At 66.7% G+C, this 57,671-nt stretch carries 55 protein-coding genes and 1 pseudogene (1 of these 56 running past the window's edge); 36 read left to right on the top strand and 20 right to left on the bottom strand.

Translation table 11 applies throughout. The features are described 5' to 3' along the window. A protein-coding gene (locus VEI45_RS00495; RefSeq protein WP_324849035.1) for a hypothetical protein crosses the window boundary here: on the top strand, positions 1-510 show its end. 1,062 nt of this gene lie to the left of the window's left edge; 510 of the gene's 1,572 nt are visible here — the last part of the coding sequence; its start codon lies beyond the left edge, outside the window; it ends in the stop codon at positions 508-510. 19 nt (positions 511-529) lie between these two features. Here VEI45_RS00495 and VEI45_RS00490 read toward each other — a convergent pair whose 3' ends face one another. The 6 genes from VEI45_RS00490 to VEI45_RS00465 all read right to left on the bottom strand — a co-directional run bounded on the left by VEI45_RS00490 (position 530) and on the right by VEI45_RS00465 (position 6,587). Continuing rightward, positions 530-2,749, bottom strand: coding sequence for a RyR domain-containing protein (locus VEI45_RS00490; protein WP_324849033.1), 2,220 nt, complete (start codon positions 2,747-2,749; stop codon positions 530-532). 329 nt (positions 2,750-3,078) lie between these two features. Further along, positions 3,079-3,312 (bottom strand): RyR domain-containing protein, encoded by a 234-nt coding sequence (locus tag VEI45_RS00485; protein WP_324849031.1) that lies wholly within the window; start codon positions 3,310-3,312, stop codon positions 3,079-3,081. 213 nt (positions 3,313-3,525) lie between these two features. Beyond that, a complete protein-coding gene (locus VEI45_RS00480) occupies positions 3,526-4,266 on the bottom strand; it encodes an adenosylcobinamide-GDP ribazoletransferase (protein WP_324849029.1) in 741 nt (246 codons plus the stop codon). Next, positions 4,263-5,321 (bottom strand): nicotinate-nucleotide--dimethylbenzimidazole phosphoribosyltransferase, encoded by a 1,059-nt coding sequence (gene cobT, locus VEI45_RS00475; RefSeq protein ID WP_324849027.1) that lies wholly within the window; start codon positions 5,319-5,321, stop codon positions 4,263-4,265. The genes VEI45_RS00480 and cobT overlap by 4 nt, the downstream gene beginning before the upstream one ends. Before the next feature lie 2 nt (positions 5,322-5,323). Further along, complete coding sequence (locus VEI45_RS00470; protein WP_324849025.1) at positions 5,324-5,857, bottom strand: bifunctional adenosylcobinamide kinase/adenosylcobinamide-phosphate guanylyltransferase; 534 nt, start codon at positions 5,855-5,857, stop codon at positions 5,324-5,326. Positions 5,858-5,885: 28 nt separating this feature from the next. Next, entirely contained in the window at positions 5,886-6,587 is a 702-nt protein-coding gene (locus VEI45_RS00465) for a DUF3043 domain-containing protein (protein ID WP_324849023.1), read from the bottom strand. A 151-nt stretch (positions 6,588-6,738) separates the two neighbouring features. Between VEI45_RS00465 and VEI45_RS00460 the strand changes: the two genes are divergently transcribed. Together VEI45_RS00460 and VEI45_RS00455 are read left to right on the top strand one after the other, a co-directional pair. After that, entirely contained in the window at positions 6,739-7,815 is a 1,077-nt protein-coding gene (locus tag VEI45_RS00460; RefSeq protein WP_324849057.1) for a glycerate kinase, read from the top strand. Between the two features lie 109 nt (positions 7,816-7,924). Continuing rightward, entirely contained in the window at positions 7,925-8,296 is a 372-nt protein-coding gene (locus tag VEI45_RS00455; protein WP_324849020.1) for an iron-sulfur cluster assembly accessory protein, read from the top strand. A 32-nt stretch (positions 8,297-8,328) separates the two neighbouring features. Here the strand turns inward: VEI45_RS00455 and VEI45_RS00450 are convergent, their stop codons facing one another. After that, a complete protein-coding gene (locus VEI45_RS00450; protein ID WP_324849018.1) occupies positions 8,329-9,003 on the bottom strand; it encodes a hypothetical protein in 675 nt (224 codons plus the stop codon). Between the two features lie 164 nt (positions 9,004-9,167). Between VEI45_RS00450 and VEI45_RS00445 the strand changes: the two genes are divergently transcribed. Further along, a complete protein-coding gene (locus VEI45_RS00445; protein ID WP_324849017.1) occupies positions 9,168-10,160 on the top strand; it encodes a carbohydrate kinase family protein in 993 nt (330 codons plus the stop codon). A gap of 71 nt (positions 10,161-10,231) precedes the next feature. Here VEI45_RS00445 and asnB read toward each other — a convergent pair whose 3' ends face one another. Beyond that, positions 10,232-12,184 carry an asparagine synthase (glutamine-hydrolyzing) gene (gene asnB / locus VEI45_RS00440; protein WP_324849014.1) on the bottom strand — a complete coding sequence of 651 codons (1,953 nt, stop codon included), beginning with the start codon at positions 12,182-12,184 and terminating at the stop codon, positions 10,232-10,234. Between the two features lie 176 nt (positions 12,185-12,360). Between asnB and VEI45_RS00435 the strand changes: the two genes are divergently transcribed. The 4 genes from VEI45_RS00435 (at position 12,361) to VEI45_RS00420 (ending at position 15,582) form a co-directional block, all read left to right on the top strand. Beyond that, complete coding sequence (locus tag VEI45_RS00435; protein WP_414687366.1) at positions 12,361-13,437, top strand: cytochrome c oxidase subunit II; 1,077 nt, start codon at positions 12,361-12,363, stop codon at positions 13,435-13,437. 9 nt (positions 13,438-13,446) lie between these two features. Further along, positions 13,447-13,866 carry a cytochrome c oxidase subunit 4 gene (locus VEI45_RS00430; RefSeq protein ID WP_324849012.1) on the top strand — a complete coding sequence of 140 codons (420 nt, stop codon included), beginning with the start codon at positions 13,447-13,449 and terminating at the stop codon, positions 13,864-13,866. Positions 13,867-14,050: 184 nt separating this feature from the next. Then, entirely contained in the window at positions 14,051-14,965 is a 915-nt protein-coding gene (locus VEI45_RS00425; RefSeq protein ID WP_324849010.1) for an MmpS family transport accessory protein, read from the top strand. Then, positions 14,965-15,582, top strand: a complete 618-nt coding sequence (locus tag VEI45_RS00420) for a DUF2561 family protein (protein WP_324849008.1) — start codon at positions 14,965-14,967, stop codon at positions 15,580-15,582. The genes VEI45_RS00425 and VEI45_RS00420 overlap by 1 nt, the downstream gene beginning before the upstream one ends. 7 nt (positions 15,583-15,589) lie before the next feature. Here the strand turns inward: VEI45_RS00420 and VEI45_RS00415 are convergent, their stop codons facing one another. The 4 genes from VEI45_RS00415 to VEI45_RS00400 form a co-directional block, all read right to left on the bottom strand. Further along, a complete protein-coding gene (locus VEI45_RS00415; RefSeq protein WP_324849006.1) occupies positions 15,590-17,287 on the bottom strand; it encodes a cytochrome bc complex cytochrome b subunit in 1,698 nt (565 codons plus the stop codon). Further along, positions 17,284-18,459, bottom strand: a complete 1,176-nt coding sequence (locus VEI45_RS00410) for a ubiquinol-cytochrome c reductase iron-sulfur subunit (protein ID WP_324849004.1) — start codon at positions 18,457-18,459, stop codon at positions 17,284-17,286. The genes VEI45_RS00415 and VEI45_RS00410 overlap by 4 nt, the downstream gene beginning before the upstream one ends. Before the next feature lie 70 nt (positions 18,460-18,529). Next, positions 18,530-19,363, bottom strand: coding sequence for a cytochrome c (locus VEI45_RS00405; RefSeq protein ID WP_324849002.1), 834 nt, complete (start codon positions 19,361-19,363; stop codon positions 18,530-18,532). A 29-nt stretch (positions 19,364-19,392) separates the two neighbouring features. Next, a complete protein-coding gene (locus tag VEI45_RS00400; protein WP_324849000.1) occupies positions 19,393-20,004 on the bottom strand; it encodes a heme-copper oxidase subunit III in 612 nt (203 codons plus the stop codon). A gap of 173 nt (positions 20,005-20,177) precedes the next feature. Between VEI45_RS00400 and trpD the strand changes: the two genes are divergently transcribed. Further along, the gene (trpD, locus tag VEI45_RS00395; RefSeq protein ID WP_324848998.1) at positions 20,178-21,266 is read left to right on the top strand and encodes an anthranilate phosphoribosyltransferase; all 1,089 of its coding nucleotides are present in this window, start codon (positions 20,178-20,180) and stop codon (positions 21,264-21,266) included. Here trpD and VEI45_RS00390 read toward each other — a convergent pair. Next, positions 21,204-23,093 (bottom strand): annotated as a pseudogene (locus VEI45_RS00390) (DEDD exonuclease domain-containing protein); the annotation flags it as partial. The gene trpD and the pseudogene VEI45_RS00390 sit on opposite strands and share 63 nt — an antisense overlap. Before the next feature lie 140 nt (positions 23,094-23,233). On the opposite strand from VEI45_RS00390, the gene VEI45_RS00385 reads away from it, so the two are divergent. The 4 genes from VEI45_RS00385 (at position 23,234) to VEI45_RS00370 (ending at position 26,763) form a co-directional block, all read left to right on the top strand. Then, positions 23,234-23,503: a hypothetical protein gene (locus tag VEI45_RS00385; protein ID WP_324848996.1), complete on the top strand. Its 270-nt coding sequence runs from the start codon at positions 23,234-23,236 to the stop codon at positions 23,501-23,503. A gap of 121 nt (positions 23,504-23,624) precedes the next feature. Next, positions 23,625-24,749, top strand: a complete 1,125-nt coding sequence (gene ripC / locus VEI45_RS00380; RefSeq protein WP_414687368.1) for a peptidoglycan hydrolase RipC — start codon at positions 23,625-23,627, stop codon at positions 24,747-24,749. A gap of 28 nt (positions 24,750-24,777) precedes the next feature. Then, a complete protein-coding gene (locus VEI45_RS00375; protein ID WP_414687367.1) occupies positions 24,778-25,617 on the top strand; it encodes a hypothetical protein in 840 nt (279 codons plus the stop codon). A 9-nt stretch (positions 25,618-25,626) separates the two neighbouring features. Next, positions 25,627-26,763 carry a glycosyltransferase family 4 protein gene (locus tag VEI45_RS00370; protein WP_324848994.1) on the top strand — a complete coding sequence of 379 codons (1,137 nt, stop codon included), beginning with the start codon at positions 25,627-25,629 and terminating at the stop codon, positions 26,761-26,763. Here VEI45_RS00370 and VEI45_RS00365 read toward each other — a convergent pair. After that, positions 26,760-28,562, bottom strand: a complete 1,803-nt coding sequence (locus tag VEI45_RS00365) for a long-chain fatty acid--CoA ligase (RefSeq protein ID WP_324848992.1) — start codon at positions 28,560-28,562, stop codon at positions 26,760-26,762. The two genes, VEI45_RS00370 and VEI45_RS00365, sit on opposite strands and share 4 nt — an antisense overlap. A gap of 176 nt (positions 28,563-28,738) precedes the next feature. On the opposite strand from VEI45_RS00365, the gene VEI45_RS00360 reads away from it, so the two are divergent. The 5 genes from VEI45_RS00360 to VEI45_RS00340 all read left to right on the top strand — a co-directional run bounded on the left by VEI45_RS00360 (position 28,739) and on the right by VEI45_RS00340 (position 32,198). Further along, positions 28,739-29,137, top strand: coding sequence for a polyketide cyclase / dehydrase and lipid transport (locus tag VEI45_RS00360; RefSeq protein ID WP_324848990.1), 399 nt, complete (start codon positions 28,739-28,741; stop codon positions 29,135-29,137). 88 nt (positions 29,138-29,225) lie between these two features. Continuing rightward, the gene (locus VEI45_RS00355) at positions 29,226-29,663 is read left to right on the top strand and encodes an SRPBCC family protein (RefSeq protein ID WP_324849049.1); all 438 of its coding nucleotides are present in this window, start codon (positions 29,226-29,228) and stop codon (positions 29,661-29,663) included. Continuing rightward, positions 29,656-30,930: an ArsA family ATPase gene (locus VEI45_RS00350; RefSeq protein ID WP_324849047.1), complete on the top strand. Its 1,275-nt coding sequence runs from the start codon at positions 29,656-29,658 to the stop codon at positions 30,928-30,930. The genes VEI45_RS00355 and VEI45_RS00350 overlap by 8 nt, the downstream gene beginning before the upstream one ends. Then, positions 30,927-31,310 carry a hypothetical protein gene (locus tag VEI45_RS00345; protein ID WP_324848988.1) on the top strand — a complete coding sequence of 128 codons (384 nt, stop codon included), beginning with the start codon at positions 30,927-30,929 and terminating at the stop codon, positions 31,308-31,310. Before VEI45_RS00350 ends, VEI45_RS00345 begins: the two co-directional genes overlap by 4 nt. A 150-nt stretch (positions 31,311-31,460) precedes the next feature. Continuing rightward, complete coding sequence (locus tag VEI45_RS00340; RefSeq protein WP_324848986.1) at positions 31,461-32,198, top strand: lysophospholipid acyltransferase family protein; 738 nt, start codon at positions 31,461-31,463, stop codon at positions 32,196-32,198. 16 nt (positions 32,199-32,214) lie between these two features. On the opposite strand, the gene VEI45_RS00335 is transcribed toward VEI45_RS00340, so the two are convergent. After that, positions 32,215-33,531 (bottom strand): glycosyltransferase 87 family protein, encoded by a 1,317-nt coding sequence (locus tag VEI45_RS00335; RefSeq protein WP_324848984.1) that lies wholly within the window; start codon positions 33,529-33,531, stop codon positions 32,215-32,217. 83 nt (positions 33,532-33,614) lie between these two features. On the opposite strand from VEI45_RS00335, the gene VEI45_RS00330 reads away from it, so the two are divergent. From VEI45_RS00330 to VEI45_RS00320, 3 genes are read left to right on the top strand one after another with little or no spacing between them, the layout of a single operon-like run. Next, entirely contained in the window at positions 33,615-34,499 is an 885-nt protein-coding gene (locus VEI45_RS00330; protein WP_324848982.1) for a hypothetical protein, read from the top strand. A 12-nt stretch (positions 34,500-34,511) separates the two neighbouring features. Beyond that, a complete protein-coding gene (locus tag VEI45_RS00325) occupies positions 34,512-35,003 on the top strand; it encodes a polyadenylate-specific 3'-exoribonuclease AS (RefSeq protein WP_324848980.1) in 492 nt (163 codons plus the stop codon). Positions 35,004-35,062: 59 nt separating this feature from the next. Continuing rightward, positions 35,063-36,451, top strand: a complete 1,389-nt coding sequence (locus VEI45_RS00320) for a class II 3-deoxy-7-phosphoheptulonate synthase (RefSeq protein ID WP_324848978.1) — start codon at positions 35,063-35,065, stop codon at positions 36,449-36,451. A 19-nt stretch (positions 36,452-36,470) separates the two neighbouring features. On the opposite strand, the gene VEI45_RS00315 is transcribed toward VEI45_RS00320, so the two are convergent. Further along, a complete protein-coding gene (locus VEI45_RS00315) occupies positions 36,471-37,700 on the bottom strand; it encodes a protein kinase domain-containing protein (RefSeq protein WP_324848976.1) in 1,230 nt (409 codons plus the stop codon). A gap of 100 nt (positions 37,701-37,800) precedes the next feature. Between VEI45_RS00315 and VEI45_RS00310 the strand changes: the two genes are divergently transcribed. Then, positions 37,801-38,205, top strand: a complete 405-nt coding sequence (locus tag VEI45_RS00310) for an Rv2175c family DNA-binding protein (protein WP_324849044.1) — start codon at positions 37,801-37,803, stop codon at positions 38,203-38,205. A gap of 27 nt (positions 38,206-38,232) precedes the next feature. Here VEI45_RS00310 and VEI45_RS00305 read toward each other — a convergent pair whose 3' ends face one another. Together VEI45_RS00305 and idsA2 are read right to left on the bottom strand one after the other, a co-directional pair. After that, positions 38,233-39,756, bottom strand: coding sequence for an alpha-(1->6)-mannopyranosyltransferase A (locus tag VEI45_RS00305; protein WP_324848974.1), 1,524 nt, complete (start codon positions 39,754-39,756; stop codon positions 38,233-38,235). A 5-nt stretch (positions 39,757-39,761) separates the two neighbouring features. Further along, positions 39,762-40,811: a bifunctional (2E,6E)-farnesyl/geranyl diphosphate synthase gene (idsA2, locus tag VEI45_RS00300; protein WP_324848972.1), complete on the bottom strand. Its 1,050-nt coding sequence runs from the start codon at positions 40,809-40,811 to the stop codon at positions 39,762-39,764. A 284-nt stretch (positions 40,812-41,095) separates the two neighbouring features. Between idsA2 and VEI45_RS00295 the strand changes: the two genes are divergently transcribed. Further along, entirely contained in the window at positions 41,096-41,986 is an 891-nt protein-coding gene (locus tag VEI45_RS00295) for a mycobacterial-type methylenetetrahydrofolate reductase (RefSeq protein WP_324848970.1), read from the top strand. 22 nt (positions 41,987-42,008) lie between these two features. On the opposite strand, the gene VEI45_RS00290 is transcribed toward VEI45_RS00295, so the two are convergent. Both VEI45_RS00290 and VEI45_RS00285 read right to left on the bottom strand, forming a co-directional pair. Beyond that, complete coding sequence (locus VEI45_RS00290; protein ID WP_324849042.1) at positions 42,009-42,653, bottom strand: LppM family (lipo)protein; 645 nt, start codon at positions 42,651-42,653, stop codon at positions 42,009-42,011. A 113-nt stretch (positions 42,654-42,766) separates the two neighbouring features. Next, positions 42,767-43,366 (bottom strand): GNAT family N-acetyltransferase, encoded by a 600-nt coding sequence (locus tag VEI45_RS00285; protein WP_324848968.1) that lies wholly within the window; start codon positions 43,364-43,366, stop codon positions 42,767-42,769. A 215-nt stretch (positions 43,367-43,581) separates the two neighbouring features. On the opposite strand from VEI45_RS00285, the gene VEI45_RS00280 reads away from it, so the two are divergent. The 13 genes from VEI45_RS00280 to VEI45_RS00220 form a co-directional block, all read left to right on the top strand. Beyond that, the gene (locus tag VEI45_RS00280; protein ID WP_324848966.1) at positions 43,582-43,983 is read left to right on the top strand and encodes a DUF3040 domain-containing protein; all 402 of its coding nucleotides are present in this window, start codon (positions 43,582-43,584) and stop codon (positions 43,981-43,983) included. Positions 43,984-44,310: 327 nt separating this feature from the next. Further along, positions 44,311-44,742: a division/cell wall cluster transcriptional repressor MraZ gene (mraZ, locus tag VEI45_RS00275; protein ID WP_219067252.1), complete on the top strand. Its 432-nt coding sequence runs from the start codon at positions 44,311-44,313 to the stop codon at positions 44,740-44,742. Beyond that, positions 44,717-45,943, top strand: a complete 1,227-nt coding sequence (gene rsmH / locus VEI45_RS00270; RefSeq protein WP_324848964.1) for a 16S rRNA (cytosine(1402)-N(4))-methyltransferase RsmH — start codon at positions 44,717-44,719, stop codon at positions 45,941-45,943. Before mraZ ends, rsmH begins: the two co-directional genes overlap by 26 nt. After that, the gene (locus VEI45_RS00265; RefSeq protein ID WP_324848962.1) at positions 45,940-47,124 is read left to right on the top strand and encodes a hypothetical protein; all 1,185 of its coding nucleotides are present in this window, start codon (positions 45,940-45,942) and stop codon (positions 47,122-47,124) included. The genes rsmH and VEI45_RS00265 overlap by 4 nt, the downstream gene beginning before the upstream one ends. Beyond that, a complete protein-coding gene (locus VEI45_RS00260) occupies positions 47,121-49,109 on the top strand; it encodes a penicillin-binding protein 2 (protein ID WP_324848961.1) in 1,989 nt (662 codons plus the stop codon). Before VEI45_RS00265 ends, VEI45_RS00260 begins: the two co-directional genes overlap by 4 nt. Before the next feature lie 75 nt (positions 49,110-49,184). After that, positions 49,185-49,502: a hypothetical protein gene (locus VEI45_RS00255; RefSeq protein ID WP_324848959.1), complete on the top strand. Its 318-nt coding sequence runs from the start codon at positions 49,185-49,187 to the stop codon at positions 49,500-49,502. Positions 49,503-49,534: 32 nt separating this feature from the next. After that, positions 49,535-49,846: an LppA family lipoprotein gene (locus VEI45_RS00250; RefSeq protein WP_324848957.1), complete on the top strand. Its 312-nt coding sequence runs from the start codon at positions 49,535-49,537 to the stop codon at positions 49,844-49,846. A gap of 137 nt (positions 49,847-49,983) precedes the next feature. Then, positions 49,984-51,519: a UDP-N-acetylmuramoyl-L-alanyl-D-glutamate--2,6-diaminopimelate ligase gene (locus tag VEI45_RS00245; RefSeq protein ID WP_324848955.1), complete on the top strand. Its 1,536-nt coding sequence runs from the start codon at positions 49,984-49,986 to the stop codon at positions 51,517-51,519. Then, a complete protein-coding gene (locus VEI45_RS00240; RefSeq protein WP_324848953.1) occupies positions 51,516-53,072 on the top strand; it encodes a UDP-N-acetylmuramoyl-tripeptide--D-alanyl-D-alanine ligase in 1,557 nt (518 codons plus the stop codon). Before VEI45_RS00245 ends, VEI45_RS00240 begins: the two co-directional genes overlap by 4 nt. Then, on the top strand, positions 53,069-54,151 hold the full coding sequence (gene mraY, locus VEI45_RS00235; RefSeq protein ID WP_324848951.1) for a phospho-N-acetylmuramoyl-pentapeptide-transferase: 1,083 nt from the start codon (positions 53,069-53,071) through the stop codon (positions 54,149-54,151). The genes VEI45_RS00240 and mraY overlap by 4 nt, the downstream gene beginning before the upstream one ends. 1 nt (position 54,152) lies before the next feature. Then, positions 54,153-55,643, top strand: coding sequence for a UDP-N-acetylmuramoyl-L-alanine--D-glutamate ligase (gene murD, locus VEI45_RS00230; RefSeq protein WP_324848949.1), 1,491 nt, complete (start codon positions 54,153-54,155; stop codon positions 55,641-55,643). 5 nt (positions 55,644-55,648) lie between these two features. Beyond that, positions 55,649-57,259, top strand: coding sequence for a putative lipid II flippase FtsW (gene ftsW, locus VEI45_RS00225; RefSeq protein WP_324848947.1), 1,611 nt, complete (start codon positions 55,649-55,651; stop codon positions 57,257-57,259). After that, a partial coding sequence (locus VEI45_RS00220; RefSeq protein ID WP_324848945.1) for a glycosyltransferase occupies positions 57,256-57,671 on the top strand: 416 nt, incomplete at its 3' end. The genes ftsW and VEI45_RS00220, both read left to right, overlap by 4 nt.

Raw genomic sequence — 57,671 nt, 5'->3', positions numbered from 1 at the left:
AGTTCTTGGGGCAGGGTTGCTTTGGCGTCGAACACCGCATCGCTGGCGGTCGGCACCGCCACCACCGTCAACCTGGTGGACGGAATCAGCATGGCCGTGGCTCCCGGCTGGACAGTCACCCGCCAAGGTCAGCAGTCCGCCGAGCTCATCAATAGCGACCAGAGCGCCGGCCTGTTCGTTAACGCAGGTACCGCGAACACGCCGGACATCGGCCACGAATCAACGTTCCTGATCGCTCACAATATCCAGAGCTCCGGATTGACCAATGTGCAGCAGCACCCGACGCAGCCGCAGCAGTTGCCGGGCAGGAACTTCAAACAGCTTCTCGAGGTCGACTACACCGCTGACATCCAAACCAACCAAGGCACAGGCCAGATCTATGGCGGATGGGTGACGCTGTACAACTCCACAACCGGCATGTCTGGCCTCTTCAATCTTTACGCAGTGAGTCTGGCCGCGTTTAAAGCGGCGTTGCAAGACGCCGCGCAAATGATGGTGTCGATGGAGTAGCGACCCGGTCAGTCGGCGATCAGGTCTGGGGATTCGGGGTCGCGTCTGGGGCTGCATCGAGAGCGGCGTACCGCTCCGCGAACTCGCGGGCGGCGACCGGCCATTGTTCACCGTCGGCGCCTCGCACCACCCAGTCGCCGTCGAAGGCTGTCGTGGGTCCCTCTAGGGTCTCGATCGTCTCGCCCGGCTGCGCCGGTCGGGCGAAAACGTCTCCACGCCTTTGCCATTGGTTGCCACCGACATGCTCGTAGCTGGTTTGGAAGATATCGTCGCGTACTGACCAGGTCGCCTCACCCACCTGGACCTGCCAGTCTCCGGCGTCGGCCTGCATGGTCTGACCCGATCGCGATGTCCACGTCCAGGGCGTGTTTCGCTGTTCGGCGGTGACCGTTCCGACTCGGGTGAACGGCTGCCACACCGGACGTGACCGATAGCCGAGCTGCCGCAGACTCCACAAGGTGGTGGCCAGACTCGTCACCGCGGAGTTGAGCAGATCTTGGTCGGCTTCGACCACGGACCATTCAACGAGCATGTTATGGATTTGCTGTTCATCGTTGCGGACCGCGCCGTACTTCCAGTGATTGCGGCGATAGTAGCGAGACCAGTCTTCGTGTTCCGCCTGCGCCATTTTCATCGCGGCGTCGTAATCGAAGCCCATCAGCGCCAGCTGTTGCAATGCAGTCAGTCCGACCATGTCATGCAGGCCCAGTGGCTGCGGTGGGTTACCCCAAGTGTTCCAGGTGTGTTCGGCGATCTGCTTAACCATCCACAGGGCATTGCGGACCACGCGCCGATTCGACTCGCGGTAGAACTCGTCGAGGGCTGCCCACGGCAACCGTGCAGGCGGAGGGTTCGGTTCCGGTTCGATACTGGCGACGTAGCGCTCGTGAATCAGCTTCGCCGCTCGTTCACAGACATCCTGGGCTTGTCCCTCCGGAATGTCGAGCGCCAGTCGGTAGGTCCGCAGCCGGCCGACGATGGGCAACGGGTCCCCGGCCATCTGGGCGTCGTTGTCCCAAATGTAAATGGGCATGGTCGGATAACGCGCAGCCAGCCTGGTACCAATTGACCTTGCGGTAGCCGGTCCGTGTGCCTTGTCGTCGACGAATATCACGGCGTTGGTTGGAGCGTCGCTCGCGCCGATCAGCCGCATCAACACCGGCACGGTCGCTGGCTGCGGTATGGCGTCGATCGTCGGCCCGGTTGACAAGAACCCGACCTGCCGGTGGTGGAATTCATGGTCCTCGCGGTACTCTTCGGCGTCTGTGGCGACCAGATTCAGTGTCGGCAGCGGGGTCTCGCCCGGTGCGGAGTAGTAGTCGTATTCCAACTTCCGACGACTCAGGTCCGCGCACAGTGCCAATGTCAATTCTGATGTGCCGCAAACGAATACGTGTTCTACGGTGGCCGTCGAAATAATCTCTTCCAGTAGCCAGCGAGCGGTGACCTCGTATTTGCTAACGGCGTCAGCCGCCCATCGGGTGTTCGATCCACCGAGCTGTTCAGCGCGCCACGCCTCGGCTTGCCACGGATCATCTATCCGCACGGTGAGCGGTAGTCGCCGCTTGTGGCCAACCGCGGATCGCGCGCGCGTGATGCTGTCCAGCCATAACTGGTTGGTCGTCGGATCGGCCGACATGAGGTAGAGCCGCTCGAGGTTGCGCCACAGCGACAGCGACTTGAGGGTCTCCGGAGCATTGAAGTCCACCGTTACCACTCGGCCGCCGTGAATTCTGGCCTCCTGCACGCCCGGCTCATCGGGGCCGCTGGTGAAGACGACCAACGTGCTCGACCGGCCGAGTGTCCCCCCGATCGCGCTGACCATGGACCGGGTTTCGTCGTCGATCCCAACGATGGCGGTGACCGAGCTGGCGAGGCTTGCCCGCAGCCGGTCCAGCTGGGACCGGAACAGTGCGATCACCACAGCGGCAAGAGCGGTGAAAATCGCACCCAGCCCCGCTAGCCGTGCAACCGACAGTGCGTCCGGAGTCGGGTTGGGACAGACGCGCCCGCCCAGCGAGAAATCGATTGGGTAGCCTTTGACCACTGAGACGGTCCAGATCAGTGGCTGGAAGAAGACCGGATGCGTGTCATCGTGGCAGGTCCAAAACGAGCTGAAGCCCAACACGGCGCTTGTCGCGGCGAGTCCGGCAACGACGACGATGGGAACGTTGCCCGACCGGCGGGCACTGTGCGAACGAAAGCTCAATACGCACAGCGCGACTAGCACAGCGGTCACGATCGCGATCGTTGCCGACGATCCCGGCCGGCCGACCCACCTCAACCAGTTCGGCAAGCTGTCTCCTGCCGAGGGATTGACTGCCAGGACGCATAGCCACCCAAGCAAGACCAAAGCAATGGCTAAAAGCGCAGCCTGCGCCGAGCGGGAAGGTGCGATGGTGCGTTGCATTCGACCTTCTCTCCTGCTTGGGCCGCGGTAAAGATGATGGCATTGAAATGCGAGCCGCGGAGATCATTCGCTGTCGACGACCGTGCCCCTCGTGAGTGCGAATGATCTCCCACCGGCCGAAGCGAGGATGGCAGGCATTGCTCCGATAAACACGGTGTCTAATTCGGCGACGTCCGGATAACGCTTTTCAGCTGCTTCCACGGCAGCAGAATTGGCGTTTCCTTCCGTTCGAGATTCTTTTCATTGGCCAGCGTCCAGCCATCGGCGATGCGTTGAGGGTTCCAGCGCTCGTGCTCGGCAGCGGCAAGCAGTTCAATTTCCGGGTCGGTGAAAGTGAAATTGCTTGCCTCCAAGTCGCGTAACGGCGTGATGGCACAGCCAACCTTGCGCAAGTGGACCGGGAAGTGACGCGCCTGATCCCGGCTGGAATTCTTGCCGGATTCGTCGAGGTCGTGCCACGTCGGTGCCGTTTCGCCGTTGACGATCGCTTCTTGGCGCCAGCGCTCATGAATGGCCTGCGCCAGCGGCTGAACCGGCCCACATCGACCCCATCCGGTGGTTAGCCACCTGAGCAGTCTCGGCGATTCTAGCCTCGCCTCACGTGGCTAGAGCCGCGCCAACGCCGCCAGCGTCAGGGCGGTCGCTGTCGTGGTCAATTCGATTGCGGCGCCGAGTACGTCGCCGCTGATGCCGCCGAAACGGCGTACGCAGCGCCCGATCAGCGCCGCGCTGCAGCCGAGCCCGACCAGCACCGCCACCGGTCCCTGCCATGGCTGCCGACCTGCGGCCAGGGCCGCCCCGAGCAGCACGGTGACCCAGGCCGCGATCGCCGGCGCGGACTGGGTGCCCGCGACCCGGGCGCCCAACGTGCTGCCCGGCGCCGCCGGCAGCGACCGGCGGCAGGCCAGCACGGCGGCTACCCGGCCAGCGGCAACGGCGACCACGATCGCGGCCGCGCCCAGCGCCGAAAACGCCAGTCCTTGCAGCATCATCACCAACACGACGCTGGCCACCCCGAACGCTCCGGTCGACCCGTCACGCATTACCTGCAGCGCGCGTTCCGGCGGCCCGTAGCAGCCCAGCCCGTCGGCGGTGTCGGCGACGCCGTCGATGTGCAGGCCACGAGTCGCCGCCAGCAGTGCCGCCACGGCGAGCAGGCCGTTCAGCGGGTTGCCCGAGCCGAACACCAGCGCGCTTGCCCATGTCACGGCAGCGGCCAGCGCACCGAGTGCCGCACCGACGACCGGTAACGCGGTCATCGCGCCGCGGCCCAGCGGCCGGTCCGATGTGCCGGGCACCGGGACGACGGTCTCGAACGCGAAAGCCGTTGCCAGCGAGCGGATCACGGTGAGGAGATAGAGCGGTCGGCGCGGTCGGAAACATTCGCACTGGAAAAGCTGGCCATCGATGCCAACGCGGCCACCGCGGCGCGCAGCACCGGCAGCGCCACCGCTGCGCCGGAACCCTCGCCTAGCCGCATTTTCAGGTCCACGATTGGATCCAGCCCGAGCTGGGCCAAGGCCAGCGCGTGCGCCGGTTCGGTTGAGAGGTGGCCGGCCTGCCACCACAGCCGGGCCCCGGGAGCCAGGCGCTCGGCGATCAGAGCCGCCGCCGTCACCGCCATGCCATCCAGCAACAGTGGGGTGCGCCGGACGGCGGCCTGCGCACAGAAGCCCGCCATCCCTGCCAAATCGGCGCCGCCGCAACGCTGCAGCAGCGCCACCGGATCGGATGACACCGAGTCGGCCCGGAACAGCGCATCGCGCACGGCCGCCGTTTTGCGGGCCCACCCGGCGTCATCGATGCCGGTTCCGTAGCCGACCGCTGCGACCGGCTCGATACCCGTCAGCGCTGCGGTCAGAACCGTTGCCGCAGTGGTGTTTCCGATGCCCATATCGCCAGCGATCAGAAGATCCGCACCGGAATCGACCTCCTGGTCGGCGATCTGCCGGCCGGCGTCAATCGCGTCGAGGGTTTCCTGGTGGGTCAGCGCATCCTCATATGTGATGTCGCCGCTGGCGCGCCGTACCTTATGCGCGCCGATCTGCTGCGACAGCGGGTCAGCGTCCACTGCCAGGTCGGCGACGCGCACCGTGGCCCCCGCGACGTCAGCCAGCGCGTTGATCGCGGCGCCGCCGGCGGCGATGTTCGCGACCATCTGGCTGGTGACCTCTGGCGGGTAGGCCGACACCCCCGATCGGGCGACCCCATGATCGCCGGCGAACACCACAATTCGAGCCCGCTCGAATTGCGTTGGCGGACAGTGGCCTTGACATGATGCGACCCAGACGGACAGATCCTCGAGACGGCCCAGGGCGCCGCGCGGCTTGGTCAGCGTGTCCTGGCGGGCCCGGGCCGCCGCGGCGGCATCAGTATCGGGTGGCACTACCTGCGGAAACATTGTCAGGTCCTAGGCGACTTGATCTGCACCGGCTGGCCGGCCACCATCAGCACCACTCGATCGCACAAGGCGGCCAGCCGCTGGTTGAGCGTGCCCAACTCGTCAGTGAACCGGCGGCCGGACACCGTCGCCGACACGATGGTCAGTCCGACCTCGTGGCTGACCAGGATCAGCGGGGGATTGAACGAGGCCACCGCGGCGAGCATCTCATCGACGTCCGCCGACACCGAGCCGTGCTCCCATCCGCGGCGGTTCAAAGTGGCGGTCAACCAGCCGGGGACATCATCGACAAGGGTGGGCGCGGCCGGTGACTGGCGCAAATGTGTTGGGACGTTGTCGCTTTCCACCGTTGACCAGTGCTCGGGCCTCCGATCACGGTGCTGGGCGATCCGTTGCACCCAGGCCGGGTCGGTGTCGGTTACCGACCCGGTCGCCAGGTAGCGCACCGGCTCAAACGGTCCCAGCGACTCGGCGATGGCCGTCTCCGCCCAGCGAGACTTGCCCGACTTGATCCCGCCGAGCACCAGGGTTCGCACGGCAGATCAAACAGCTTTCAGGCGGCGTTTACTCGACACGGGCCCCGTGCTTGACTTGGGGCCGGGGCGCTCGCATCCGCCGCATCTGGGAAGCCCGACCGGCTGCGTAAAGGCCTAGTTTCCAACGGCTTTCGGTGTTATCCGGAAACTTTTCATCGACCCGCCTGGCTACCTTGCGGCCCAGAATGAGCCCGTCGAGCATCATGAGACCCATCAGCACCGTCATCGCGGGCGAAATGTACAGCTGCAGTTGCGGGACGGCGAACATGACAAACAGCAATGTCAGGGCCGAGGGCATGAACAGCCCGAGCACATTGCGGCGGGCGTCCACCAAGTCGCGGACGAACCGCCGCACCGGGCCCTGATCGCGCGCCAGTAGATAGCGCTCGTCGCCGTGCATCATGCGCTCCCGCCGATCCGCCATCTGGGCGCGACGCGCTGCACTGTTAGCCCGGCGTTCCTCACGGCTGAGCTTGGGCCCCGCCAAAGACTTTCGCCGTGCGCGGGCCTCGGCGGCCGTCATCGGTGCCGGAGCAACCGGGCCCTTGCGCCGGGCGGCGGCGCGGCGTCTGGGTGTGGGGCGCCCCTTGGGGGCGGTTGTTTGCGAACCGTGGGATGACTCCGACGAGGCCGAGAGCATGGACTCGGACGCATCCCCGGCTTCCGCCGGCGTCCGAGCACCGTCCCGGTCAGCGGCGTCTCCGTCTTTCTTACGACCCAGCAGTTTCACGTTCGCCAGGTTACTTCGCAGCGGATGTTGCCCGGTACACGGTCTAGGTGTGGTGCGCCTTTACACAGCGGGCCCTAGGCTGGCTGAAATGAGCGGGTCGGCGGCTGACGTCGGCGGTATCGCACCCGCCGCGGACCTTGTGCCGGCGACCATACGGCTGTTGGTTGCCCCCGATTGCTACGGCGACAGCCTGACCGCGGTCGAGGCCGCCGCCGCGATAGCGACCGGCTGGAACCGTGCGCGGCCCGCCGATCAGTTCATCATCGCGCCGCAATCCGACGGGGGCCCAGGTTTCGTCGACGTACTGGCCAGCCGGTTGGGGCAGCGGCGGCAACTTCAGGTATCCGGTCCGCTGGACGAAGACGTGCAGGCCGAATGGGTGCTGGACACCGTGTCTGCGACGGCATACCTGGAATGCGCGCAGGCGTGCGGACTGGCCCGCCTCGGCGGCCCGCCGACGCCGCAAACCGCACTGTCGGCCCACAGCAGGGGGGTCGGGCAGCTCGTCGATGCAGCTGTGCGGGCAGGCGCCGCGCGGATCGTGGTCGGCTTAGGCGGCACCGCCAGCACCGACGGTGGCCGTGGGCTTGTCGACGAGCTGGGCGGCCTTACGGCGGGACGGCGGCGGCTTGCCGGCGTCGAACTGATCGCCGCCTCGGATGTCGAGTACCCGCTGCTGGGGCCGTGGGGGGCCGCGCAGGTATTCGGCCCACAGAAGGGAGCAGACCCAGCAACCGTGGCGGCGCTCGAAAGGCGGCTCACGGAATGGGCGGGTGAGCTGGACGCAGCCGTTGGGCGGCCGGTTAGCGCGCAAGCAGGCGCAGGGGCCGCCGGAGGAATCGGCGCGGCCCTGCTGGCACTGGGCGGCCGGTGCGAATCGGGCGCATCGATCATCGCCGAGCACACGCGGTTGGCTGATGACATCGCCGCAGCTGATCTGGTGATCACCGGCGAGGGTCGGTTGGACGACCAGTCGTTGCACGGCAAGGTGGTCGGCGCGCTGGCCAGGGCGGCGCGACCACAGGAAGTACCGATCGTGGTGATGGCCGGTCAGGTAGATCTTGACCGTCGGGCGCTGCGATCGGAGGGCATTTTGGCGGCCTACGCGATCGCCGACTACGCCGGTTCAGTGCGGCTGGCTCTGGCCGACGCCGCCAACCAGCTAATGGGCCTTGCCTCTTATGTGGCGGCGCGACTCGGGAATAGAGGCTCAACAAGGTATCTTTGAAGAGGTGGGTGTTTTCCGCGGGGGCCCGATACCTCGGGGACCTGAGTGAAAAGGCCCACCCATCGACCCGAGAACGATTTGGGCATGTAGGCACTTATAGGGAGACGCAATGACTGTTCAGGACGAGTCAGCCGCCACAGGGTCAGCTACCGCGAGCCACGGCGTGATCTTGACCGACGCCGCGGCAGCCAAGGCGAAGTCACTGCTGGAGCAGGAGGGACGCGACGACCTGGCGCTGCGTATCGCAGTTCAGCCTGGGGGATGCGCGGGTTTGCGGTACAACTTGTTCTTCGACGACCGCGCACTCGACGGTGACCTGACCGCGGAATTCGGCGGCGTGACGCTGACTGTCGACCGGATGAGCGCGCCCTACGTGCAGGGCGCGTCCATCGACTTCGTCGACACCATCGAGAAGCAGGGCTTTACCATCGACAACCCGAACGCCACCGGCTCGTGCGCCTGCGGCGACTCCTTCAACTGACGCAGTTACCTCGGCGTATCTGGTAGCTGTCCTTAGTAGCTGCCTGCGGTTCGCAGCACGTAGGAGCACACCAGCACCTGGTTGTGCTGGGTAAGTAACTGCGCGATGCCCTGGACCTGCTCTCGCCGCGCGCCACCGGTGCCGGGCTTGACGCGCATGCTGAACAACACCTGGGCCTGGTAGTTCGACCAGTACACGATCTTGTCGACCGAGGTCACCTGCGCCTCGGAGAACTGCTTGCGGAACGCGTCGCTGCTCAGTTTGGCGAGTGCCTGATCCGAGCGTCGGTCTCGAACGGCGTCGTAGATGCCGCACAGCGCGTTGCGCGCGATGGTTTCGATGTCGCGCTGCTGCAGCGCGTCCAGGTAGCCCTGAATCGCCGTTTTTGCCGTGGCGTCAGAGATCGCGCCGGTCGGGGTGGTCGAGCCGCCGCGCGAACCGTGCAGGATCGCGGCGATCAACCCGGCGATCAGGACCAACGCCACCACAGCGCCGAGCACCACTGTTCGACGGCGGCGGTTCGGGTACGGCACCGGCGGCGGCAGCAGCCCCGGATATGCGGCCGACGGGGGTGCTGCTTCGGCCGCCTCGCCCACTGGCGGCACGGTGTAGGCCGGCGGGCCGGGGATGGGCTGGCTGGGATGGGGGTCGTTGAACGGCGGTCCGTCGGCGCCGAGACGGTGGTTCGGCGAATACGGACCGGGCATAGGCGGTACTCCTCGGGTATCGGGGCTGGATGACCCTGAACGACGTCTGTCGCAGCGAGGTTCTCCCTTTGGAGGCTAGCGGCCCTCGCCCCGCGCCGCAGCGGCGGCCACCACCCGTGGGTAAGCTTAGCTAGCCGAACTTACGAACGAAGGGTGGATTTTTCGTGACGATCGCGGTGACCGGTTCCATTGCAACCGACCATCTGATGCGGTTCCCGGGCCGGTTCTCCGAACAGCTGCTCGCCGATCACCTGCAGAAGGTTTCGCTCAGCTTCCTCGTCGACGACCTTGTGATCCACCGCGGCGGTGTCGCCGGCAACATCGCCTACGCCATCGGGGTTCTCGGCGGCGACGCTGCCCTGGTCGGCGCGGCCGGCGACGATTTTGCCGACTACCGCCACTGGCTGCAGGCCCACGGCGTCAACACCGACCACGTCTTGGTTTCACAAACCGCGCATACCGCGCGTTTCGTCTGCACCACCGACCTCGAGATGGCCCAGATCGCGTCGTTCTACCCGGGTGCGATGTCAGAGGCGCGCAACATCAAGCTCGCCGAGGTCGTCTCATCAATCGGCAAGCCGGACCTGGTCATCATCGGGGCTAATGACCCCGACGCCATGGTGGTGCACACCGAGGAGTGCCGCAAGCTCGGCCTGGCGTTCGCCGCCGACCCGTCGCAGCAGTTGCCCCGGCTGTCCGGCGACGAGATCAACAAGCTCATCGACGGCGCCGCGTACTTGTTCACGAACGACTACGAGTGGGAGCTGTTGCTGTCCAAAACCGGCTGGTCGGAGGCCGATGTGCTGGAGAAGGTCGACCTGCGGGTGACCACGCTCGGCGCCAAGGGCGTCGACATCGTGGACCGCGACGGCACGACCATCCACGTCGGCGTGGTGCCCGAGACCAGCCAGACCGACCCCACCGGCGTCGGCGACGCGTTCCGGGCCGGTTTCCTGACCGGCCGTACTGCCGGGCTAAGCCTGGAGCGCTCGGCTCAGCTCGGATCACTGGTGGCCGTGCTAGTGCTGGAGTCGACCGGGACTCAGGAGTGGAAGTGGGATCGCGAAGTCGCCAAGACGCGTTTAGCGAATGCTTACGGCGACGACGCTGCCACCGAGATCAGCGCCTTACTGGCCAAGCCTGCCGAGCAGGCGTAAAAGCCCTTGCCGCCCCGGCGTGTCGGGGGCTTTGCTGGGGCACCTCCCGCTTGCGGGGGACCGCTCGGCACTCATAGCTGCACCGGGTAGGACGGCTCGCTGATCTGCGGCACCACGCTGTGCTCGACGAAGATCGCGTGCCACAGCATAAAGATCAGTAGCGTCCACAGCCTGCGACTGTGATCGGTTGTGCCGCAACGGTGTTCGTCTAGCATCCGGCGAACAGCGGATACGTCGATCAGTTGGTCGGTTGCGGAGGAGTTCACCATTTCATGCGCCCACTCCAGCAGCGGGCCGGTACGCAGCCAGTGCCGGATCGGTACCGGGAAGCCCAGTTTCGGCCGGTTGAGCACATGCGGCGGAACGATGGGCTCCAGTGCGCGCCGCAGCGCGTACTTCGTAGTGGTGCGGGTGATCTTGGCCTGCACGGGCAGTCGGGATGCGACCGCGAACACCTCGGGATCCAGAAACGGCACCCGCAGTTCCAGCGAGTTTGCCATCGTCATCTTGTCGGCCTTGACCAGAATGTCGCCACGCAACCAGGTGAACAAGTCGATGTGCTGCATGCGGGCTACCGGGTCCCAGCCCGCTGATTCGGCGTACAGCGGCGCCGTCACGTCGGTGTGCGTCCAGTCGGGGCGAAACCCGGGCAGCACGTCGCGCAAATGCGCGTCGGAGAAGCTACGGGCGTTGCCGTAGTAACGCTCTTCGAGCGTCAGCGATCCGCGGTGCAGCAGGCTTTTGCCGCGCATGCCCTCGGGCAGCGGTTTGGACATCTTGCCCACCGAACGCCGCAGCGGGCCGGGCAGGTAGTCGAAGGGCTTGAGCGACAACGGCTCTCGGTAAATGGTGTAGCCGCCGAAAAGCTCGTCGGCGCCCTCCCCGGACAGCACCACCTTGACGTGCTTCCGAGCCTCGCGGGCGACGAAGAAGAGCGGCACCAGCGCAGGGTCGGCCACCGGCTCGTCGAGATACCAAACGATTTCGGGTAAGGCGGCGACGAACTCGTCGGGAGCGACCACCTTGGCGACGTGCCGCGCACCGATCGCCTCCGCCGACGCCACCGCGACGTCGATCTCAGAGAATCCCTCACGCTCGAACCCGGTGGTGAACGTGATCAGCCGGGGGTTGTGCCGGATGGCCAGCGCCGCGATCGCCGTCGAGTCGATGCCGCCCGACAGAAAGGCGCCAACGGTGACGTCGGCGCGCATGTGCTTGGCCACCGAGTCCTCCAGGACCGCGGTGATCTCCTCGTAGCGGGCCTGCTCGGTCTCCCGGGTGATCGGTGTCGCGGTGAAGCGCGGCACGAAGTAGCGGGTGGTCTCCGGTGCGGCCGTGCCGGGACGAATCCGCGCGTAACAGCCGGACTCGAGCCGGCGCACGCCGCGATGCAGGGTCTCCGGTTCGGGCACATACTGCAGCACCGTGTAGTGCTGTACAGCGCGCAAGTCGATTGCGGTGTCGAATCCGATCAGGTCGGCCAGTTCCAGGAGACATTTCTTTTCGCTGGCTACCGCCGTGCCACCGGTCCCAGTCGCCATGAACAGCGGTTTGATGCCGAAAGGGTCGCGCGCGCAGAATAATTCGCCCGCGACGTTGTCCCACAGCGCGAAGGCGAACATGCCCCGCAGCCGGGTCAGGGCGCCGGCGCCCCAATAGTGATAGGCGGCGACGATGGCCTCGCCGTCGCCGTCGGTGGCGAACACGGCGCCGTGGCGCTCGGCGAGCTCGGCCCGCAGCTCCAGGTAGTTGTAGATCTCGCCGTTGAACACCAACTCATACCGGCCGGGACTTTCCGGCGGCCCCCAGCGCAGCGGTTGATGCGAATGGGCGATGTCGATGATGGACAGCCGGTTGAAACCGAACACGACAGTCCTGGCCGGATCGGCCCAGGTGCCCGGCTCGTCGGGTCCGCGGTGGCGCATCAGGTGCGATGCGTGAGCCACGGCATCGGCCGTATCGCGGGCCGAATCCAACGAATCACCGCCAGCCGCAGCACTCACGAAGGCCAGCAGTCCACACATCGCGCCAAGTATGCCGCACCGCGGTGGGCTCGGCGCTGCCGCAGGTCGCGGCTGAGCCGGTCAGGCAGCGCCCGACGCGGGGACTCCGGCACGGCTTCACTGCGCGGCGTGGTCTACGCTGCGTAGTATTCGACATGCTTGCTGTCGGTCCAGCTTGTGATTCAGGAGGCGCCACAGTGACACCTCGCGGACCAGGCCGTTCGCCGGGCTTGTTGGGAAGCCGCTTCGCAGGCTCCCGCCGGCTTCGGCTGCCGGTGCTGGCCGCCGTGCTGGGCATGCTAGCGGCCACGCTGAGCGGATGCAGTTGGTCGGAGGTCTTGGGCATGGGCTGGCCGAGGGGCATCACCCCGGAGGCCGACTTCAACCGGCAGCTGTGGATCGGCGCAGTGATCGCGTCGCTGGTGGTCGGCGTCGTCGTCTGGGGCCTGATCTTCTGGTCCAGCGCGTTTCACCGCAAGAAAGCCACCGACACCGAATTGCCGCGCCAGTTCGGCTACAACATGCCGTTGGAGCTGGTGCTTACCGTGACGCCGTTCCTGATCATTTCGGTGCTGTTCTACTTCACCGTGGTGGTGCAGGAGAAGATGCTGCGCCTGGCCTCCGACTCGGAGGTCGTGGTCGACGTCACGTCATTCCAGTGGAACTGGAAGTTCGGTTACCAGAAGGTCGATTTCAAGGACGGCACGCTCAAATACGACGGCACCGACCCGGTCCGCAAAGCAGCGGTGGTTGCCAAGTCGGAAGCCCGGAACAAGCAGGGCGAGGAGCTTCCCGGTCCCGACCATGGAATCAACATGGAAGACCGCAGCTATCTGAACTACGACAAGGTCGAGACGGTGGGCACCAGCACCGAGATCCCGGTACTGGTGCTGCCTGCGGGCAAGCGAATCGAGTTCCAGCTGGCATCAGCTGACGTCATCCACGCATTCTGGGTGCCGGAGTTCCTGTTCAAGCGCGACGTGATGCCCTTTCCGCATGAAAACCATTCGGTGAACGTCTTCCAGGTCGCTGAAATCAACCGGACAGGCGCCTTCGTCGGCCGGTGCGCTGAGATGTGCGGCACATATCACTCGATGATGAACTTCGAGGTCCGGGTGGTGCAGCCCAACGACTTCAAGGCCTACCTGCAGCAGCGGATCGCCGGAAAGACCAATGCCCAGGCCTTGCAGGCGATCGCCCAGTCGCCGCTCGCGGTGACCACGCATCCGTTCGAGACCCGCCGCGGCGAGCATGCGCCCCAAGCGAGTAACTAGGAAGCCCCAATGCATATCGAAGCCAGGCTGTTCGAATTCGTGGCCGCGTTCTTCGTCTTCTGTGCGGTGCTTTATGGCGTGCTGAGCAGCTTGTTCGCCACGGGCGGCATCGAGTGGGCGGGTACGACGGCGCTCGCGCTGACCTCGGGGATGGCGCTGATCGTGGCGACCTTCTTCCGTTTCGTTGCGCGCCGGCTCGACACCCGTCCCGAGGACTACGAGGGCGCTGAGATCAGCGACGGCGCAGGTGAACTGGGTTTCTTCAGCCCGCATAGCTGGTGGCCGATTCTGGTCGCGCTGTCGGCCTCGGTAGCAGCGGTTGGCATTGCGTTGTGGCTGCCGTGGTTGATCGTCGCCGGTGTGGTGTTCATCCTGAGTTCGGCGGCCGGGTTGGTCTTCGAGTACTACCTCGGTCCGGAGAAGCACTAGTCGGCGCCGGCGAAGGTCACAATCAGGGCATCAGTTGATCCGTGACCCGTTCACCGAGAATGCCGCGCAGGCACCGGTTGGGTAGGGTTTCGCAAGGCACAATGAGGAACATCAGAGCGCGCGCTCAACGACACAGCCCCGGTGCTGCGCGCGCCGGTGAAGTAGTCGGACAGGACAGGCAGACATGAGCGGGCCCAATCCACCAGGACCGGAGTCCGAAGAACTGGAACCAGGCGTCGAGCCCAGCGAAGGCGACAGCGAATTCGAGGCGGGCGGCGGCGAATTCGGCGAAGGCTTGGCGGGGGAGCGGATCGAGCAGGACGCCGAGACGGCCCAGACCGATATCTACTCCCGGGCGTATTCGGCGCCGGAGTCCGAACACGTCACCAGCGGCCCCTATGTGCCGGCCGACCTCGACCTCTACGACTACGAGAGCTACGACGAGTTAGCCGATCAGGAAGCCACCACGCCGCGCTGGCCGTGGATCGTCGGCGTCGCCGCAATTGGCGCGGCGATCGCCCTGGTGGTATCCATGTCGCTGCTGTTCGTTCGCACCGACACCAACCAGTTGGCCACGCCCAGCACCGCGCCCACGTCGACGCCGCCGCAGCAGGACGAGATCATCGTCACAACGCCGCCACCCGCGCCTCCGCCGCCGACCAGCGAGGCGCCGCCGCCACCGCCTCCGCCGACCAGCGAGGCCCCGCCGCCACCGCCGCCGCCCGCTCCGGCTCCGGCGCCCCCGCCGCCCGCTCCGGCTCCGGCTCCGGCGCCGCCGGCGCCGGGCACAGCCGCCCCGCCGCCTGGCGGCGCTCCTGCTCCCGCCACACCTCGGCAGGTCACCTATTCGGTGACCGGTACCAAGGCGCCGTTCGACCAGATCACGATCACCTACACCGACGCCTCCGGAATGCGACGGATCCTGAACAACGTGTATATCCCGTGGACGATCACACTCACACCGATCTCAACGTCCGACGTCGGTTCGATCGAGGCGTCCAGCTTGCTGCGGTTGAGCAAGCTCAACTGCTCGATCACCACCAGCGACGGCAAGGTGTTGTCGTCGAATGAGAACAACCAACCGCAGACGAACTGCTGATGGTCGACCGGTACTCGCAAGTGTGGGGCGCGCGGAGCAGGATCGCGCCGGATACCGCCGACCGCATCCTGGTCGGGGCGTGCGCGGCCGTCTGGCTGGCGTTGGTGGGGATGAGCGTGGCCGCCATCGTCGCCCTGATGGACCTGGGCCGGGGCTTCCACGATCCAAGAGGAAATCCGCACACCTCGTCGGTGCTCTACGCCATCATCGTGATCTCCGCGCTGGTCATCCTCGCGGCGATCCCGATGCTGCTGCGCGCCCGGCGCACCACCCGGGATGGGCCAGTCGCGCGATCGGCGAGGGTATCGGCACGCACGGCGAGTGGGCACACGGCCGTATCGACCGTGACCCGGCAGGGCCGTACCGAGCGGTTGACCACGTTACGGTCGGCGTTGCCGGACGCGGCGGTGGACCGCGTCTGGCTGCGTGGCACCGCCGCTCTGGTGGGCACCATGGGGGTGGCGCTGCTCGCGGTTGCGGCGGCAACCTACCTGATGGCCATCGGCCACGATGCCTTCTCCTGGACCAGCTACGGGATCGCCGGATTCGTCACGCTGATCATGCCGGTGGCCCCGTGGCTACAGGTGCGGCAGCTACGCCGCACGCTTGCCGCATAAGCTCCCGCTAGTGGTGGCCGTTCTGGCCGTTCGGTGAGCCGTTGCTGCCGTCCTGGTGCTCCCGCAGTGCGGTGAGGGCGCGTTGCTCGGCGGCGTGGTGGGCTTCGGAGAGTGCGGCGTCCTCGGAGGCGGGGTCGGCGAACAGGAAGCTGCCGGAGCCGGGGGAGCCGGCCGAGCCGAGTCTGTTCATCTTGGTGGGCACCGGGGCGCCCTGATATTCCAGCGGCAACGGGTGGCCGTGGTCGTCGACGGGGCCCAGTGGCTGGTGCAGTTCGATGTAGGCGCCGTGCGGCAGCCGTTTGATGATGCCGGTTTCGATGCCGTGCTCGAGCACCGCGCGGTCGCTGCGCTGCAAGCCGATAGCCCACCGGTAGGTGATGAAGTAGACGATCGGCGGCAGCACGATCATGCCGATGCGCCCGATCCAGGTCGTCGCATTGAGCGAGATGTGGAATTTCAGCGCGATGACGTCGTTCATCGCGCTCAGGGTGAGCACCATGTAGAAGGCGATCGCCATGGCGCCGATCGAGGTCCGCACTGGCACATCACGCGGGCGCTGCAACAGGTTGTGGTGCGCGCGGTCACCGCTGAACACCTTCTCCAGGAACGGATAGACGATCAGCAGCGCGAAAACCAGGCCCATGATAATCGCGACCCAGACCACTGCCGGAATGGTGTGGTGGCCGATGTAGAACTCCCACCCCGGCCAGATACGGGCCAGGCCTTCGGTCCACATCATGTAGAAGTCCGGCTGGCTGCCTGCTGAGACTTGAGATGGCTTGTAGGGCCCGAGGTTCCAGATGGGGTTGATCTGCAGCAGGCCGCCCATCAGGCCGAGAATGCCGGTGGTCAGCGCGAAGAAGGCGCCGGATTTGACCGCGAACACCGGCATCACCCGCACGCCGACGACGTTGTGCTCGGTGCGGCCGGGTCCAGGAAACTGGGTGTGCTTCTGGAACCACACCATTGCCAGATGCGCGCCGATCAGCGCCAGCATGATGCCGGGTATCAGCAGGATGTGCAGGGAATACAGGCGTGGGATGATGTAGCCCGCCGCGGTGCAGTCGTCCCCCGCACCGCCACAGGGGAAGTCACCGCCGAACAGGGCCCAGTGCAACCAGCTGCCGATCACCGGCATACCCAACGTGATCGAGGACAGCGCGGCCCGCAGCCCAATGCCGGACAGCAAATCGTCGGGCAGCGAGTAGCCGAAATACCCCTCGAACATGGACAGGATCAGTAAGAGCGAACCGATAACCCAGTTGGTTTCGCGGGGCCGCCGAAACGCGCCGGTGAAGAAGATGCGGGCCAAATGCACCATGATCGCGGCGGAGAACATCAGCGCAGCCCAGTGATGGATCTGGCGGACGAACAGGCCGCCGCGCACCTCGAAGCTGATGTCGAGCGTCGACGCATAGGCCTTCGACATCTGCACGCCGCGCAGCGGCTGATAGACGCCGTTGTAGGTGACGTCGTTCATGGAGGGGTCGAAGAACAGCGTCAGGTAGACACCGGTCAACAGCAGGATGATGAAGCTGTACATCGCGATCTCGCCGAGCAGGAACGACCAGTGCGTCGGGAAGACCTTGTTGAGTTGGCGGCGCACCGCAGCCGACGGGTGATAGCGCGAGTCGATGTCCTCGCCTTGACGGGCCAGGACGTCGCCGATCTTGGGCGGTTTAGGCGGACTCAGTTTCGGACTCATGATGTTGTGCGCTCCCAAAATGCCGGTCCGACGGGCTCGATGAAATCGCCGTTGGCGACGAGATACCCGTCGGCGTCAATGGTGAGGGGCAGCTGTGCCAACGCGCGCACGGCCGGCCCGAAAATCGGTGTGGCGTAATGCAATGCGTCGAACTGCGACTGGTGGCACGGGCACAGGATGCGATAGGACTGCTGCTCGTAAAGCGAAGAGGGACAACCTAAATGCGAGCAGACCTTGGTGAAGGCGAACAGCTCACCGAAGTTGAAGCTCTCCTGACCCTTGCGCTTCACCACTCTCGACATGTCGGCGGGCTTGATGCGGATCAACATCACCGGGTTGCGGACGGCGGTCAGGATGGCTGTCAGCTTTTCGTGTGATTCCACCGTGGTGCCGTCACCGTCGGACTCGCGCCACGGGAAGACCGTCTCCATGCCGCCGGCATCGATGTCTTCGGGCCGCATCTTGACGAATGGCGCTCCCAGACTTTCGCCGGTGGCCCGGGCCACGTAGATGGTCTCGCCGTGGTAGCGCGGGGTCCAGCCTGATGTCCACAGCACGGCTTTCTTGCCGTCGGCGGTCTGCACCACCGGTTTCCACGGGTTCTTGATCAGACCGCCGGCAAATGCCACCAGGGTGCCGAGCCCGAACGCGCCGAGCCCGACGCCCAGTGACAGGCCGATCAGTTTGCGACGCCGCAGCGTCGAACCCTCGAAAGCGTCGGTCAGGTTGGCGACCACGGTCTTGCGGTCGATCTCACGCGACCCGGAGCCCGCGCCGTCGTGGCGGTCCTGGATCGAAATCTCTTCGGGGATGAACTTTTTCTGGAACAGCACCGCGCCCACGGCGATGCACAGAACCGACAGCCCGAACGTCAGGCCGTAGAGCGGGGTGGTCAGCGAGTACAAGAAGCTGCCGTGCTCCTCGTGCGACTTGTACTCCCATGGCCAGAACAAGAAAACCAGCAGCAGCGCGAACCCGAAGAACCCACCCAGCAAAAGCCAGGTCGCTACCTGGCGCTCGGCTCGCTTCTCGGCCTTGGTGCCGGCTACCGGCCACCGCGGTTCCTTGTAGACGGTTTCCACATCGTCGATCCGGCCGCCCAGCGCAACGAGTTCCTCGCGCGACATGGCGTTCAGTTCGGCGTCGGTGGGCGGTCCGCTGGCGTCGGTCATTGGGCGCCGCTCTCCCCCGCGAGCGGGAGGTATCCCCACCTCATCGCTACTCCTCTCGTTGTCGCGGCGGTCACGATCGTGATCCGATCCAGAGTGCCGCTCCGATGATGGCGACCATCCCGATGAGCCACATCGCCATGCTCTCGGGGGCGGGGCCGAACCCCCCCAGGCCGTTGCCGCCCGGACTGTGTTCCTCAGTAACGGATTTCACGTAGGCGATGATGTCTTTCTTGGCATCGAAGGAAAGCTGACGGTCGGAGAACTTCGGCATGTTCTGCGGACCGGTCAGCATGGCGTCGAGGATCTGCTGCTCGTTGGCCGGCTCCAGGTCGGGCGCGAACTTGCCCGACGACAGCGCGCCGCCCTTACCGGTGAAGTTGTGGCATGACGAGCAGTTGAGCCGGAACAAGTCGCCGCCACGGCCAACGTCGTCACCGCGCAGCGATTGCATCGCGACACTGCCGTCGGGGTTGCGCACCACGGTGGGGCCGCCGCCGTTGGCTTGCACGTAGGCACCCAGCGCATCGACCTGCGGGCCGTCGAAAATCGGGTCTTTGCGGGCCGCCTGGGCCTCTCCGCGCATCGCCGGCATCCGGCCGGAAGACACCTGGAAGTAGACCGCTGCCTCGCCCACGCCGATCAGGCTCGGTCCCCGGTCCGGAACGCCCTGCAGGTTCGCGCCGTGGCACGTCACGCACGAGGTGTCGAAAAGCTGCTTGCCGGTGCGCAGCAGTGCCGAGGACGACTCGTCGGCGACAGCCACTTGAGGGCTGGGGGTCAAGACCGCGGCCAGCCCGCCGGCCGCCGAAAGTGCCACCAACAGCAGCAGTCCCGCCGACAAACGACGACGCAGGCGACGCCGCGCCCGGTCATTAAGCGATCGGGTCAACCCCAGTCTTTTCAACCGAGCACTCCTGTTCTCACGCGCGCTGGTCATCGGATGAAATAAATCGTGGCGAACAGGGCGATCCACACGATGTCGACGAAGTGCCAGTAGTAGGAGACGACGATCGAGGCGGTCGCCTGCGCCGGCGTGAACTTGCTCATCGTGGTGCGGGCCAGCAGGAAAATGAACGCGATCAGCCCGCCGATGACGTGTAGTCCGTGGAAGCCGGTGGCCAGGTAGAAGACGCTGCCGTATGCGCTGCTGGGGATGGTGGTGCCGTGGCTCATCAGGTGGCGGTACTCGTAGCCCTGTCCCAGGACAAAGAACAATCCCATCGCAAAGGTGAGCACATACCAGCGGCGCAGCCCGAACACGTCGCCGCGCTCGGCCGCGAAGACCCCCATCTGGCAGGTAAACGATGAGGCGATCAGCACCAGCGTGACCGGGACGGCCTGGTAGAGGTTCAGCTCGGTCGGCGGGGGCGGCCAGTTCCCGGCGGCCTGGGCGCGCGCGGTGAAGTAGAACGCGAACAGCCCGGCAAAGAACATCAATTCGCTGGAAAGCCAGACTATGGTGCCGACACTGACCATGTTGGGGCGGTTGAGCGAATGTACGCGCGCCGTGATAGCAGTACCCGAGGTCCCTACCGCACTCGTCACATCCGCAAGTATGACGCTTTGTAGTTGTCGACCTCCACCCGGGGCGGAAATTGGCGAGCGGAATTCACCTGGATCCGCCGGCTGCGCCCGGCTGCGATCGGCCGGGCTCTGGTGTGGCGACCCGCTGCGCCCGGCTGCGCCGCGCGGGCAATCACCATGGGACCATCTGCGGTGTGGCGGTGTCATCTTCCGGGTCGTCCCAGCGGCCCCCGGACGAGGTGCTGTCGTGGCCGCGGGTCCTCACGACTTTGACCGCGGGGCAGAACCTGCCACGCGGACAAGCCGGCTGGGCCATGGAGCAGATCATGACCGGGTCCGCGACGCCGGCGCAGATCGCAGCCTTCGCCGTAGCGCTCAAGATGAAGGTTCCGACAGCTGCAGAGGTCACCGAGCTGGCCGACGTGATGCTGCAGCACGCACGTCGGCTGCCCACCGAACAGATCGGAACCGACACCGTCGATGTGGTCGGCACCGGCGGCGATGGGGTCAGCACCGTCAACCTGTCGACCATGGCGGCGATCGTGGTGGCGGCGGCCGGCGTGCCGGTGGTTAAGCACGGCAACCGGGCGGCCTCCTCGCTTGCCGGCGGTGCCGACACCCTCGAGGCGCTGGGGGTGCGCATCGATCTGGATCCCGACGACGTCGCACGCAGTGTCGCCGAAGTGGGGATCGGGTTCTGCTTTGCGCCGCAGTTTCATCCCTCGTACCGGCACGCGTCGGTGGCAAGACGTGAAGTCGGCGTGCCGACGGTCTTCAATCTCCTTGGGCCACTTACCAATCCGGGGCGACCACGAGCCGGGCTGATCGGCTGCGCGTTCGCCGACCTGGCCGAGGTGATGGCCGGGGTCTTCGCCGCTCGCCAGTCCAGCGTTCTGGTGGTACACGGCGACGACGGCCTCGATGAGCTCACCACCACCACGACCAGCACGATCTGGCGGGTGCGGGCCGGCACCGTGGACAAGCTGACATTCGACCCCGCCGGGTTCGGGTTCGCTCGCGCCGATCTTGATGACTTGCTGGGCGGCGATGCGACGGCCAACGCGGCGGAGGCGCGCTCGGTGCTTGCCGGCGCCAGGGGCCCGGTGCGCGACGCCGTCGTGCTCAACGCCGCGGGCGCGATCGTGGCACACGCCGGGCTATCCAGCCGCGCCGAGTGGCTGCCGGCGTGGGAAGACGGGCTGAGCCGCGCTACCGACGCGATCGACAGCGGCGCGGCCGAACAGCTGCTCGCGCGATGGGTGCGGTTCGGCCAGCAGCTCTGAGTCCCAGCTGGTCACGGCTTGTTCGGCGGCGACCCGCGCCGAGCGTGCCGACGCGGCCCACCCGGCCCACGGCCCCGCGGACCCCAACGGCGAACACCAGCCGGTGGCTTCGTCGGAGCCGGTGATCTTGCGAGGTGCCCCCACCTCATCGCTTCGCTCTGCATCGTCGTTGCCGGTGGCACTCACGATGCGCACTCCCGGCGCGGCCAGCCAGCGCGCGATCAGCGCCGTCTCCTCCACCAGCGCGCCGCCCAGCGGGGCGGACTGCGGCAGGACCACCTGCGCGCCTGCCCGGATGGCGTCGACGACGGGCATCGGCGGCACCCCGCGGCGGGCACTGCCTGCCGCGGCGAGCTGGCCGTAGCGGATCACGGCCAGCTGCCAGCCGCCCCGACCATCGGGGCCGTCGGGGGCAGCGGCCACCAGCTCCGGCAGCGCTGCGAGCGCACGCAGGCGCTGGCCGTGCCAGAGCACCTCCACCGCGGCCACCGTATGGTCACGTAGCCGGGCAGCGCTCTCGTAGCGCTGACGCTCGGCGAGGCCACCGATCTGCTGGACGGCAGTGGCCAACGCCGTGTTGTCCAGACCGTCGATCAACGCCGCGGCACGAGCGACCGCCGCGGCGTACTGGCCGGCGGTCACATCGCGAGCCGCGGGACACGGCGCGACCTCATGCTGCGGGCAGGCCGGTCCGTGCAGCACCGAACGGGCCAGCCGCTTGGTGCAGGTGCGCACGCCGGTGAACCGGGCCAGCAGCGCGGCGGTGTCGACGGCGTCGGCGCGGGAGCGGAACGGCCCGACGGCGCGATCGTGGCGCGGCGTTCGCACGACCGAAAATCGGGGGAAGGCCTCGTCGCTCAGCACCACCCACCACCAGCGGTGCGGGAATCGCGACCGGCGGTTGTACGGCGGGGCATACGCGGCCAGCATCCGCAGTTCGCGGACACCGGCTTCTAGCGCGTGTGCGCATTCGACGTGCTCGACGGCGCCTGCCAGCGCGACCATCTCCCTGATCCGAGTGCGCTGATCTGAGCCGTTGAAGTACTGACTTACCCTGCGCCGCAAATCAATTGCGGTGCCGACGTAGAGCACCTCGCCCGCCGGTCCACGAAACAGGTAAACCCCGGGCCGACGCGGCAATCCCTCGGCCAGCACTCGCTTGCGTCGCTGGGCGGGCGTCACGTTGGGTAGATACGAGCGCAGGTCGGCGTACGTGTGCACACCTTGATTGCCCACTCGCTCGATGAGCGCGTGCAACACATCGACGGTGGCCCGCGCGTCGTCGAGTGCCCGGTGGGTGGGCTCGCTGGCCACCGCGAACAGCCGCGCCAGCGCTGCCAGCCGCACGCTGGGGGCATCCTCGCGGCTGAGCACCCTGCGGGCCAGCTGAACGGTGCACAGCACCTCCGGTCGCCGCCATCGCATACCGCAACGGTTGGCGGCGGCCCGCAAAAACCCGATATCGAACCTGGCATTGTGAGCTACTAGCACCGCTCCGCGGGCGAATTCGAAAAACATCGGCAGCACCGCGTCTATGGTCGGTGCGGCGCACATCATCGCCGTGGTGATGCCGGTCAGCCGCACGATCTGCGGCGGGATGCTGCGCTGCGGGTCGACAAGGGTGGCGAACTCGCCCAGTACCACACCGCCACGTACCTTGACCGCCCCGATTTCGGTGATGGCGTCGGCAGCCGTTCCGTCACCGGCGGTCATGCGCCCGCCGGTGGTCTCCAGGTCCACGACCACGAAGGTGATCTCGCGCAGCGACATTTCGGCAGCCCCGTCCAGGTCGGGGAGGCTGAGCTGCTCGGCAGCGGACGTGCCCACGGCCGCGACGTTAAGCAGTCGCACCGACACTGCGCGGATTCTCCCGCGGCGCGTCGCACCCAACGGCGCGGGCGAGACATGTCGGTGCCCGCGGTTAACGTGGCGCCAAGGCCACCACGAAGACCGAGAGGACCAGCCTGATGTCGCACACCAACGAGGCCGACCGGGCGGCGGTAGTCCCGTCCGAGGCGGGAGAACCCGTGGTAATCGACTGTGACGACTGTGCAGTGCGCGGTCCCGGATGCCGTGACTGCGTCGTCAGCGTGATACTCGGGGTACCGGAAACTTTGCTGGAGGATGAGCGCGTCGCTTTAGAGGTGCTCGCCGACGCGGGACTGGCTCCGAGACTGCGGCTGGTCCCGATCCACCAACAGCGACCCCGGGGTGGCCTAACAACCTTGGATGATTAAGAAAACAGCCAGATTTCAACTGTAACGCGGGACAACCTCGATGCCGTTTCGTAACCTAACTGAGACCTAAAGCAGACTCGGCGGTGGCGCCGACGGGTTGTAAGGATGCAAAGTCTTGGGGTTGGGGCATAACGGTGGAAGCGCGCGTTTGCGCGCGGCGATCCGCTTTGCTGTTGGAGCGGTGATTGGGTTCGTCGCCCTCTCCGGAGTTGCCGCCAGCAATGTGCTGGCTGACCCCGCTAATGACTCGATGGCAAAGCTCACTGAGTTGTCGCGGCAGGCTGAGCAGACCACCGAAGCGATGCACAGCGCGCAGCTCGACCTCAACAACAAGCTGGCTGCGCAGCAGGCCGCCGAGAAAAAGCACAACGATGACTTTGCTGCCGCCGACGCTGCGAAGTCGCGACTGGCAACTTTTCAGGCCGGTGTCGACAAGTTTGCGGCAGCGATGTACATGGGTGGCCGCACCGACGGCATGAACGCCATCTTCACCGCCGAGTCGCCGCAGCAGCTGATCGGCAAGCTGGCCGTGCAGCGGGTGATGTCCACCGCGATGCTCGCGCAGATGGCCGATTACCGCGCCACCCGGGAGCAGGCCACCCAGGCCGAAACGGCATCCGCGAAATCGGCCGCTGACGCCAAGACCGCGGCCGAGCAGGCCGCCGCAGTGCGCGCGAGCCTGCAGTCCAAGCAGAGCCGGCTGCAGCTGCAGATCGCCATCGTCAAGTCGCAGTACCTGGCGCTGAGTCCCAACCAGCGCACCGCGCTGGCCGCGCCTGGGCCAGTGCCGCCGCCACCGGCGGCCATGGCCGCCGCCGCTCCCGCGCCAGAGGCGTTACCGCCGGGCGGCGGGCAGCCGGGTGGTCCTGGGCCTGGATTCGGCGCCGGGCCGGGGAGTGGTCAGGGCGCTATCGCTGTTCAGGCCGCGTTGACCCAGGTCGGCGCGCCGTACGCCTGGGGTGGCGCCGCGCCCGGCGGGTTCGACTGCTCCGGATTGGTGATGTGGGCATTCCAGCAGGCCGGCATTGCGTTGCCGCATTCCAGCCAGGCGATGGCCCACGGCGGGCAGCCGGTCTCGCTGTCGGACCTGCAGCCCGGTGACGTGCTGACCTTCTATTCCGACGCATCTCATGCCGGCCTCTACATCGGTGACGGCCTGATGGTCCATTCGTCCACCTACGGCGTGCCGGTGCGGGTGGTGCCGATGAATTCGTCCGGCCCGATCTACGACGCTCGCCGCTACTGACCGCCGACGGACTGACCGTCGCCGCTGGCTGCTTGCCTGCGCCCTAGCCACCGAACTGGTCTTCGCCGCCGTGTCAATAGTCGGCCAGGGGAGTGCAGCACCGGCGCAAACCGCTCACCCGGCGTCACCTGCGGCGGTCGGTACGTCAGCGCTGCGGATCATGGTTGCCGCCGACCGCACCGTGCAGATGACCAATCTCGGTGGCCCGCAATCGGAGGTCTTGCTTAGCCGTGTTGCGGCGAACATCGTTTCGGCCTTCGACGCGGTGGAGGCATTCTGGGGGACCGATTGGCCGCGCGATATCGCCGTAGTGGCCACCGGCTCACAGCGGCAGTTCGAGACAGAGGCGGGCGGTGGGCCTGCGGCGCAGTGGGCCGACATCGCAGCGGTGGCTGTCGCCGACCGGGTGGACCCGGCGCGGCGGATCGCTATCGGCCAGCGAATCGTGTTCGCGCCCGGGGCGGTCGGTATGAGTGAGCCGGCATTGCGAATCGTTTTGAGCCACGAACTTTTTCACTACGCGACACGCGCCGACACGGCCGTGGATGCGCCTCGGTGGCTGACCGAAGGCGTGGCCGACTACGTCGCCCGGCCACCCACGCCGCTGCCCGAGCCGACGCAATTACCGACGGAATTGCCCTCGGACGCCGACCTGGCTGCGCCGGGGCCGCAGCGTTCGTTGGGATACGAACGGGCATGGTGGTTCGCGCGTTTTGTCGCCGACACTCGCGGCGCGGCGACGCTGCGTGCCCTCTACCGGGCTGCGTGTGGTGTCGGGCATACCGACCTGCCCACCGCGATGCGCGACGTTCTGGGCGGCGACATGCCGAGTGTGCTGGCCGACTGGCAGCAGTGGCTGACCCGCTAACCTACGCAGGTGTCCCGGGTCCTGCTGGTAACCAACGACTTTCCACCGCGGCGCGGTGGCATCCAGTCGTATTTGGTGGAGCTGGTCAATCGACTGGCCGCCACCGGGGAGCACACCATGACCGTTTACGCGCCCCAGTGGAAGGGCGCCGACGATTTCGATGCTCAAACCCCGGGCTATCAGGTGGTACGCCATTCTGGGACGTTGATGTTGCCCGCACCTTCAGTCGACATCCGGATGCGCCGGCTGATCGCTGAACACGACATCGACACGGTATGGTTCGGCGCCGCCGCGCCGTTGGGGCTGTTGGCGCAGCGCGCCCGTCAAGCCGGCGCAAGCCGGGTGCTGGCCAGCACCCACGGCCACGAGGTGGGTTGGTCGATGCTTCCGGTGGCCCGGTCGGTGCTGCGTCGTATCGGTGACGACAGCGACGTCGTCACCTTCGTCAGCCGCTATACCCGAGCGCGGTTCGCGTCGGCGTTCGGGCCGCAGGCCGCGCTGGAGCACCTGCCGCCCGGCGTGAACACCGACCGGTTCCGTCCCGACCCGGCAAGCCGCGCCACGCTGCGTGCCCACTACCGCCTGGGCCAGCGGCCCACGGTGCTTTGCCTGTCACGGCTGGTGCCGCGCAAGGGTCAGGACATGCTGATTCGGGCGCTGCCGGCAATCCGGCAGCGAGTAGATGGGGCCGCGCTGGTGATTGCCGGCGGTGGCCCCTATCTGGAGACCCTGCGCCGACTAGCCGAGCGCTATCGGGTTAGCGAACACGTAACGTTCACCGGCGGCCTCCCGGCCGCGGAGCTTCCCGCCTACCATGCGATGGCCGATGTGTTCGCGATGCCGTGCCGCACCCGCGGCGCCGGGCTGGACGTCGAGGGTCTGGGCATCGTATTTTTGGAAGCCTCCGCAACGGGCGTACCGGTGATTGCCGGATACTCCGGTGGCGCGCCGGAGACCGTGCAGCACAACAAGACTGGGCTCGTGGTCGACGGTCGCTCGGTGAACCAGATCGCCGACGCCGTCACCGAGATGCTGATTGATCCCGACCGGGCGGCCGCGATGGGCGCCGCCGGCCGGGATTGGGTTATGGCGCAGTGGCGATGGGATGCGTTGGCCACCAGGCTGTCCGAGCTGATCCGCGGTTAGCTGGTGACGTAGATGGCGTCGATGTCGTGGGCGAACTTCTCGGCGACCACCTTGCGCTTGACCTTCAGCGTCGGTGTGAGTTCGCCGGTGTCCTCGGTGAAGTCGACGGGCAAGATGCGGAATTTCCGGATCGACTCCGCATGCGACACTGCCGAGTTGGCTTGTTTGACGGCCGCGTCCACCTCCGCGATCAGGTCGGGGTCGGTGACCAGATCGCTCACCAGCGCTCCGGCGGGCTTGCGGTTGCGCTGCTTCCAGCCTTCGAATGCCTCGGGATCAATGGTGATCAGCGCCCCGACGAAGGGCCTGGCGTCCCCGACGACCATCGCCTGGCTGATCAGCGGATGTGCCCGCAGCTGGTCCTCCAGTACGGCGGGGGCGACGTTTTTTCCTCCTGCGGTGACGATGATTTCCTTCTTGCGGCCGGTGATCGTCAGGAACCCGTCGTCGTCGACCGCGCCCAGGTCACCGGTCTTGAACCAGCCGTCTTCCATCGCTTCGTCGGTGGCTCGCTCGTTGTGCCAGTAGCCATGGAACACCACGCCGCCTCGCACCAGCAGCTCGCCGTCGTCGGCGATGCGTATGCTGTTGCCCGGCAACAACTTTCCGACAGTACCGACTTTCAGGGCACCGACCTGGTTGACGGTGATCGCCGCGCTGGTTTCGGTCAGCCCGTAGCCCTCGTAGACGGTGACACCGACGCCGCGGTAGAAGTGGCCCAGCCGGGCGCCCAGCGGTGCGCCGCCCGAGACCGACGCGCGGCAGTCACCACCCAGCGCCTCGCGCAGCTTGTGGTACACCAGCCGATCGAACAGCGCGTGCTTGGCCCGCAGCAGCAGACCAGGGCCACCGCGATCGCACGCCTCGCTCCAGTCGACTGCGGTCTGCGCTGCGATCGCGAAAATACGGCCCTTCCCGTCGTTGGCCGCGTTTTGCGCGGCGGTGTTGTAGACCTTCTCGAACACCCGCGGCACCGACACCACGACCGTCGGCTTGAATACTCCGAACATCGGCACCAGATTCTTGATGTCACTGGTGAATCCGACGACAACCTTGTTGTGGAAGGCGCACAGCGTCAATGCGCGAGCCAGCACGTGTGCCAACGGCAGGAAAACCAACAGCCGCTCGCCCTTGCGAAGGAGTGTCGGGAGAACTTCCTTGGCGCCGCGGGTCTCATAGACGAGGTTGGAATGGGTCAGCTGACAGCCCTTCGGGCGTCCGGTTGTGCCCGAGGTGTAGATCAGCGTCGCCGGATCGTCGCTGCGCAACGCCTCGACGCGGGCGGTCAGCTCGGCCGGGTCGACCGAGGCGCCATCCTGTTCGAGTTGCTCGAGGGCGTTGACGCCCGAACCGTCGATTTGCAGCACGCGCCGCAGCTCAGGCAAGTCGCCGGTGAGCTCGGTGACCATCGCCGCGTGGGCGTCGGTTTCGGCGAACGCCACCACCGCCCTCGAGTCCGTCAGCACCCAGCGCACCTGTTCGGCCGACGATGTTTCGTAGATCGGGACGGTGACCGCACCTACCGACAGGATCGCCAGATCGAGGATCGCCCACTCGTAGCGGGTGGCCGAGAAGATAACCACCCGGTCGCCGGCCTTCACCCCTTGTGCGATCAAACCCAATGCGGCCAAACGGATTTGGGTGGCGGCGGCGGCGCATGTAACGTCGGTCCAGATCCCGTCGACCAGGCGTTGAAAGACGACGGTGTCGGGGTCGTTGCGCTCGAATTCGAACACTGCGGCGACGATGTTGTCGTGCTCGCCCACGGCGAACGGGGCGGGAACGCTGAATTCACGCACTCTTCTGACCTCGCTTGAGTTATTTCGCCGGGTGGCCGGGTTGGATTCAGCCTAGTCCGGTGACGATGCGGGCCGGGATGGGCCGCTGAGGAGCCGGACCATGGGGTCTAGTCCGGTGACGATGCGGGCCGGGATGGACTATGCGGCCACGAGCGCGATATGTGAAGCTAGGGGCCGTGCACAGCGTTCAAATTGCCGACGAGACGTTTGTCGCAGCCGACCCCGCACGAGTCGGCGCCGCCGTCGGCGATCCGGCCAGCTGGCGACGGTGGTGGCCCGATCTGCGGTTGCAGGTCATCGAGGATCGCGCCGACAAAGGAGTCCGATGGGCGGTGGCCGGACGGCTCACCGGCACCATGGAGATCTGGTTGGAACCGTCGCTGGACGGCGTGGTGCTGCATTACTTCCTGCATGCCGAGCCGTCCGGCGTGGCGGCCTGGCAGCTGGCCAGGATGAATCTCAGGAGAATGACCCACCGCCGTCGGGTCGCCGGCAAAAGAATGGCCTTCGAGGTGAAGACGGCGCTGGAGCGCTCCCGCCCAGTGGGGGTTTCTCCGGTGCTTGAACAGGTCTGAGTTCAACCGGGGAGTACCGTTTCTGCCGTGGACTGGCGGTACAGCCCACAGGGTGCAGACCGCGTACGGGGGAGAAGGAAGCGACCAGGTGGTGGAGAAGACGGTGCAGACGATCTACATCGACGCGGACCCCAGCACGGTCATGGATGTGATCGCTGACATCGGCTCGTACCCGGAGTGGGTCAGTGAGTACAAGGAAGCCGAGGTGCTGGAGGCCGACGCCGAAGGCTACGTGAAGGTGGCGCGCTTTGTGATGGACGCCGCGGTCCTCAAGGACACCCTGGTGTTCTCCTACGACTGGCCGAAGGACCGCAAATCGGTGCGCTGGTCGCTGGTGTCCAGCTCGCTGCTGAAAGCCCTTGACGGGGTATATCGCTTGTCGCCCAAGGGGTCTGGCACCGACGTCACCTACGAGCTCTCGCTCGACCTTGCTATGCCCATGATCGGCTTGCTCAAGCGCAAAGCCGAGCGCAGGTTGATCGACTCCGCGTTGAAGGATCTGAAGAAACGAGTCGAGGCTGAGTGAGTCACCAGCGCCCGCACTTGCCCGGATCAGTCTTTTCGTCGGCAAGGGTGGGGTAGGGAAGTCCACCTTGGCGGCAGCGACCGCCGTGCGTGACGCACGCGCCGGTCAGCGGGTGCTGCTGGTATCCACCGATCAAGCGCACTCGCTGGGTGACGTGCTCGGTGTCGCGGTCTCGCCGACCGGCCGGCGCGACGCCGTCCGAGTGTTCGCCGACCTCGACACCGGATCGGCTGACATCGGCGGTGGCTTCCTCGACGCGCTGGCGCTGGACACGCTGGCGCTGCTCGAGGCACGCTGGCGCACCGTGGTCGACACGCTGGGCCGGCGCTTCCCCGAATCTGAGCTGGATGAGATTGCGCCCGAAGAACTTTCGGCACTGCCTGGTGTTCAGGAGGTGCTCGGCTTGCACGAGGTCGGCGAGCTGGCCGCGGCCGGGCAGTGGGACCACATCGTGGTCGACTGTGCGTCCACCGCCGACGCATTGCGGATGCTGACCCTGCCGGCCACCTTCGCGTTGTACGTCGAACGCGGCTGGCCGCGGCATCGCAGGCTTTCCACCGTCGCCGACGATGCCCGGTCGATGGCGGTGGTGGAACTGCTGGAACGGATCAGCGGCAGCGTCGAAACGCTCAGCGCATTGCTGACCGACGGTACGCGAGTCGCGGCACATCTGGTCCTGACCGCGGAACGGGTGGTGGCCGCCGAGGCGGTCCGGACGTTGGGCTCGCTGGCGTTGATGGGCGTGCGCGTCGAGGAATTAATCGTCAACCAGATTCTGGTGCAGGATGATTCATACGAGTACTGCGATCTGCCCTCTCATCCGGCCTTCGACTGGTATTCCGAGCGAATCGGTGAGCAGCGCGCCGTGCTCGAAGAACTGGACGCCGCCATCGGCGATGTGGCGCTGGTCCTTACCCCGCATCTGGCGGGTGAGCCGATCGGCGCCAAGGCGTTGGCCGAGCTGCTGGACAGTGCGCGCCGTCGTGACGGATCGGCACCGCCGGGGCCGCTGCGTCCCGTGGTGGACCTGGAGTCAGGATCCGGCCTGGAATCGGTCTACCTGCTGCGGCTAGAGTTACCGCAAATCGATTCCGGCGCGCTTACCCTTGGCCGGGTCGGCGACGACTTGATCGTCGGCGCCGGCGGGATGCGGCGCCGAGTTCGGTTGGCGTCCGTCCTGCGGCGATGTACGGTGCTGGACGCGCATCTTCGAGGTAGTGAGTTGACGGTGCGTTTTCGACCTGATCCGGAGGTATGGCCGACGTGACCGGCATTCACCCCGACATCGGTCCTGAGTTGCGCAAACTCGCAGAGAGCATTCTCGACGGGATCGACCCCGCGGTCCGCTTGGCGGCCACGCGGGCGCTTGGCGACGGCGCCGGCACCGGCAAGTGCCAGCAGGTGTGGTGTCCGGTATGTGCGTTGGCTGCCGTGGTGACCGGGGATGAACACCCGTTGCTGACCGCGATCGCTGAGCACAGCGTCGCGCTGTTGGCGGTGATCCGGGCGATCGTCGAGCAAGTCGACGGATCGACCCCGCCGCCTGACGGTCCGCCGAACGGTGGTGCCGAGGCCGACGGCGCAGCCGATGCCGGCGCCCCGAGCCGCTATCAACCCATCACCGTCACCGTCACCGTCGAGGAGTAGCCCCCGGCGTTCGGGTTAACACGTTCGGGTTAACGGCAGTCGGCTCATCGCCGAAGACTAGGCAGGTCACGCGCGCTGGTGTGGTCCCGTCCACACTGGATCGGTACGCTGGCTCAGAACACTATCGGTCGCGGGCAAATGGGAGGGTCCATGTGGTACTGGCTTCTCAAGTACATCTTCATGGGCCCGTTGCTTGCTGTTCTTGGTCGGCCGAAAGTCGAAGGGCTGGAACATATCCCGCAGTCCGGCCCGGCGATACTGGCCAGTAACCATCTGGCTGTCGCCGACAGTTTCTACCTGCCGCTGGTTGTGCGGCGCAGGATCACGTTCCTGGCGAAGTCCGAATACTTCACCGGCACGGGGTTGAAGGGTTGGTTCAACCGCTGGTTCTACGGCAGCACCGGTCAGGTGCCCATCGACCGCAGCGATGCCGACGCGGCGCAGGCCGCTTTGAATACCGCTGAGCGGTTGCTGAGCCAGGGCAAGCTGCTCGGCATGTACCCCGAGGGCACCCGCTCACCGGACGGCAGGCTCTACAAGGGCAAGACCGGGTTGGCCCGTCTGGCGCTGCAAACCGGAGTTCCGGTGATACCGGTGGCGATGATCGGCACGAACGTCGTCAACCCGCCCGGCAGGAAGATGTGGCGGTTCGGCCGGGTCACCGTCCGGTTCGGCAAGCCAATGGACTTCTCCCGATTCGACGGGCTGGCGGGCAACCGCTTCATCGAACGAGCCATCATCGACGAGGTGATCTACGAGCTGATGGGGCTTTCCGGTCAGGAATACGTCGACATTTACGCCGCCACCCTCAAGAACGGCAACGACGCCAATGGGTCCGGACCGGCGAAGCAATCGTCGTCGCGGATACCGGAAACGGCGGCGGGTTAGCGGATCACGATCCGAGTCAGCCGACGGCTGACACCGGCTCCGGCGCGGTCGACGTCCGGGGTGCAGCAGCGGTGGTGCTGACAGCGACCGCGGCGCCGGCGGCGACGATGGTCGCCAGCGCCCACCACAGGTACGAGACGCCGGCGAATTGACGCCACCACACGGCGCCCACTTCGTGGTGCTTGGGCAGCAGGTCGATCGGCGTCCAGTACATCAGTGCCACCCCGGCCGCGCTGACCGCGGCCAGCGCAACGCTGCGCCGCCGCCAACCCAGCACTGCGGTCACCACCACCGTCGGCAACATCCACACCCAGTGGTGCGACCACGACACCGGCGAAACCACCAGGCCGAACAGCGCGATACAGATAACCGCCAGGGTCGGCTCGCCGGCGCGCAGCACCCGCCGCGCAGCCCACACCGTCAGCGCCAGCACGAGCAGGCACGCGGCCACCCACGGCAGGAATCGTGCATGCTCGCTAAGGCCCAGCCGCGCCAATGCCCCAGCGACGTTCTGGTTGGTGTTCAAACTCGCCGCGCCGATCCGATCGGTGTCGTGGATGGTGTCGGTCCAGTACTTCCAAGAGTCGTGCCACGCCAGGACGAACCCGGCCAGGGTCGCCGCCAGGAACGACGCCAGCGAGGTCAGCATGGCGCGTCGGTCGCGGTTCAGCAGGAAGTACAACAGGAACACCGCCGGGGTGAGCTTGAGCGCCATGCCCAGCCCCAGCAGCAGGCCACGCGGCCAGGGCGTGCGGCGGGGCACGCAGTCGGCGATCACCAGCGTCATAAGCACGACGTTGATCTGCCCGAAGGCGAAATTCGCTTTGATCGGCTCCAGCCAGATCGCTGCGGCCGCAACGATCAACGCCGTCAACCACCATCGCCGCAGCCAGGCCGGTCCGGGCACCACCCGTGCGGTGCTCCACACGTCGAGTCGGGTCAGCATGATCATCGTGGACACGACCAACAGCGCCAACGTGATCAGCGTGATCGTCACGCTGGCGGCCGGCATGCCCAACCACGCGAAGGGGCAAAACACGATGGCGGCGAGCGGGGGATAGGTGAACGGGAGATTCAAGCCGATTGGCGTGTGAAATTGCACACCTTCGTCGTACAGCGGACGGCCATCCAGCCAGGCCTGGCCACCCATCCGGTAGACGTCGATGTCGATGCGGTACGGGGTGTGGCCGACGAGCCGCCATGCCGCATAGCCCAATGCGGCGAAGCCCAATAGCTGGAGCAACGCCGACCAGGCATTTCGCCAGATACCGGGCTGCGCGGTGGCCACCCGCCCGCGCCAACTGCCCACGTCGGGCGACTGCCGTGTACTCATGTCGATGACCAGCCTATCGGTGCGGGCGTCTTAGCCTGTGTCGCGGAGGGCCGTCGGTGCGAAGTGGGCGTAGGTTTCTTAGAGTGCTCCGCTGGTTCGAGGACGACATTGTCGGCCGCGGTCGACTGCCGTTGTTGTGTTGTCTGGTCGCTTTCATCCTCACCTTTTTCGTGACGCGCACCTGCGTGCGTTATATCCGCCACCGCGCTGAGCGTGGCCTGCTGCCGCGTTGGTGGGAGCCACGCAACATTCACATCGGAAAAAAACACATCCACCACGTTGTTGTCGGAGTGCTCCTGGTAATGGTCTCCGGTGTGACGTTGGTGGCCTTGTCGGTCAGCGGCAACGAACTTGAACACACCACGAGCGCCATCGTCTTCGGTATCGGAGCCGCGCTGGTGCTCGACGAGTACGCGTTGATCCTGCACCTGTCCGACGTCTATTGGGAGGAAGACGGGCGGACGTCGGTCGACGCGGTCTTCGCGGCCGTGGCGGTGGGCGGGCTGCTGGTCCTGGGCCTGCACCCATTTTTGTTCTTTATCAGCCTGTGGCACGACACCACTCACTCGGTGCTGCTGCGCGCCGGCGTGGTCTTCGCGATGGTGCTGACTTTGCCACTGGCGGTGCTGGTTGTCGTCAAGGGCAAGGTGTGGACCGGCCTGATCGGCATGTTCTTCGTCCCATTGCTGGTCATCGGGGCGATCCGGCTGTCGCGCCCGCAAGCCCCGTGGGCCCGCTGGCTTTACATGAGTCGACTGGACAAGATGGCGCGTGCGCTGCAACGCGAACGAACTCTGCGCCGCCCCGTCGTGCGGGCCAAGCTGTGGTTGCAGTACACGATCGCCGGTACGCCGCGCCGCCCCGACCGTCGAATGGTCGATGCGCTGCTGGACCGCGAAGTCCATCCGGCGCCGCCGCCGCCGCAACCGCCGCGGCGCACCCTGGCCGGGAGCGTTGCCATCAGGTGACCGGCTGACGCAGTGCGGTATTTCTACGACACGGAATTCATCGACGACGGCCGCACTATCGAGTTGATCTCGATCGGGGTGGTCGCCGAGGACGGCCGCGAATACTACGCAGTCTCAACCGAATTCAATCCCGAGCAGGCCGGCAGCTGGGTGCGCACTCACGTGCTGCCGAAACTACCGTCACCGGCCTCCCAGGTTTGGCGCTCACGTGCCCGGATCCGCGCGGACCTGGAAACGTTCTTCGACATCGACGGCGCGGAGCCGATCGAGCTGTGGGCCTGGGTCGGTGCCTACGACCATGTCGTGCTGTGCCAGCTGTGGGGCCCGATGACCCACCTGCCGCCGGCGATGCCGCGATTCACCCGAGAGCTGCGCCAGCTATGGGAGGACCGAGGGTGCCCGCGGTTGCCGCGCCGGCCGCCCGATGTGCACGACGCGCTAGTCGACGCTCGAGACCAGCTGCGGCGATACCGCTTGATCACGTCGGATGGTGACTATGGCTAGCCCGGCCTGCGGGCGCTCGGCCTGATTAGCGGGCTGCGGTGCCCGGTTACCATAGACGGGTGAACTGGACCGTGGACGTACCGATCGAGCAGCTGCCGCCGCTGCCTCCGCTGCCGGCGGATCTGCGGGCCCGGTTGGACGCCGCGCTGGCCAAGCCGGCTGCACAGCAGCCCAGTTGGACGCCCGAGCAGGTCGCGCCGATACGAACGGTTCTGGAGAGCGTGCCACCGGTGACGGTGCCGTCGGAGATCGTCCGGCTACAGGACATGCTGGCCCAGGTTGCCAACGGTGAGGCGTTCCTACTGCAGGGCGGCGACTGTGCCGAGACGTTCGTCGACAACACCGAACCGCACATCAAGGGCAATATCCGAACCTTGCTGCAGATGGCGGTGGTATTGACCTATGGCGCCAGCGTGCCGGTGGTCAAGTTGGCCCGCATCGCCGGGCAGTACGCCAAGCCGCGGTCGGCTGACGTCGACGCGCTGGGGCTGCGCTCCTACCGCGGCGACATGGTCAACGGATTCGCCCCGGACCCCGCGGCGCGTGAGCACGACCCGTCGCGGCTGGTGCGCGCCTATGCCAATGCCGGTGCGGCAATGAACCTGGTGCGCGCGTTGACATCGTCGGGGCTGGCGTCGCTGCATCTGGTCCACGACTGGAACCGGGAATTCGTTCGGACCTCGCCGGCCGGCGCGCGCTACGAGGCGCTGGCCTCCGAGATCGACCGGGGCCTGAAATTCATGAGCGCCTGCGGGGTGGCCGACCGTAACCTGCAAACCGCCGAAATCTACGCCAGCCATGAGGCTTTGGTGCTCGACTACGAGCGAGCCATGCTGCGGTTGTCCGACCAGGAGGACGGCGAGCTCCAACTGTATGACCTGTCGGCCCACTACCTGTGGATCGGCGACCGGACCCGGCAACTCGATGGCGCGCACATCGCGTTGGCCGAGGTGATCGCGAACCCGATCGGCGTCAAGATCGGGCCGACGACGACGCCCGAGCAAGCCGTCGAATACGTCGAGCGCCTCGACCCGTACAACAAGCCGGGCCGGTTGACCTTGGTGAGCCGGCTGGGCAACAACAAGGTGCGCGACCTGTTACCGCCGATCATCGAAAAGGTGCAGGTCACCGGTCATCAGGTGATCTGGCAGTGCGATCCTATGCACGGCAACACCCACGAGTCGTCCACCGGCTACAAAACACGGCATTTCGACCGCATTGTCGACGAGGTACAGGGTTTCTTCGAGGTGCACAGGGCGCTGGGCAGTTACCCCGGTGGTATCCACGTCGAGATCACCGGAGAGAACGTCACCGAATGCCTTGGTGGCGCCCAAGACATTTCGGACACCGATCTGAGCGGCCGCTACGAAACCGCATGCGACCCGCGGCTGAACACCCAGCAGTCATTGGAGCTGGCGTTCCTGGTCGCCGAGATGTTGCGCGACTGAGCCGGATCCGGCGCGGCGGCTAGAGCAATCCGCTCAGGTTGCTGCCGATGGTCCATGCCGCGGCGGCCACCATCCCGGTGACCGACAGCACGACCGCTACCCAGATCAGCACCATGCGTCGAGCGTGCTGGCGTTCGAGCGCGAACTCGACCATGTCGATCCCGGCGAATTGGCCTGATAACTCTTGATATTCGCGATCGGCCCGCACGTCGGGTCCAGCCGGCCAGTCCTGGGGTTCCCGGGTCAGCTGACGGGTGGGGTGGTGTACCGGCGGGCGCCGGGCCGGAGGCTGTTGTTGCTCCGTGGTCCGGTGTTGGTCGACCTGGCCGCGGTGCAGCGCGGCTGAGCGGTGCTGAGCAGAGTTGCGCGGTGCGGGCACCCGAAACTCCGGTAGTGCCAACTCGTCAACGATCGCCGCTAACTCGGCGCCCATTTCTTGTGCATCAGCGTAGCGGGCGGCGGGATCGCGGGCCGTCGCTCGTCCCACCAGCTCGTCGAATTGTCCAGGAACGCCGTCGATTACCGTGCTGGGCGCGGGTACATCGGTATCCAAGCGTTGGTATGCGACCGTCAGCGCCGAGTCACCGGAAAATGGCGTCTGCCCGGTCAGCAGCTCGTAGGCCACTATTCCCGAGGCGTAGACATCGCTTCGCGGGCTGGCGTTTCCGTCCCGGACCTGTTCGGGGGACAGGTAGGCGGCCGTGCCGAGAATGACGCTGGCGGAAGTGATTCCGGCCGCAGCGACGGCGCGGACCAGCCCGAAGTCGACGATTTTGACGTCGCCCTCGTCGGAGATCAACACATTTTCCGGTTTGACATCGCGGTGCACCAGGCCGGCCCGATGCGCGGCGGCCAGCCCGCCCAACACCGGGCGCAGCACCGCGGCGACGGCATGCGGTGGCATCGGGCCCCGCTCGGTCAGCAACTCGCGCAGCGTGCCGCCCTCGACGAGTTCCATCACCAGGAACGGGTGTAGGGCGTCGAGGCCCTGGTCGTATACGGCGACGAGTCCGGGGTCTTTGAGTCGGGCGACCGTGCGGGCCTCGAGCTGGAAGCGGGTGAGGAATTGCTGATCGCCGGCGTAGCGGGAATCCATCACTTTCAGTGCGACCGGTCGGTCCAAACGGGTGTCGAGGCCGCGGTACACCGTCGAGGTGCCGCCGGTGGCGATCTTGGTCGCTACGCGATACCGCCCGTCCAGCAACGTGCCCTCGAGAGGATCGTCCGTCGCTGCTGTCACGGGGTTCATCGTAGGTGGCGCCACTATGTCCGATGTCTACGCCATGGACGCCGGAAACCTTTACATTGCGTGCCCGGAATACGCAGCATCCCCGGCCTACACTGAGTCGGTGAGCAGGATTCCGGCCGGCGACGACGTTCTGGACCCCGACGAACCCACCTACGATCTGCCCGGCGTCGCCGAGTTGCTCGGCATCCCAGTCACCAAGGTGCACCAGCACCTGCGGGAAGGCCATCTGGTGGGCGTACGGCGTGCCGGCGACGTGTTGGTGCCGCGGATCTTCTTCACCGAATCCGGCGAGGTGGTGAAGAGCCTGCCCGGGTTGCTGATGGTTTTGCACGACGGTGGTTACCGCGACACCGAAATCGTGCGCTGGCTGTTCACCCCCGACCCGTCGCTGACCGTCACTCGGGACGGGACGCGCGATGCCATCAGCAACGCCCGCCCAGTCGACGCGCTGCACGCCCATCAGGCTCGCGAAGTGGTGCGCCGGGCGCAGGCCATGGCCTATTGACACCGAAATCAGGCGGCCTGGGCGGCGTCAATCGGCTGGCCCGGCCGGCTCCGGCACCGGCGGCCGAGACAGCGTGTACCAGGCGATCGCGGCGCAGGCCGTCGCCACCAAGACATGGATCCACGAGTACATCCCATGGGCGCCATCGGGTTTGAAGACGACCATGATCCAGGTGGAGAATCCGGCGATCGCCGCGACCGCCGCGCGCGATTGGGCAAGCGGGGCCACGACGGCCAGCGGCCAGCTGTAGTACCACGGCAGCGCGCCGGGTACGAACAACACGACGACGAGCATGGCCCAGGCGACGCCGGTCAACACCGTGCGGTCGTCCTGCCGGTATCGCCACCACAGCAGCGGTAGCGACACCGCGATGATTGCGATTCCGACGAGTCGGGTGACCTGCAGCATGGCATAGAAATTCACCGGAAAGAAGAGTCCGCCGACAGCGTGGATCAGGTTGGCCATCGCCGTGGGGACCGTCAGCCAGTTGATGATCTTCACCGAACCGGCCAGCGCGGTCAGCCAGCCCAGCCCCACCCCGGCCAAGCCGGATAACACGGCGAACACGGCGATGAGGATCAGTACGGATGCTGCGCCGGCCGCCGCAAAGGCCGGCAGCGGCCGGTATCCACGTTGGTTACGCAGATGGCGCATCCACACCCAGACCATGAACGGCAGTGCGATCCCGGCGGTCGCCTTGACCGCGACCCCGAGGGCGATGAGCGTCACACCCGCAACATGATGGCGCTCGTAGGTCAGTGTGATGCCAGCGGTCATCAGGCCCACCATCAGCATCTCGTTGTGAACCCCGCCCATGAGATGGATGATCACCAGCGGGTTGAGCACGCAAATCCACAGCGCGATGGGCGCATTGGCGCCGAGATGGCGTGCCAGCCGCGGTGTCGCCCAGATCAGCAATGCCAGTCCGGGCAGCATGCACAGGCGCAGCAACGTGGTTCCGGCGATCACGTGATTGCCGACCAGCATCGTGACAAGCCGGGCAATCATGATGAATGCCGGGCCGTAGGGTGCCGTGGTGATGGTCCAGATGGGACTCACGTTGTCCAGCAACGGATTCGGATTCTCAATCGGCCCGACAGCGTAGGGGTCCAGGCCGTCGCGCAGCAGCGCACCCTGGGCCAGATACGAGTAGGTGTCGCGGCTGAAGACCGGCACCGACAGCAGCAGCGGCGCCAGCCAGAAGCCGGTGCTGGCCACCATCGTGTATTCGCTCGCACTGCCGGTGAGAACACGCCGGCCCAGCCACAGCCACGCGATCAGCATCAACGCCACGCCCACCCAGAGCACCACCGAGGACAGCACCAGCCCGTGCCCGTAGCGCATCCAGGACAGGTGCAGCGACTCCAGCAGTGGGTCATGCTGTTTCGTGCTGCCGGCTCCGAGTCCTCCTATGGTGATCAGCGCCGCACCCAGGCAGCCCAGTAGTGCCGGTCGGCCCTCGGCCGCGGCAATGAACTCCCGCAGTCGTGAAAAGTGTTGCGTCCGGCCGGCAGCCGGGCCGGCAGTGGGTGTGGATGCGCGCGTGGACATGCGCGTCATGCGGACCGGTTCGCGGCCAGTCGGGCCATCTCGGACAGTCCGGTCTTGGCGGCCGCGTGGATGGGTGCGTCGCCCAGCGTGGCCAGCGCCCGCCGGGTCAGCGTGTCGATCTGGTGCTCGACCGCAGCCAGCGCGCCGACCCGCTCGATAACGCCGCACAGTTCGCGCGCCTGGGTGTCGCTCAAGTCGCTGCCGATCGAGGCGCGCAACAGCTTGGCGGCGGCCGCATCTGACCTGTCGGCTAATTCCACCGCCGTTGCCAGCAGCACTGTGCGCTTGCCAGACCGAAGGTCGTCGCCGGACGGCTTGCCGGTGACCGCCGGATCTCCGAACACCCCTAAAACGTCGTCACGCAGCTGGAATGCGACGCCCAGGTCGGTGCCGACCTCGTGGAAAAGGGTCTGCACGTCGGGTCTATCGGCAGCGGCGGCCACCCCCAATTGCAACGGACGCGACACCGTGTAGGAGGCGGTCTTGTAGGTATTCACGTTCATCGCCGACGCGATCGACTCGGCGGCGCTGGCCTCGGCCACGATATCGAGGTATTGGCCGCCCAGTAGCTCGGTGCGGATGTCGACCCAGACTCGCCGCACCCGGCGGCGTGCGTCGGGCGGCAGATCGATGCCCGCGACGATATCGTCGGCCCACACCAGCGCCACATCGCCGAGCAGGATGGCCGCCGAAATGCCGAATTGCTCGGCCGGTCCCCGCCACTGCCGGTCGCGGTGCAGCGCCGCGAACTGCATGTGTGTAGTCGGCCGACCCCGGCGAGTCGCCGAGCCGTCGATCACGTCGTCGTGCACCAGCGCCGAGGCATGCAGCAGCTCCAGCGCGGAGAACAACAGCAGGGCTTGGGCGTCGGCGTCTTTGCTCGACACGGAGCGCCAGCCCCAGTAGGCGAACGCCGGGCGCAGCCGCTTCCCGCCGCTCAGCACGAACTCTTCCAGGCCGGCCGTCAGGCGGTCGTAGTCGCTTCCGATGTAGGCGGCCTCACCGCGGCGGTCGTGCAAATACCTCCGCAGCTGGTCGGTGACGGCGTCGGCCAACTCGACGGTTGCCGCTGCTTCTACGCTCAGCGCGACACCCCTTCCTGGTCCGCTTCAATCATCGGCGCGATCGTGGCCCGCCAAGTCTATTCGGCGCCGGGCTGTCCAGCGGGTTTTGCCTTACTCAGACCCTGAACTCCGTGCTCCCCCGCACGCGGGTGGGCCCACACCGCAGGTAGGGGAGTACCCCACGCCATATGCTGTCGGGTGATCCGCGCCCACCTGCCGGCCAGCGTTGTTTTCCTGCTGTGGTGAAGAAGTAGTCGATGATGAGGAGTAGCCCGTTGACCTTGAACACCATCGCAGTCGAGCTGGTACCGACGAATGTAGAGCGCGGCACGGAGCAGGCACTCGAAGACGCGCGCAAAGTGGTGCAACTGTCCACCGAAGCCGGCCTCGAGGGGCGGATCGGGCACCTGATGATGCCGGGGTTGATCGAGGAGGAAGATGACCGGCCCGTCAAGATGAAGCCAAAGCTGGACGTGCTCGATTTCTGGTCGATCATCAAACCGGAGTTGCCCGGTGTGCGTGGATTGTGCAGCCAGGTAACTGCTTTCATGGACGAGCAGTCCTTGCGTCAGCGGCTCGGTGATCTGGTCGGTGCCGGCATCGACGGGATCGTGTTCGTCGGCGTACCCCGCACCATGGCCGATGGTGAGGGCTCCGGTGTCGCGCCGACCGACGCCCTGTCGATCTACCGTGAGCTGGTGGATAACCGGGGCGTGATCCTGATTCCCACCCGGGAGGGTGAACAGGGCCGGTTCAATTTCAAGTGCGATCAGGGTGCGACGTTCGCTCAGACTCAGCTGTTGTACTCCGACGCGATCGTGGGTTTCCTGGCCGAGTTCGCTAAGCGGACCGACCATCGGCCGGAGATCCTGCTGTCGTTCGGCTTCGTACCGAAGATGGAGCACCGGATTGGTTTCATCAACTGGCTCATCCAGGATCCGGGCAACGCCGCGGTGGCCGATGAGCAGGCGTTCGTCAAGGTATTGGCCACCACCGAACCTGCCCAGAAGCGCAAGCTGATGGTCGATCTGTACAAGCGGATCATCGACGGCGTCGTCGACCTGGGATATCCGCTGAGCATCCATCTCGAAGCCACGTACGGCAATTCGGCGCCGGCTTTCGAGACGTTCGCGGAGCTGCTGGACTACTGGTCGCCGTCGAGCTGACAGCCGCTTTTCGATCATCGGGTCAGTCGGACTGCTGGTCGCTCGGCTCGGCGAACCGGGGCGAGCGGTCGCGGCTGTACCAGGCCAGCAGCGCCACCACGCCCGCGACCACGAGCGACGAAAGGCCCAGCCAGAGCGCCGCGCCGCGAAACGAACGGGTGCTCGGATCGGTGTAGCGGGCCTGAGCGTTCATCATGCTCACGATGCCCGGCTTGAGTTTCCACTGCACCGTCTCCGGGTCCACGCGATCACCGTTGGTGGACGTGACCGCGCCGGGGAAGGCGACGGTCAGCTCGACGTCCGCATCGGCATCGGTCAGCGACGTCAAGTCCGCCCTCCCCTCCAGGATCACTAGCTCGCCTGCTCGGCGCAGGGACAGGTTGACGCCCTGGGCGTCGGAGTTCATATTTGCCAGCTCCGGCAGCTCGGCAAAGGTCAAGTCGGAGAACACCGCCTGGGACCCCACATAGCCGTCGCGGTCGTACTTGGAGATCGCCACTTTCTGGCTGAACGGCAAATTGGGATCCAGTTGCGGTCCAGCGTCTTTGTCGTTGCGCGATTTGGCCGCCGCGATGATCTCCCCGGACACCAGGTCATCAGGGGAGATGGTGATCGACGCCCTGATCCGGACGCATCCGGCGAGCACTGGTACTACCAGGAGCAGCATCGTCAGGGCCGCCAGGCGGCGACGACGACGCGCGGTGAACGCTCGGGCGAAGAGTTGGATGCTGCTGGCACGCACCCGGTCATCGTGCCAGACCTCGCCGGCGTGTTGTGCGGCTACAGCGGGAGCTTGCGGCCCAGGATCGCGAACGCTCGTGGGTCGCCGGTGAAGTGGTAGCCGCGAATGATGTCGATAAATCCCAGCCGACGGTACAACCGCCAGGCGCGATTGGCTTCGCCGTTGATCTCCGGGGTCGACAGCAGCACGTTGGCTTCGCTGCGGTCGGCGAGCAGCCGCCGCGCCAACGCTTCTCCGAGGCCTCGGCCCTGTGCCCGGGGATGAATGTGCAACTCCGTCAGCTCGAAGTAGCTGGCCATCAGCCTCGCGATCTCGGGGCCGGGGAAGCCGCCGCGTTGCAGCCCGAGCACGACTTGCTGTTGCCACCACTGATCGGGTGCGCCGCAGTAGCCGTAGGCCACGCCGAGCAGGGTTGCCTCGCTCAGCTCGGTAGACGATGGCGTGAGGCCGGCCGGCGTGTCGACTTCCACGGCCGCTACGGCCTGCCAGCCGCGCCGTCGGGTGTGCTCGAGCCACATGGCGGCGCGCTGATTCTCGGTGCCCCGCGGATAACGCATTGCGTCGACGTAAACGCCCAAGGCGTCTCCCAGACGCCGTTGCATGTCTTGCGGCGGCAGGTTGATGAGGAATGTCGCCAACTGGGGAGTCTCCTCGTCGGTCGTCCAGTGCCGTGCTCCGTCCCATTATCGGACGCGGCGGCGGTGCGCGGATCACCACGCGGCGGCGGTTACAATCAGCGAGCGAAGCAGTGGTATGACGCTGATTGACCTCGTATCATTCTGATTAGTTGCCCACACAGCGGGCATTGAAGTGCTATCGGTAATACGTACAGCTTTTCGGCAAGGAGGGACGAATGCCACTCTCCGATCATGAGCAGCGGATGCTCGACCAGATCGAGAGCGCTCTCTATGCCGAAGACCCCAAATTCGCCTCCAGTGTTCGTGGCGGGGGGTTGCGTGCGCCGACCGCACGGCGACGGGTGCAGGGCGCGGCGTTATTTGTGGCCGGTCTCGCGATGTTGGTCTGTGGCATCCCATTTAAGACCGTGTGGGCCGGACCGTTTCCGATCCTGTCGGTCATCGGCTTCGTCGTGATGTTCGGCGGCGTCATATTGGCCATCATCGGCCCGCGACTGTCCGGTCGGGGGGAGCGCCGAGGGTCCTCGGCAGGCGCGCGCCAGCGCCGAAGCAAGGGTGCGGGCGGTTCTTTCACCAGCCGCATGGAAGATCGGTTCCGCCGCCGCTTCGGGGAATAGCGTCAACAGGAACAAAAGGGCAGCGTTTGGCGGCCCTTTGTTTTGCATCGGGTGAGCCGGGTTTGCCCGACACGCAGCAGTGCGCTGCCATGACGCGGCCGCACGCCTCACCTTAGCCCCCCACTGCGCCCCACCTTACCGATAACCCGCAGTTCAAATGTGGTTTGAGCTACCGATCATCGACGCCGCACCGGCATTGCCGAGCCGCTTGAGTGGCCGAAAACCTGCTGAAACGACACCAATCAGTGACCTTCTTGCCGTTAAATGGAGCGCAGTGGGGGATTGTGGGGTATGGTGGCGCAAGTCGAACGGCGTGGAGGTGGCCAGATGTTTCTCGGCACCTACACGCCCAAGCTCGACGACAAAGGGCGGCTCACGCTGCCCGCCAAGTTCCGTGACGCGCTGGCAGGAGGGTTGATGGTCACCAAGAGCCAAGACCATAGCCTGGCTGTCTATCCCCGTGCGGAATTCGAGCAACTTGCCCGTCGGGCCAGCAAGGCATCAAGAAGCAACCCGGAGGCGAGAGCGTTCCTGCGCAACCTGGCCGCCGCCACCGATGAACAGCATCCCGACGCGCAAGGCCGAATCACGTTGTCGGCCGACCACCGTCGCTACGCAAACCTTTCGAAGGACTGCGTGGTCATCGGATCGGTTGACTACCTAGAGATTTGGGATGCCCAAGCCTGGCAGGAATACCAACAGACCCACGAAGAGAACTTCTCCGCAGCCAGCGATGAAGCACTCGGCGACATTATCTGAGGCGCGTGCCCGTGCACCGTGGCCTCTGCCCGAACCGACCCTGACGTACTTCCCCAACGCCAGGTTCGTGTTGTCGGACAGGGACCTCGGTGCAGGGGCACACCGCCGGGTCACCGGGCGATCGCAAGCGCGGCGAAGCCGGGCGCAGCGGGTCGACCGCCGGGTCGCTCGTAGGGGAGGTGTTGTCATGGCTGATGTCACAGGCGATTTCGGTCATGTGCCCGTGCTTCTCGAACGCTGCGTCGCACTGCTCACCCCCGCGCTGACGCGTCGCCATCCGGACGGGTCGGGCGCGGTGCTCATCGACGCGACCGTCGGCGCCGGCGGGCACACCGAACGTTTCCTGACCGACTTGCCCGGACTCCGGCTGATCGGCATCGACCGCGACCCGACCGCACTGAACATCGCCCGCACCCGGCTGGCGCGTTTCGCTGACCGCCTCACCTTGATCCAATCTCGGTATGATCGGATCGGCGCTGTTATCGCCGAGTCGGGTTATGCTGCAACGGGATCCGTGGACGGTGTGCTCTTCGATCTTGGCGTCTCGTCGATGCAGCTCGACCGCGGCGAACGCGGCTTCTCCTACGCCAAGGACGCGCCGTTGGACATGCGGATGGACCCCACATCGGCGCTGACCGCCGCCGAAATCGTCAACAACTACGACGAGGCGGCGCTGACCGACATCCTGCGCCGGTACGGCGAGGAGCGCTTCGCCCGCCGCATCGCCGCGCACATCATCCGCCGCCGTGCGCGCACGCCGTTCACCTCGACCGGCGAGCTGGTAGAGCTTGTCTACCAAGCAGTTCCGGCACCGGCCCGACGTACTGGCGGACATCCGGCCAAGAGGACATTCCAGGCGCTGCGCATCGCGGTCAACGACGAGCTGGACGCATTGCGCGACGCTGTGCCCGCCGCCTTGAACGCCCTCGCCGTCGACGGACGCATCGTGGTGCTGGCGTATCAGTCGCTGGAAGACCGCATCGTCAAACGGGTGTTCACCGAGGCCGCTACCTCGAGTACACCGCCGGGTCTGCCGGTCGAACTCCCCGGGCACGGACCGCAATTCACCTCGTTGACGCGCGGCGCCGAACGCGCCGGCGACGCCGAGATTCAGCAGAACCCGCGAAGTGCCGGGGTGCGACTGCGTGCTTTGCAACGCGTGCAACCGGGGCATGAGGCAGCAAGGAAGGGAGGCAGATGAAAGCCAAGCGTGAAACGCCACCGCCTCGCGGCGGTGGTCGTCGGCGCGGGCAGACCAGCGCCTCCCGGACCACCGGGCGGCGGCTGGCCGACCCGGCGCCGCCACGTCGCACCCGTCCGCGCGCCGGGAAAGCGTCAGCGCCGGCACGCGAGCCACGAATGCCACGATCCGCGCCGCAGACCACCCCGATCTCGCGGCCCGTCGAGCGGCCGGCCCGACCGAAGAATGCCAGCCAGGCCAAGGCGCGAGCGAAGGCACGGAAAGCCAAGGCGCCCAAGGTCGTTCGGCCGCCGTTACGAGACCGTCTGCTCACCAGATTGGCGTCGATCGACCTAAGACCGCGCACATTGGCGGCCAAAGTGCCGTTCGTGGTGCTGGTGATCGGCTCGCTCGGCGCCGGGCTGGGCCTCACGTTGTGGCTGTCCACCGACTCTGCCGAGCGTTCTTACCAGCTTGGCAATGCCCGCCAGCAGAACCGGCTGTTGCAAGAGCAGAAGGAAGCGCTGGAGCGGGACGTGATGGAGGCACAGTCCGCACCTGCGTTAGCCGAGGCCGCGCGCGGCCTGGGGATGATCCCGACCAGGGACACCGCGCACTTGATCCAGGATCCGTCAGGGAACTGGATGGTGGTCGGGACCCCCAAGCCCGCCCAAGGCGTTCCGCCGCCACCGCTCAACACCAAGCTGCCTGACGAAAAGCTGGCACCGCCTCCGGCCCCATCGGGGAAGCCGGTCGAGGTGCCGATGCGAGTCTTGCCGGGCAACGGCGCTCCGGCCGTCCCGCTGGCGCCCGGACCCGAGGTATTGGTCCGCACCCCTGACGGTGCCAGCACGTTGGGCACCGAGCACTTTCCGCCAGTTCCCGGCACGCCGCAACTGCCTGCTGCCGGACCGGCACTCGTGCCGGGCGCTCCGCCCGTGCCGGGGTTGCCGCCCACATCGGCCCCGGCTGCCGCCGAGCCCGCACCCGGTGTGCCTCTGCCCGCTGGGCCCGCGCCCGCCGCGCCCACGCCCGCTGGGCCTGCGCCGCTGGCCGTACCCGCGATTCCGCCTGCCGCCGCGCCGCCCCCGGCCGACGCAGCACCCGCGGGCGTGCCCCATCTCGCCGCGCCACCCGCCGCGCCGCTTATCGGCGAGCAGTTCGGTCCACTGACCATCACGACACCCGGCGCTCCGCGGTGAGCCGCGCAGACCGGTCAGGCAGCCGATCTGCGCGCCCGGTGCGACGTCGGGGCGTCAAAGTCAAATCAGCCAAAAAGTCCAAGAAATCTACGACGCCGAAAAAAGATGCGCGGGCAAATGCGAGCCCACCGGTCCGCTCGGCGCGCGACCGTCGTACCCGCCAGGCAGTGGATTTCGGAACCCGCGGCGCGTCGTTCGTCTTCCGGCACCGAGCAGGCAATGCGGTGATCTTCCTGGCGCTGTTGGTGGCGGCCGTCCAGCTGTTTTATCTGCAGGTGCCGCGAGCATCCGGGCTGCGTGCTGAGGCCGCGGGTCAACTCAAGGTCACCGATGTCCAAAAGGCGTTGCGCGGCAGCATCATCGACCGCAATAACGACCAACTCGCGTTCACCATCGAGGCCCGCGCGCTGACCTTCCAGCCGCGCAGGATCCATAAGCAGCTGGCGGAGGCCAAACAGAAGAACGCGAACGCCCCCGGCCCGCAACAGCGATTGACGGATATTGCCAAGGAGGTGGCGCTGCGGCTGAACAACAAGCCGGACAAGGCCACCTTGCTGAAGAAGCTACGCAGTGACGAGACCTTCGTCTATCTGGCCCGCGCCGTCGACCCTGCGATCGCCACCGCCATTACCACCAAATACCCCGAGGTCGGCACCGAACGTCAAGACCTACGGCAGTATCCCGGCGGCGCGCTGGCGGCCAACATCGTCGGCGGAATCGACTGGGACGGCCACGGTCTGCTCGGGCTGGAGGATTCGATGGATGCCGAGCTGGCCGGCACCGACGGCTCCATCACGTACGACCGCGGCTCCGACGGCGTGGTGATACCCGGCAGCTACCGCAATCGACACAAGGCGGTCAACGGCTCGACCGTCCAGCTCACCCTCGACGACGACATTCAGTTCTACGTCCAGCAGCAGGTCCAGCAGGCCAAGAACCTATCTGGGGCGCGCAATGCCTCGGCGGTGGTGCTGGATGCCAAGACCGGCGAAGTGCTGGCCATGACCAACGACAACACCTTCGACCCGGCTCAGGACATCGGGCGTCAGGGCGACAAGCAGATGGGCGACCTCCCAGTCACCTCCCCGTTCGAGCCGGGATCGGTGAACAAGGTCGTCACCGCCGCCGCGGTGATCGAGTACGGGCTCAGCAATCCCGACGAGGTGCTGCAGGTGCCGGGCTCGATCGACATGGGCGGGGTCACGGTGCACGATGCGTGGACTCATGGCGTGACGCCCTACACGACCACCGGCGTGTTCGGGAAATCGTCTAACGTGGGCACGCTGATGCTGGCCAAGCGTGTCGGCCCGGACCGCTATTTCGACATGCTCCGCAAGTTCGGGCTGGGTCAGCGCACCAACGTCGGGCTGCCCGGTGAGAGTGCCGGGCTGGTTCCCCCGCTCGATCAGTGGTCGGGCAGCACGTTCTCCAATCTTCCTATTGGACAGGGCCTTTCGATGACCTTGCTGCAGATGGCGGGCATGTATCAGGCGATCGCCAACGATGGGCTGCGGATTCCGCCGCGGATCATCAAGGCCACCATCGCACCGGACGGCAGTCGCACCGAAGAGCCGCGTCCAGAAGGCACCCGGGTGGTATCGGCCGAAACCGCCCGGACGGTGCGCAACATGTTGCGCGCGGTCGTGCAGCATGATCCGAGGGGTATCCAGCAGGGCACCGCGCCGGCGGCCGCGGTCGAGGGTTACCAGATTTCCGGCAAAACCGGCACGGCGCAGCAGATCAACCCGGCGTGCGGCTGCTACTTCGACAACGTCGACTGGATCACGTTCGCCGGTATGGCCACCAGTGACGATCCGCGGTATGTCATCGGCATCATGATGGACAACCCGCAGCACGCCGCCGACGGCTCACCCGGATCGTCGGCAGCCCCGTTGTTCCACAACATCGCCGGCTGGCTGCTGCAGCGCGAAAACATCCCACTGTCACCCGATCCCGGGCCGCCGCTGACATTGCAGGCCATGTAGGCGCGCAGTGACTTGCGGCCCGTTGCCAGCTGCTGGTATTCGAGACTGGTCAGGTTTCGGCGTGAGGTGGTGGCGATGGCGGCTGAGGGACGGTTTCGGGTCGACCTGGAGGCCTTGGCGTGTGCGGCGGCGCAGGTGTCCGAACAGGGTGAGGATTTGGCGAGTGCTCACTTGTCGTCGGACAACCGGATAACGTCCGTCCAGTCGGGCTGGGTGGGTGCCTCTGCTGCGGTGCTGAGCATTAAGACGGCGACCTGGCTGGACACTTCGCGCAGGTTGCTGGCCAGGGTCGGCGCTCACGCGTTGGACCTGAACGACGACGGGATCGACTTTGCGACGATGGAGCGCGACAACGTTGAGATGCTGCGCGGGTATCCGCACCCGGGGGGATGATGATCCGACTCGTTGCCGGGATTTTAAGGCTGATGGTGGTATTCGTATCAGTTTTCGGTTGCGGTACAACAGATCCCGGAGCGCATGGCAATCCCGGACCGCTGCGGGTGGAGGAGTTGGAGAACGGGTTGCGGCTCAAACCGTCGTTTGAAGTAGCTCGTGCTGAGTACTCGGCGGCAATGGATCAGATGGCAGGAAAGATCGCTGCAGTGGTGCCGGGGATGAGCTGGCACGTCGAAGAGAGCAGCTGGAACGGGTGTAGCGGTGCGGTATTGACGGCGAGATCGGACTGGTTGATGCCCGAAACCGACGTCCCGACTCCGATACCGACTACTCACCCGTAAAGTCCTCCGCCCGCCACGTCACAGCTGCCCTGGCAAAGCCGGGAACCTTATCGCCTTATCGTCGGAGTTCTCCGGATAGGTAGGGTCATGGCCGATTAAGACGATGAAACGGTCCTGAGAATCGGCGGCAGAGGAAGGTGGTATCGGTGCCCACTGCGCTGCGGCCCAGCGTCGGCTTGGGTGTGCCGCTGTCGACGCTGGCTGCCCAGGTAGGCGCGGCACCGGCCGAGGGGAGCATGGTCCCCGATCTGCGAATCACCGGTGTCACCTTGCGGGCCCAGGACGTGCTTTCGGGTGACCTGTTCGCGGCGCTTTCCGGCGCGACGACCCACGGCGCCCGCCATCTCGGCGACGCGATCGAGCGCGGGGCCGTCGCGGTGCTCACCGACGCCGCCGGCGTCGCCGAAATCGCAGAGCAGACTCAGCCGTCCGCCGTGGTGCCGGTGCTGGTTCATCCCGAACCCCGCAGCGTGCTTGGCGAACTCGCCGCCACGGTGTACGGCCGTCCCTCAGAGCGCCTCGCCGTCGTCGGCGTGACCGGGACGTCGGGCAAGACGACCACGACGTATCTGCTAGAGGCCGGTCTGCGGGTGGCCGGGCGGGCAGTGGGACTGGTCGGCACGATCGGCCTGCGCATCAACGGCGTCGACGTTCCCAGCGCGCTGACCACGCCCGAAGCGCCCGCATTGCAGGCGCAGCTAGCGGTGATGGCCGAGCGCGGTGTCGACACCGTGGTGATGGAGGTGTCCAGTCACGCGCTGACGCTCGGCCGAGTCGACGGCATCCGCTTCGCGGTGGGCGGTTTCACGAATCTGTCCCGGGACCACCTCGACTTCCACCCGACCATGGAGGACTACTTCGAGGCCAAGGCACGCCTGTTCGACCCCTCTTCGCCACTGCGCGCCCGTCGCGCGGTGGTGTGCGTCGACGACGACGCCGGTCGCGAGATGGCCAGCCGCGCCGACGCGGCGGTCACCGTCAGCGCGCGGGGCCGGTCGGCGGACTGGCGCGCCGAAGACGTGACGGCCGCGGCCGGCGAGCAGGAGTTCACCGCGGTCGACCCCGCAGGCGTGCACCACCGGATTGGCATCCCGCTGCCGGGCGACTACAACATCGCCAATTGCCTTGTCGCACTGGCAATTCTCGACGTACTCGGGGTTTCTCCAGAGCAGGCGTCAACCGGGCTGCGGCATGCCCGCGTCCCCGGGCGGCTCGAGCAGATCGATCGCGGCCAGGACTTTCTCGCGTTGGTCGACTACGCGCATAAGCCGGGCGCGTTGGGCGCGGTGTTGCAATCTCTGCGGCGCCCGGACAGCCGATTGGCCGTGGTGTTCGGGGCCGGTGGTGACCGCGACCCGGGTAAGCGTGCGCCGATGGGGCGGGTCGCTGCCGAACTGGCCGACCTGGTGATCGTGACCGACGACAACCCGCGCAGTGAGGACCCCGAGGCAATTCGCCGCGAGATCCTCGCCGGTGCGGCCGAACAGGGTGCGCAGGTCATCGAGATCGGCGACCGTCGCGAGGCGATCAGGCACGCGGTGGCGTGGGCACAGCCCGGTGACGTCGTGGTGATCGCCGGCAAAGGCCACGAAACCGGGCAGAGCCGCGGTGGCCAAACTCGTCCCTTCGATGACCGGATCGAGCTGGCCGCCGCGCTCGAGGAGCTCGAATGATCGACCTCACCGTTGCGCAGATCGCCGACATCGTCGGCGGCGAACTGGCCGACATCTCGGCGCAGGCCGCCGCGGATCTGCACGTCACTGGGACCGTCGAATTCGACTCGCGCAAAGTCACACCGGGCGGGTTGTTCTTGGCGCTGCCGGGGGCCCGCTCCGACGGGCACGACCACGCCGCGTCGGCGGTAGCCGCCGGAGCGGTCGCGGTGCTGGCTGCCCGGCCGGTCGGCGCGCCCGCGATCGTGGTCGCCCCCGGCCCGCCCGCAACACAGCGCGACGGGGCCACCAGTGGCGGACTGGCCGGTGTCATCGAGCATGACGGCGACGGGTCGGGCGCGGCGGTGCTGGCCGCGCTGGCCAAATTGGCCGCGGCGGTGGCCGCCGAGCTGGTGGCCGGCGGGCTGACGATCGTCGGGATCACTGGCTCGTCGGGCAAGACGTCGACGAAAGACCTGCTGGCCGCGGTGCTCGAGCCGCTCGGCGAGGTGGTGGCGCCGCCGGGGTCGTTCAACAACGAGCTGGGCCACCCGTGGACCGTCCTGCGCGCCACCGGCAGCACCGACTACTTGATACTGGAGCTCTCGGCGCGCCACCCCGGCAACATCGCCGAGCTGGCAGCAATCGCGCCGCCGGCCATCGGCGTCGTACTCAATGTCGGCACTGCGCATCTGGGTGAGTTCGGCTCACGCGAGACCATCGCGCAGACCAAATCCGAACTGCCGCAGGCTATTCCGCGATCAGGGGTGGTCGTCCTCAACGTCGACGACCGGGCGGTTGCGGCGATGGCCGACGTGACCGCGGCCCGCGTGGTACGGGTGAGCCGGCACAGCCGGACCGACGCCGGCCCCGCTGACGTGTGGGCCGGTCCGGTCACGCTCGACGAGCTGGCCAGGCCGCAGTTCACCTTGCACACGGCGGACAACGTCGTCGACATCCGGTTGGCTGTGCACGGCGACCATCAGGTGAGCAACGCGCTGTGCGCGGCCGCGGTAGCGCTCGAATGCGGCGCCACCTGCGAGCAGGTCGCGACGGCGCTGGCCGGCGCCGGCCCGGTGTCGCAGCACCGGATGCGGGTCAGCACCCGCCGCGACGGGGTCACCGTCATCGACGACGCCTACAACGCGAACCCCGATTCCATGCAGGCCGGGTTGCAGGCACTTGCCTGGATTGCCCGCGGCGGCAGCGGGCCCGTGCCTCGGCGCAGCTGGGCGGTCTTGGGCGAGATGGCCGAACTCGGCGAGGACGCGATATCCGAACATGACCGCATCGGCCGGCTCGCCGTGCGCTTAGATGTGTCTCGACTCGTTGTCGTGGGAATGGGGAGGTCTATGAGCGCCATGCACCACGGCGCGGTCATGGAGGGCTCGTGGGGTGGGGAAGCCGCCCTCGTCGACGACGCCGACGCCGCGCTGACCCTGCTGCGAGCCGAACTGCAGCCCGGGGACGTGGTGCTGGTCAAGGCTTCCAACGCGGCGGGCCTGGGCGCACTTGCCGACTCGCTGGTCGTCGACACCGACGCAGCTGATCAGGGCCAGGGCGATCGCCGATGATCGATATCCTCATCGCCGTCGCCATCGCGCTGACGGTGTCCATTCTGTTGACCCCGATGCTGATCCGGCTGTTCACCAGGCAGGGCTTCGGTCACGAGATCCGCGAAGACGGCCCGCCAAGCCACAAGACGAAGCGCGGAACACCGTCGATGGGTGGGGTGGCGATCCTGGCCGGCATTTGGGCGGGCTACCTGGGCACCCACCTGGCCGGTCTGGCATTCAACGGCGAGGGGCCCTCGGCGTCGGGTCTGTTGGTGCTGTTTTTGGCCACCACGCTCGGCGCAGTCGGATTCGTCGACGACCTGATCAAGATCCGGCGCTCGCGCAACCTGGGGCTGAACAAGACGGCCAAAACCGTCGGGCAGATCACCGCCGCGGTGCTGGTCGGCGTGCTGGTTCTGCAATTCCGCAATGACGCCGGCCTGACGCCCGGCACCTCCGACCTGTCGTATGTACGCGAAATCGCCACCGTCACACTGGCTCCCGCGCTTTTCGTGCTGTTCTGCGTAGTTGTCATCAGCGCCTGGTCGAATGCGGTCAACTTCACCGACGGCCTGGACGGGCTGGCCGCCGGCAGCATGGCCATGGTCACCGCCGCCTACGTGCTGATCACATTCTGGCAGTACCGCAACGCCTGCGCGGTCACGCCGGGTCCGGGTTGTTACAACGTGCGCGATCCGCTGGACCTGGCGATCATCGCCGCCGCGACGGCGGGCGCCTGCATCGGGTTTCTGTGGTGGAACGCAGCGCCGGCCAAAATTTTCATGGGAGACACCGGATCGCTGGCCCTGGGTGGCGTCATCGCCGGGATCTCGGTGACCAGCCGCACTGAGATCCTCGCGGTGGTTCTCGGCTCGCTGTTCGTCGCCGAGATCGCCTCGGTAGTCGTGCAGATCCTGGCCTTCCGCACCACCGGTCGCCGGGTGTTTCGGATGGCGCCCTTCCACCACCACTTCGAGCTCGTCGGCTGGGCCGAAACCACGGTGATCATCCGGTTCTGGTTGCTGACCGCGATCAGCTGCGGCCTGGGGGTAGCGCTGTTCTACAGCGAGTGGCTCGCCGCCACCGGCGGCCGCTGACATGAGCCGCGATACCACGCGTGGTTCGATATCCGACTTCGAGCTCGGCACGCCCGTGCTGGTCGCGGGCGGCGGTGTGACCGGACGCTCGGTGCTGGCGGCGTTGACACCGCTGGGTGTGACGGCAACGCTCTACGACGACGACCCGGCGACCCGCCAGCAGTTCGCCGACGGTGGTGTGGCGACGGTGGATTCGTCCACCGCCGCACGGCACATCACCGATTACGCCCTGGTCGTGACCAGTCCCGGTTTCCCACCGACCGCACCGGTGCCGGTCGCCGCCCAGTCAGCCGGTGTACCCGTCTGGGGCGACGTCGAGCTGGCGTGGCGGCTCGACGCGTCCGGTCACTACGGGCCTCCGCGCCGTTGGCTCGCGGTCACCGGCACCAACGGCAAGACGACCACCACGTCGATGCTGCAGGCCATGCTCACGGCCGCCAACCTGTCCAGCAGGTTGTGCGGCAACATCGGTAGCCCGGTGCTGGATGTCCTGCGCGAGCCCGCCGACCTGCTGGCCGTCGAGTTGTCCAGCTTCCAGCTGCACTGGGCGCCGTCGGTGCGGCCCGAGGTCGGCGTGGTGCTCAACATCGCCGAAGACCATCTGGATTGGCACGGCAGCCTCGCCGATTACACCGCCGCCAAGGCACGGGTGCTGACCGGCCGGGTGGCGGTGGTCGGGCTCGATGACCCGCGCGCCGCGGCGCTGCTGTCGGCTACCCACGCCCCGGTACGCGTCGGATTCCGGCTCGGCGAACCCGCCGTCGGCGAACTCGGGGTGCGCGACGGCATGCTCGTCGACCGGGCGTTTTCCGATGCCGTTCCGGACGGCTCAGCGCTGGCCGCGGTCTCGTCGATCCCGGTACCGGGGCCGGTGGGCGTGCTCGACGCGTTGGCGGCAGCCGCCCTGGCGCGCAGTGTCGGGGTGCCCGCAGAGGCGGTCGCGGACGCGCTGGCGACGTTTCGGGTGGGCCGGCACCGCGCCGAGGTGGTGGCCGTCGTCGACCAGATCAGCTACGTCGACGATTCCAAGGCCACCAACCCGCACGCCGCCGAGGCATCCGTGCTGGCATACCCGCGGGTGGTGTGGATAGCCGGGGGTCTGCTCAAGGGCGCGTCGGTGCAGCAGACGGTAGCCAGGATCGCTCCGCGGCTGGTCGGGGCGGTGCTGATCGGCCGTGATCGGGCAGAGGTTGCCGAGGCGTTATCACGACACGCGCCGGATGTCCCCGTCGTACAGCTTGTGACAGGCGAGGATGCTGATATGCATGCGACTGCTGAGGCTCCTGTTGCCCATGTGACAAAAGTGATTCCTCCATCGGACGATACCGTCGGCATTCGCGTGATGAACGCCGCCGTCGCTGCCGCCCGAGACCTGGCCCGCCCCGGCGACACGGTGCTGCTGGCACCGGCTGGGGCGTCATTTGACCAGTTCACCGGCTATGCCGACCGCGGCGACGCGTTCGCGGCCGCCGTGCGTGCCACGTCCGGATAGTCGGCGTGAACAACAGGTTGGCCCGGTTGCTACACCGGGGAACCAAGGACGGTCAGCCGGCGGGGAGCACCGCGAGCACGCCTGACACGTCGGGGGAGACGAGCGCGGCGGAACACGACGAGAGCCCGGCGGTCTCCGCCAAGCCGGCCGCCACCGCTACGGCCGGGCCCCGCACCCGGTTCGGGGCCTGGCTGGGCCGGCCCATGACGTCGTTTCACCTGATCATCGCCGTGGCTACGCTGCTGACCACGCTGGGTCTGATCATGGTGCTCTCCGCGTCCGGGGTCCGTTCCTACGACGACGACGGGTCGGCGTGGGTTATCTTCGGCCGGCAGGTGCTGTGGACCATCATCGGGCTGTTCGCGTGCTATCTGGCGTTGCGATTGCCGGTGCGGTTCATGCGGCAAGTGGCGTTTTCCGGATTCGCGCTGACCATCGTGATGCTGGTGCTGGTGCTGATCCCGGGAATCGGCAAAGAAGCCAACGGCTCCCGTGGATGGTTTGTGGTCGCGGGCTTCTCGATGCAGCCCTCCGAGTTGACGAAGATCGCCTTGGCGATCTGGGGTGCCCACCTGCTGGCCGCGCGGCGCATGGAGCGGGCCTCGCTGCGGGAGATGCTGGTCCCGCTGGTGCCGGCTGCGGTGATCGCGCTGGCCCTGATCGTGGCGCAGCCCGACCTGGGCCAGACGGTCTCGTTGGGCATCATCCTGCTGGGCCTGTTCTGGTATGCCGGCCTACCGCTGCGGGTGTTCCTGAGTTCGCTGTTCGCCGCGATCGTGGCGGCGGCGATCCTGGCGGTGTCGGCCGGTTACCGTTCCGACCGGGTGCGGTCGTGGCTGAACCCCGGCCAGGACCCCCAAGACTCGGGGTATCAGGCCAGGCAGGCCAAGTTCGCGCTGGCCAATGGCGGTATCTTCGGCGACGGTCTGGGCCAGGGCACGGCCAAGTGGAACTATCTGCCCAACGCCCATAACGACTTCATCTTCGCGATCATCGGCGAGGAGCTCGGTTTCGTCGGCGCTTTCGGGCTGCTGGTCCTCTTCGGGTTGTTCGCCTACACCGGGATGCGGATCGCGCGCCGGTCGGCCGACCCGTTCCTGCGGCTGCTGACCGCGACCACCACGACCTGGGTGCTGGGCCAGGCGTTCATCAACATCGGCTACGTGATCGGGATCCTGCCAGTCACCGGCCTTCAGCTGCCGCTCATCTCGGCTGGTGGAACATCAACGGCTGCAACGCTTTTCATGATAGGGATCATGATCAACGCGGCTCGCCACGAACCCGAGGCGGTGGCCGCGCTGCGAGCCGGGCGCGACGACAAGGTGAACCGGCTGCTGCGGCTGCCGCTGCCCGAGCCGTATGTGCCGACCCGCCTGGAGGCGTTTCGCGATCGCAAGCGTGTCCGCCCGCAACCGGCGAAAGCCGGGGCGCCCCGGAATGCGCCCAGGAAGTCCCCCCAGGGGCCGGCGCGGAAGCCTTCGCGGGACGCCGATGCGCCGCTGCGGCCGGCGTTCGGGCGAACAGCCCCCCGGCCGGTGCCGCGGGGAGGGCATCATGTATCTGGCCAGCGTCAGACACGGCGCGCACGCGCATTGGAAGGTCAGCGTTACGGGTGAACGACACGGTCAGGGAGCCGGCCGGCGGGCTGGGGGCAAGCCCCTCGCCCGCCGGTGCCGCATCATCGGTCAATTCCACCCTGTCCGTAGTGCTCGCCGGCGGCGGCACCGCCGGCCATGTGGAGCCCGCGATGGCCGTCGCCGACGCGCTCGCCGCGCTGGATCCGCAGGTCCGGATCACCGCGTTGGGCACCCGACGCGGACTGGAGACCCGGCTGGTGCCCCAGCGCGGCTACCGTCTCGAGTTGATCACGCCGGTCCCGCTGCCGCGTAAGGCCAGCGGCGACCTGGCCCGGCTGCCACCGCGGGTGTGGCGTGCCGTCCGGGAGACCCGAGCCGTGCTCGATGCCGTCGAGGCGGACGTGGTGATCGGTTTCGGTGGGTATGTGGCGCTGCCGGCCTACCTCGCCGC

It is taken from the genome of Mycobacterium sp. (genome assembly GCF_035623875.1).
In the GTDB taxonomy this organism is placed as follows: Bacteria; Actinomycetota; Actinomycetes; order Mycobacteriales; family Mycobacteriaceae; genus Mycobacterium.
Note: the sequence above shows the minus strand (reverse complement) of the source record. Positions and strands in the feature narration are given on the sequence as shown.

What these genes read in the sequence shown, in the direction of transcription:
- VEI45_RS00415 (WP_324849006.1), bottom strand. Translation starts at nt 17,287, where the DNA reads ATGAGTCCGAAACTGAGTCCGCCTAAACCGCCCAAGATCGGCGACGTC.
- VEI45_RS00280 (WP_324848966.1), top strand. Translation starts at nt 43,582, where the DNA reads ATGCCACTCTCCGATCATGAGCAGCGGATGCTCGACCAGATCGAGAGC.
- rsmH (WP_324848964.1), top strand. Translation starts at nt 44,717, where the DNA reads ATGAAGCACTCGGCGACATTATCTGAGGCGCGTGCCCGTGCACCGTGG.
- VEI45_RS00420 (WP_324849008.1), top strand. Translation starts at nt 14,965, where the DNA reads ATGGTCGACCGGTACTCGCAAGTGTGGGGCGCGCGGAGCAGGATCGCG.
- mraZ (WP_219067252.1), top strand. Translation starts at nt 44,311, where the DNA reads ATGTTTCTCGGCACCTACACGCCCAAGCTCGACGACAAAGGGCGGCTC.
- VEI45_RS00425 (WP_324849010.1), top strand. Translation starts at nt 14,051, where the DNA reads ATGAGCGGGCCCAATCCACCAGGACCGGAGTCCGAAGAACTGGAACCA.
- VEI45_RS00340 (WP_324848986.1), top strand. Translation starts at nt 31,461, where the DNA reads ATGTGGTACTGGCTTCTCAAGTACATCTTCATGGGCCCGTTGCTTGCT.
- VEI45_RS00265 (WP_324848962.1), top strand. Translation starts at nt 45,940, where the DNA reads ATGAAAGCCAAGCGTGAAACGCCACCGCCTCGCGGCGGTGGTCGTCGG.
- VEI45_RS00290 (WP_324849042.1), bottom strand. Translation starts at nt 42,653, where the DNA reads ATGCTGCTCCTGGTAGTACCAGTGCTCGCCGGATGCGTCCGGATCAGG.
- VEI45_RS00335 (WP_324848984.1), bottom strand. Translation starts at nt 33,531, where the DNA reads ATGAGTACACGGCAGTCGCCCGACGTGGGCAGTTGGCGCGGGCGGGTG.
- mraY (WP_324848951.1), top strand. Translation starts at nt 53,069, where the DNA reads ATGATCGATATCCTCATCGCCGTCGCCATCGCGCTGACGGTGTCCATT.
- asnB (WP_324849014.1), bottom strand. Translation starts at nt 12,184, where the DNA reads ATGTGTGGACTGCTGGCCTTCGTGAGTGCTGCGGCTGGCGGTGATTCG.
- VEI45_RS00450 (WP_324849018.1), bottom strand. Translation starts at nt 9,003, where the DNA reads ATGCCCGGTCCGTATTCGCCGAACCACCGTCTCGGCGCCGACGGACCG.
- VEI45_RS00315 (WP_324848976.1), bottom strand. Translation starts at nt 37,700, where the DNA reads ATGAACCCCGTGACAGCAGCGACGGACGATCCTCTCGAGGGCACGTTG.
- VEI45_RS00240 (WP_324848953.1), top strand. Translation starts at nt 51,516, where the DNA reads ATGATCGACCTCACCGTTGCGCAGATCGCCGACATCGTCGGCGGCGAA.
- VEI45_RS00410 (WP_324849004.1), bottom strand. Translation starts at nt 18,459, where the DNA reads ATGACCGACGCCAGCGGACCGCCCACCGACGCCGAACTGAACGCCATG.
- VEI45_RS00255 (WP_324848959.1), top strand. Translation starts at nt 49,185, where the DNA reads ATGGCGGCTGAGGGACGGTTTCGGGTCGACCTGGAGGCCTTGGCGTGT.
- VEI45_RS00455 (WP_324849020.1), top strand. Translation starts at nt 7,925, where the DNA reads ATGACTGTTCAGGACGAGTCAGCCGCCACAGGGTCAGCTACCGCGAGC.
- VEI45_RS00385 (WP_324848996.1), top strand. Translation starts at nt 23,234, where the DNA reads ATGTCGCACACCAACGAGGCCGACCGGGCGGCGGTAGTCCCGTCCGAG.
- VEI45_RS00305 (WP_324848974.1), bottom strand. Translation starts at nt 39,756, where the DNA reads ATGTCCACGCGCGCATCCACACCCACTGCCGGCCCGGCTGCCGGCCGG.
- cobT (WP_324849027.1), bottom strand. Translation starts at nt 5,321, where the DNA reads ATGTTTCCGCAGGTAGTGCCACCCGATACTGATGCCGCCGCGGCGGCC.
- VEI45_RS00250 (WP_324848957.1), top strand. Translation starts at nt 49,535, where the DNA reads ATGGTGGTATTCGTATCAGTTTTCGGTTGCGGTACAACAGATCCCGGA.
- VEI45_RS00430 (WP_324849012.1), top strand. Translation starts at nt 13,447, where the DNA reads ATGCATATCGAAGCCAGGCTGTTCGAATTCGTGGCCGCGTTCTTCGTC.
- murD (WP_324848949.1), top strand. Translation starts at nt 54,153, where the DNA reads ATGAGCCGCGATACCACGCGTGGTTCGATATCCGACTTCGAGCTCGGC.